This is a genomic window from Sphingomonas sp. GW821-FHT09B04, assembly GCF_059418285.1.
The window spans coordinates 451,080-506,317 of sequence record NZ_JBWKPO010000001.1; the positions used below are offsets into that span (position 1 = coordinate 451,080).

A 55,238-nucleotide genomic window follows, 5' to 3' on the forward strand; every position below is an offset into this window, starting at 1 on the left:
TCTCGCCACCGTCGACGTCGAGAGCGTCGTTACTGCGGGCGAGGCACCGACCAAGCGCTACGACCCCGGCAATCCGATGGCTGATAAGGACGGCAACATCTGGGAAAGCGCGGTCGACGAGACCCGCGAGCTGGTCGACATGATGGAGACCGCGCGCACCTATCAGAACAATGTCGAGGTGATGCAGACGGCGAAGACGCTGATCACCCAGACGCTCAACCTGGGACGCAGCTAATGGCCACCGGCTTTGACGATGTGATGAACAAGCTCGGCATCGGGCGTACCGGCGGCGGCGACAAGAACGCCCCGGCCAAGGGCGGGAAATCGACCCTCGGCCAGGCGGACTTCCTGACGCTGATGACCGCGCAGATGAAGAACCAGGATCCGTTCGATCCGGTCGACAACACGCAGATGGTCGCCCAGATGGCGCAATTCTCGTCGCTCGCCGGCATCAGCGAGATGAATACGACGCTGCAGGCGATCGCCGGGAAGCTCGGCGGGACCACAACCACGGACCTCGTCTCGTGGGTCGGCCGCACCGTACTGACCGAGGGCAGCACCGCCTATCCGCGCACCGACGGCACGCTCGGCGGCGTGATCGAACTTGGCGCCGACGCCCAGGAGGTCAACGTCGTGATCGAGGGACCGAACGGCGAGATCCTCAAGAACGTCGCACTCGGTAAGGCGCCCAAGGGCCCGCTCGAGTTCGAGTGGGACGGCAAGACCGACACTGGCGAAAAGGCCGGAAACGGCCCGTTCAAGATCCGTGTCGCCGCGCAGAACGCCGATGGTGGCGCGGTCACCGCCAAGCCGCTCGTCTGGGCCCCCGTCACCGCGGTGGCGATGGGCAGCGACGGCAACCCCGTCCTCACCCTGCCCGGCATCGGTCAGGTTTCCGCCAAAGCCGTCCGCAAGATCGGCTGAACACTCGCTTTCCAAGGAGCATAAGCAATGTCCTTTTATACCTCGCTCTCGGGTCTTCAGGCGGCGCAGACCGACATGTCGACCATCAGCCACAACCTGTCGAACGTCTCGACCAACGGCTTCAAGAAGAGCCGCACCGAGTTCGCCGACGTCATCGCATCGAGCGTCTCGCTCAACCCCAACCAGATGATCGGTTCGGGCACCACGGTGAAGGCGATCCGGCAGCAGTTCGGCCAGGGCGGCACGCAACAGTCCTCGTCCAGCCTCGACATCGCGATCTCGGGCGACGGCTTCTTCGCGGTCAAGCCGAGCCTCGACGCCGCCGGCGTCAACTTCACGCGCAACGGCAGCTTCCTCGTGGATAGCGAGCGCTATGTCACCGACTCGCAGGGGTCGTACCTTCAGGTCTATCCGGTCGACGGCTCGGGCGCGGTGATCGCGACCGGCCTGGGTTCGACCGTCAACCTGCGCCTGCCGCAGACCAGCGGCGTGCCCGAGGCAACCAAGAATGTGAAGCTCGCGCTCAACCTGTCGGCGCATGCGTCGATCCCCAAGAACGCGTCGCGCTTCACCCCCGACACGCCCTATGCGTTCGACCGCTTCGATCCGGGCACCTACAACAACTCGACCCAGACGACGATCTATGACGCCAGCGGCAACCCGCTGACGATGACCAACTATTTCGTCCGCGAAACCTCGACCGCGCCCAGCACCTGGTCGGTCTACTCATTCGTCGGCGACAAGCAGCTCGGCACCAGCGCGTCGAACCCGCAGCCGGTCTCGCTGACCTTCGACTCGAGCGGTGCGATCACCTCGCCGACCACGCCGACCCAGTTCGCGCCGTTCACCGTCGGCACCAGCACGACCGAGCAGACGCTCACGCTCGATTTCGGCGCCGCGACCACGCAGCTCGGCCAGCCGTTCAGCGTCAACAACCGCACGCAGGACGGCAAGGCCGTCGGCCAGCTCGACGGCGTAACCGTGGGCGAGGACGGCACCGTCCGCGCCAGCTTCTCCAACGGCGACAGTCAGGCGCTGGGCAAGATCGCGCTCGCGAACTTCTCCAACCCCTCGGGCCTGCGCCAGCTCGGCAACTCGACCTGGGCCGCCACCGGTCTGTCGGGCGAGCCGCGCCTCGGCGAGCCGGGCTCGAACGGCTTTGGCGGGCTGATGTCGGGCGCGATCGAACGGTCGAACGTCGACATTACCGAGGAACTGGTCGGGCTGATCGCGGCACAGCGTAACTTCCAGGCGAATGCCAAGGCGCTCGATACCGCGAGCCAGATCTCGCAGACCATCTTCAACATCCGCAGCTGATTTCACAGGTTAGGAGGCACAAGCGATGGACAGACTCGTCTATACCGCGCTGTCGGGGCTCAAGGGCCAGATGGACGCGCAGGCGACGATCGCGAACAACATCGCGAATGCCTCCACCATCGGCTTCCGCGCCGACCGGGTCAATTTCGAACGGCTGATGATCAAGGGCGACGGGCACAACAGCCGCTTGCCCAGCGCGGAAACCGTCGTCGACATGGACCGGCGCGCGGGCACGGTCGTCCAGACCGGCCGCGGGCTCGACGTTGCCATCACAGGCGACAACTGGCTTGGCGTTCAGGCTGCCGACGGCAGCGAGGCTTACACACGGCGCGGTGATCTCCGTATCGCGCCGAGTGGCGTCTTGGAAACCGGCGACGGTTTCCCGGTGATGGGGTCGGGGGGCCCCATCACCGTGCCGCCACATGACAAGATCATGGTCGCCGACGACGGCACCATCTCGATCGTCCCGCCGGGCGCCGATCCCGCCGCCCCGCCGCAGGTGATCGACCAGCTCAAGCTGGTCAGCGACCAGGGCAGCAAGACCGTCAAGGGACTGGACAATCTGCTTCACGTCCGCGGCGGCGGCGTACTGCCCGCCGACATGGAGGCACGCGTCCAGACCGGATCGCTCGAACAGTCGAACGTCAACCTCACGCAGTCGCTGGTCGACATGATCGAGAACCAGCGCAGCTACGAGGTGCAGGCCAATTTGCTCCGCGAAGCGAAGAACATGGACGAGAGTTCCGCGTCGTTGATGCGCGTCAGCTGAAACATCAGCACCGCGTCTTTGATGCGCGTGAACTGAGAGATTTGAGGAAGGAATAGGTTATGGGTTCCGCAGCAATGCACATCGCGCGCACCGGGCTCGACGCTCAGGACACGCGCATGCGGGTGATCTCGAACAACCTCGCCAACGTGAACACCACGGGCTTCAAGCGCGACCGCGCGTCGTTCGAGGCGCTGGCCTATCAGGTCGTCACCGCGCCCGGCTCGGCGAGCACGTCGGAGACGCAATACGCCACCGGCCTCAACCTCGGCACCGGCGTGCGCGTTCAGGGCACCGCGCGGATCGACACCCAGGGTTCGTTCCAGACCACGGGCGGTTCGCTCGACATGGCGCTCGACGGCAACGGCTTCTTCCAGGTGCAGATGCCCGGCGGCCAGCTCGGCTATACCCGGGCCGGCAATTTCACCCGCTCGCCCGAGGGGCTGCTGGTGACTGCCGAGGGGTATCAGGTAATGCCGGGCATCACGATCCCGGAGGGCACGACTGCGATCACCGTCGGCACCGACGGCACCGTCTCCGCGACCGTTCCCGGCCAGACCGAATCGAGCCAGATCGGCCAGATCCAGATCGCCGCCTTCCCCAATTCGGCGGGGCTTCAGGCGATCGGCGACAATTTCCTGGTCGAAACCTCGGCCAGCGGCGCGGTCAATCTCGGCATCGCCGGGCAGGATGGCCGCGGCAAGATCCGTCAGGGCATGCTCGAGGGATCGAACGTCAACGTCGTCGAAGAGCTGGTCGACATGATCGAGACCCAGCGCGCCTATGAGGTCAATTCGAAGATGATCTCGGCGTCCGACGAGATGCTCAAATATGTCAACCAGAACCTCTGAGGGTCAGCTGATGAAGTTCGCCGCAGGCCTGCTCACCGGTGCCGCGATCGTCGCGGCGATCGCCCTCGCCCAGCCCGCGCATGCGCAGCTGTTCGGGAAGAAGGCGCCAAAGGAAGACTTCAGCGCCTCGCTTCCCTCCGCGCCTGCTGCAATTGCACCGGCCAACGGTTCGATCTTTCAGGCGAGCGATGGCTATGCCGCGCTGCACGAAGGCACGCGCGCACGCCGCGTCGGCGATCCGCTGACGATCGTGCTGGTCGAGCGCACCAGCGCGTCCAAGTCGGCCGGTTCGCAGCTCGACAGCGGCGGCGGCTTCGGGTTGACCCCGCCGACCACCGGCGCGCTCAACCTGTTCAACCAGAGCGACGCCAGCATCAGCGGCAAGCGCAACTTCAAGGGGGCGGGCAGCGCCGACCAGTCGAACGCGCTGTCGGGCGAAGTCACCGTCACCGTCGCCGCGGTCTATCCCAACGGCACGATGCTCGTGCAGGGGCAGAAGCGCGTGACGCTCAACCGCGGCGACGAATTCGTCCAGATCAAGGGTGTGGTCCGCGCGACCGATATCGATGCCAACAACCGCATCGCCTCCACGCGCGTCGCCGATGCCCGTATCGCTTACACCGGCAAGGGCGATGTCGCCCGCGCCAGCCGTCAGGGGTGGCTCAGCCGCTTCTTCTCGGTCATCAGCCCGTTCTGAGGAAAACCGATATGATCCGCTTCCTCGCCGCCCTGCTCGCCGCCATCCTGTTCGCCCAGCCCGTCGCGGCCGAGCGGATCAAGGATCTCGGCGGGTTCCAGGGCATCCGATCGAACCAGCTGACCGGCTACGGCATCGTCGTCGGCCTTCCGGGCACGGGTGACGACAATCTCGAATATACCGTCCAGTCGATGAAGGGCGTCACCGCCCGCTTCGGACTGGCGCTGCCGCCGGGCGTCAACCCGGCGCTCAAGAACGCGGCAGTGGTGATGATCACCGCCGAACTGCCGCCCTTCGCCAAGCCCGGGCAGAAGCTCGACATCACCGTTTCGTCGATGGGCAAGGCCAAGTCGCTGCGCGGCGGCACGCTGGTGCTGACTCCGCTGATCGGTGCCGACAGCCAGATCTATGCGATGGCGCAGGGTAACCTTGCCGTCGGCGGTCTCGGCGCGGAGGGCAAGGACGGATCGCAGATCGTCGTCAACACGCCCTCGTCGGGCCGCATCCCCGAGGGTGCGACGGTCGAGCGCGCGGTCGAGACCGGCTTCGCCGATACGCCCAACCTCACCTACAACCTCGCCCGCGCGGACTTCACCACGGCACAGCGCGTCGCGGACGCGATCAACGGCCGCTTCGGCTTCGGTACCGCGCGCGCGGTCGACGGCGTATCGGTCGCGGTGACGGCAAAGCCGGGCGCCGACGTCCGCGCGCAGTTGATGAGCGAGATCGAGAATCTCACCGTCGACGCCGCCGAAGCTGCGGCGAAAGTAATTGTTAATGCGCGCACCGGAACGGTCGTTATCAATTCAGCGGTCCGGGTCAGCCCGGCGGCGGTAACACATGGTAAACTCACTGTTCGTATTGATGAAGCCCAGCGCGTCAGCCAGCCGGCGCCGTTCAGCCAGGGGGAAACCGCGGTCGAACAGCGCAGCGGTGTTGGCGTAGAGGAGGAGAAGCGTCCGATGTTCCTGCTGGAACCGGGTCCGAAGCTTGCCGATGTGGTCAAGGCGGTGAACGCGATCGGCGCGTCCCCGGCTGACCTTGTCGCGATCCTCGAGGCCCTGAAGCAGGCCGGCGCGCTCAAAGCCGAACTGATCGTCCTGTGACCGACCTTCGCGCGCCTTCTCCCGCAACGCTCAAGCTGGCTGGTACGGTCTCGACCGATACCGCGCGCCTCGGCACGCGCGACAATCTGGACAAGGCGGGCGAGCAGTTCGAGGCGATCTTCACCAAGATGATGCTGTCCTCGATGCGCAAGGCGAAGCTGGCCGACAGCCTGTTCGAAAGCCAGGCGCTCGATCAGTTCCGCGACATGCAGGATCAGAAGCTGGCCGAGAACATGTCCACGCATACGCCGATGGGTATCGGCAAGGCGATGACCGCGTTCCTCGCCAGGGCCGGAAGCGTCGCCGAAACCGCGCCGCCGGCGGAAGGTGAACCCAAATGACCGACATGCTCTCGATCGGCACCAGTGGCATCCGCGCGTATCAGACCGCGCTGACCACGACGTCGGAAAACATCGCCAATGCCGGCACCGCGGGCTATTCGCGCCGCGTCACGGGCACGCGCGAGGTCGCCGCGCCCAGCGACGGATCGAACCGCGTCCTCAACGGCCTTGGCGTCACCGTTTCGGGTATCACCCGCTCGGCCAGCGACCTCCGCGCAGCCGAGGTGCGCAGCGCCGGCTCCGATCTCGCACGCAGCGAGGCGGGCGCGGTGTGGCTCAACCGGATCGAGGGCGCGCTCACGGGCAACAAGCTCGACGAGCGCCTGACCGCTTTCTTCAACTCGGCGACCGCGCTCGCCGCCAATCCCTCGGCCAGCGCGCCGCGCGCGACGATGCTTCAGGCCGCAGCCAGCCTCGCCAGCAGCTTCTCCGCCACCGGCGCGGCGCTGGACGGTGCACTGAACGATCTCGACCAGTCGGCCGATGCGATGGCGGATCAGCTCAACACGCTGACCACCAGCCTCGCTAAGGTCAATTCAGCGCTCGGCCGCGTATCGCAGGGCACCAGTTCGCAAGCCGCATTGCTCGACGAGCGCGACCGGCTGCTCGAATCGATGAGCGCGCTCACCGATGTCAGCGCCAGCTTCGACGCCTCCGGCCGCGCCACCGTCAAGGCGGGTGGCGGCGGGCCGCTGCTCGTGCAGGGCGATCAGGCCGCGGTCGCGACCTATGCGCGCGGACCCAACGGGTCGGTTTCCTTCGCGGTGTACGGCATCGACGGCTCGCACGCGCTCAACCCGGGCGGCGGTACGATGGCCGGGATTGCCGAGGGTGCGGCACGGATCGCCGACGCGCGCGACGCGCTCAACCGGATCGCGGTGGGTGTCGCCAATGGCGTCAACACCGTCCAGGCCGGGGGCCACAATCTCGACGGCAATGCCGGCGCGGCGATGTTCAGCGCCACCGGCGCGTCCGACTTCAAGCTCGTGCTCGACGATCCGCGCGGTATCGCCGCAGCGTCGCCGGGCGGAGGCGAGCGCAACAACGGCAACCTCACTGCGCTGGCGACGCTGCGCAAGGACGGCAAGTTCGAGGGCAGCCTGACCACGCTCACCACCGACAATGCCAGCGCGCTCGCTGCGCGCCGCTCGGTCGCCGAAGTACAGTCGACGATCCGCTCCAATGCCGCCGCCGCGCGCGATTCGGTCACGGGCGTCAATATCGACGAGGAAGCGGTTGACCTGATACGCTTCCAACAAGCCTATCAGGCGTCTAGTCGCGTCATCCAGATCGCGCGCGAGACGCTCGACACCATCTTCAACATCCGGTGATCACCATGCGCGTACCGACCAACCAGCGCTTCGACCGCCCCTCGCTGCTGATGGCGAGCCTGAACAGCCAGGCTGACAAGCTCCAGACGCAGATCTCGACAGGCAAGAAGATCCTTGCGCCGTCCGACAGCGCGTCGGGCTGGCAGCAGCTTTCGGGCCTCAAGCGCGCCACCTCCAATGACGACGCCTATGCGTCGAACATCAAGATGGCGCAGTCGCTGCTGGCATCGACCGATACCGCGCTCGATACGGTTCATACCCAGCTCCAGCGCGCCAAGGCCTTTGCGGTTCAGGCCAACAGTCAGACCATGACGCCCCAGGGTCGCGCCGCGATCCTCAAGGAGGTCGAGGCGATCATCAGCGATCTGCTCGGCGCCGCGAATACCAAGGACAGCCGGGGGCAGCCGCTGTTTAGCGGTGCCGCTGGCGACGCCGCCTATGCGCGCCAGCCCAACGGGTCGATCGCCTATGTCGGCAGCGGCAGCGCCGCGCCGATCCCGATCGGTGACGGCGTCGACATCGCCGCCACCGAAACCGGCGACCGCGCCTTTGGCGGGATTGCCGGAACCAACGGTCAGACCGACATGTTCGCCATCCTCTCGGCCTTTGCCGCGGCGCTTCAGCCCGGTGCCGAGGCCGGCGGGATCGACACCGCGATGAAGGATCTCGACGCCGCGCTCGACCAGGTCGGCACCACGCGGACATCGATCGGCGCGCGCGCCTTCCGCATGGACCTTGAGGCCGAGCGACTGGCCGAAGTGGACGACACCCGCGAAGCGACCCGTTCGGGTATCGAGGACGTCAATCCCGCAACCGCGATCGCCGAGTTGCAGAAGACGCTGACGATCTTGCAGGCAACCCAGGCGAGCTTCAGCAAGCTCACCTCGCTGTCGCTGTTCGACTATATCCGCTGAACCGAGCGCCGGACCGGTTTTATTAACCATATCCTAGCGCTTTTCCCCTCAAGTTCTGGCGCGCGCGGTCGTTTGTAACGGTAACCAAGCCTGCGCCCGGGGAGCCACGCGAAGTCATGTTTCCAGTCATCGGTTTCGTCGTCCTCATCGCCATGGTGTTCGGCGGTTTCGCCATCACCGGCGGCGCGCTCGAACCTGTGCTGCACGCGCTCCCGCACGAAATGCTCATCATCGGCGGCGCCGCGCTCGGCGCGCTGATCATCGGCAATTCGGGGCGCGAGCTGAAAGCGCTCGGCGGCGGCTTCATGAAGGTGCTCAAGGGCCCGAAGTACAAGAAGCAGGATTATCTCGACGTCATCTTCCTGGTCAGCAAGCTGATGAAGATGCTGCGCGTCGACGGCCCGATCGCGCTGGAACCGCATGTCGAGGACCCGAAGTCCTCTGCGATCTTCGCCGAATATCCCCGGCTGCTCGCCGATCACACGCTGATCGACCTGATCTGCGACACGCTGCGCCTCGTCGTCGTCTCGTCGGGCACGCTCGACGTGCACGCGGTCGAGGACGTGATGGACAACGCGATCAAGACCCACCACCACCATGTCGAGGAGCCGCAGCACGCGCTGCAGGGCCTCGCCGACGCGCTTCCTGCACTTGGCATCGTCGCCGCGGTGCTCGGCGTGGTGAAAACCATGGGCTCGATCGACAAGCCGCCGGCGATTCTCGGCGCGATGATCGGCTCGGCCCTGGTCGGCACGTTTCTCGGTGTGTTGTTGGCGTACGGTCTGGTCGGCCCGCTGGCAGGCCGTTTGAAGCAGATCATCGATGCCGATGCCGCGATCTATCACACGGTCAAGCAGATCATCATCGCCTCGCTCCATGGCCATCCGCAGCCGCTGGTGATCGAGGCGGCCCGCTCGGGCATCGCGCATCACAACCAGCCCGGCTTCGCCGAAGTGTTCGATGGCCTCCGCGGGAGGTAATCCGTGAGCGCAAGAGCACCCCATGCGGCAAAGCTGCCGCCCAAGATCATCGTCAAGAAGATCTTCGTCGAGGGCGGCGGGGGGCATCACGGCGGCGCATGGAAAGTCGCCTATGCCGACTTCGTGACCGCGATGATGGCGTTCTTCCTGCTGATGTGGCTGCTTGGTGCAACCAACGAGAAGCAGCGCAAGGCGCTCGCCGACTATTTCGCACCCACGCTGATCGAGTTCAAGCAGAACAGCGCCGGGTCCAACGGACTGCTCGGCGGCGACGCGATGCAAGGCAAGGACAACTACCCGACCATGGCCAAGCAGACCGGCACGCGATCGATGACGATCCCGGCCGGCGCGCAAGGCGGCGACTTCGTCGGCACCGGCGCCCAGGGCAGCCTCAAGAACAAGGAGGCGATGGACGCCGAAGACCGTCAGGGGTTCGCCAAGATGAAGGCCGATATCGAGCGGAAGATCAAATCCACTCCCGGCCTCACCAAGCTGGGCAAGCAGGTCCGCTTCGTGCCGACGCGCGAAGGGATGCGGATCGATCTGATGGACGATGCCGACTATTCGATGTTCGCGCTGGGGACGACCAACTTCGTTCCCGAAGCGGCCAAGCTGGTCGCGCTGGTCGCACAGTCGATCGCCGATTCGGAGAACCCGCTGATGGTCCGCGGGCACACCGACAGCCTCGGCTATGGCGACCCCCGCAACATGAACAACTGGATGCTCTCCAGCGCCCGGTCCGAAGAGACCCGCCGCCGTCTTGTCGCCGCCGGGGTTCCCGAACCGCGCTTCGAGCGGATCGAGGGCGTCGCCGACCGCGAGCCGCTGATCAAGGCCAACCCGGCTGATCCGCGCAACCGCCGCGTCGCGATCACCCTGCTCTATCGCAAGAGCAAGCTCGACAAATAGCGAACCCGCGGGGTGGCGCGGGCCCGGCTCAGAAGAACAGCTTGCGCACGCTGATCCGTACCGTCCGCCCGAGCGGATCGAGCAACGCCGGCTGGTAGCTCAGCGGGGTCCCACCGGTTGCATCGGTCACCTTGAGTCGACTGTCGAACAGATTGTCGACCGACAACGTCACCCGCGTGCCCGTAAGCCAGCGATTCTCGCGCACGAATTTGAACTGCGGCCCCAGCGTCGCGAACAGCCGCAGATTGACCGTCGCGAAATCGTCGAAGCGCAGTTCATCGGCACTCGTCGCGCCACCGCGCACCCGGGTTGCGCTCTGCCAGTCGGCGTTCAGACGGATACCGATGCCGTCACGCACCACACCGGTCCGCAGCTCGATCTGGTGGCGCGGCGATCCGCCGCGGCTTCCCGTGGCCGAGCCCTTGAGCAGGTCAAGCTCGGGCAATCCGTCACGAATCGTGATCTTGTCAGTTAGAGCAACGGTGTGGAAGATCCCGAACTGGAACCGCCCGCCGCCACCCGGCCCGCCGCGGAAACCGCCACCGCCAAACCCGCCGCCGGGGCGCCCGCCTTCACCGAACCGGCGCGGCCCGTCGCCTCCCGGACCGCGGCCGCCGGGACCACGTTCGTCTGGTGGCGGGGTCTCGCCCCGTGCGATCGCCGCCTCGCGCGCAGCCTGCCGAGCGGCGCGCTGCGCCTGGAACTCTTCCGCTGCCTTGCGTGCCAGCGGCGAGCTGATCGCCTTGGAGAAGTTCAATCCCCAGCGGATCTGCTCGCGCTCGCTGCGCAGGAAATTGACCGGGCGATTGTCGATCCGGAGCAGCTGATCGGTGACCGGGTCGCGCGTGAAGCGGTCGGGGAACGCGGCCTCGATCTCGGCCGTCGCGGTCGGAAAGCCCGCGATCGGGTTGCGGATCGTGCTTTTGTTATAGTCAACGTTGAGCGTGAGGTCGGTGTCCTTGATCGGCCGCAGATTGAGGCCGAGCTTCATCACGCTGCGATTATCGGCGATCAAACCGGCGTTACCACCGTCCACGCGCGTGATATCGACCGTCTCGCCGCGCACGAAATCGAACACGCGCACATTGGGCGTCGCGAGCATCGGATTACCAAGCTGCTGCGCCGACGGCGCGCCTTCTTCCTTGGTGAACGAAGCGATGAAGCGGACCTGCTCGATCGGCGACCAGTTGACGCCATAGCCATAGGTGACGAGCGTGCCGAAATCCGACAGCTCCTCCAGTTCGACATTGCCGTTGAGCGAGAGATTGCCCAGCCCCTTGAGCACCGCACGGCTGCGGCTCGCGATCGGCAGATCGATATTGGCCTGGATGCTTCCGGTGTCGCGGCCGATATCCGCCGCCGAGAAGGCTCCTCCACGCAGCGAATCGCTCCGCAGGCTGCTGGTGCGGCCCGTCGCCCGGATGCTGGTCGAGATATCGCCCGCGGGCAGCGGCGCCAGCGCACCGTTCACAAGTGCGTCGATCGATCCGACATTCGACACCGAACGTGCACGGTCGGTACGCCCGTTCTCGGTATCGGTCAGCGTCCGGCCTTCGATACGGTCCCAGTTTCCCGTCACCGACCAGCGCCATTTGGGCGAAAGATCGCCGTTGAGCGAGAAGCCGCCATGCAACGTGCCGGTGTCGGTGGTCCGCTGCAGCGGCGTCGTGCCGCCAGTGTCGGGCAATCCGAGCAGCGATTCGCTGGCATTCTGCTCGATCCGCAGATTCGCTGTCGCACCGACCTTGCCGATGTTGCGGCTGAACACGCCGTTGAGCGCGATGTTCTCGGTCTTGGGCTGCAACGTTCGATAGGTCGAATCGGCGATCGGTCTGCCAGCATCGCGCACGACCTCGCGCTCGCTCTCGAGCAGGGCCGAATCGCGCTCATATTCGACATCGACGTTGATGCGCCCGTCGCGATTGATGCGCAGCATGCTGAGCTCGGCATCCTGTCCGGCGCGCCCGCCCGCTGTCGCGAAGGTTCCGTCGATCTCGCCGGTGATCGAGCGGAAGCGGCGGCGCAACACGATGTTCACCACGCGCTGGTCAGCGCGGTAGCCGAGCTTGAGCGCCGCTTCTTCGGGCAGGATGTCCATCCGCTCGATCGCCTCGGGCGGGATATCGCGGATCTCGGCGAAGCTCGATATCCGGCGCCCGCTCAGCAGCAATACCGGCGCTCCACCACCCCGCCCGCGCCCGCTGCGCGTCTGAGGTTCCAGCTCGGTCAGCAGTTCGGCGAGCGAGCTGACACCATAAGCGCGGATGTCGGCGGGATTGAGCACCAGCTCGGGCTTGACGTCCCCTTGCACCGCACCGCGCAGCTGGCCGGTGACGACGACTTCCTCGGGTTCTTCACCGGCCGGCGCGCCGCCATTGTCCTGCGGTGCGGGCTCTGTCGGCGGTTGCGGCGCATCCTGCCCGGCGGCCATCGCCACCGGCGCAGCTGTCGCCATCCATCCAGCCATCAACCACACAACACGCCGCATTCGTCACTCCCGCAAACACCCGGCAAACAGCCGACCCGCCTCCCCCTAAGGGCGACTTGTCGCAGAACTATGCCCGGAAGAAGATGAACGGCGGATACTCAGCCCGCTGCGTCTTGCCCCTGCATCTGCGCATGGTGGCGGATCACTTCATCGATGATGAAGCGCAGGAACTTCTCGGAGAATTCGGGGTCGAGGTCAGCCTGCGCCGCGAGTTCGCGCAATCGCTCGATCTGGCGGTCTTCGCGCCCGGGATCGGCCGGGGGCAAACCGGTCTCTGCCTTGTGACGGCCGACCGCCTGGGTGATCTGGAAGCGTTCGGCCAGCAGGAAGACGAGCGCGGCGTCGATCCGGTCGATGCTCTGGCGATAGCGTTGCAGCGTCTCGTCGCTCATGGATTGCGTGCGTCCCGGTTGATGGCGCGCGCCTTGTTGCGCCGCTTTCAACCGTAAGCAAGCCCCACGCACTTGCCTTTCCGCGCGCTTGCAGCCACATCGCGCCCGTCATGAGCGCGACGGTTCACACTATTGGCCACCGTACCGGCCGCGGAGCGGAGCCTTCGCTCGACCCGATGATCGCGCTCGTCGCCGCGGACATGAACCTCGTCAATGCCGTGATCCTCGATCGCATGCAGTCGCAGATCCCGCTGATCCCCGAGCTTGCCGGGCATCTGATCGCGGGCGGCGGCAAGCGGATGCGGCCGATGCTCACGCTCGCGAGCGCACGCCTCCTCGACTATTCGGGTGCGCGCCATCATCGGCTTGCCGCTGCTGTCGAGTTCATCCACACCGCGACGCTACTCCACGACGATGTCGTCGACGGCTCCGATATGCGTCGCGGCAAGCGTGCCGCCAACCTCATTTGGGGCAACCCGGCAAGCGTGCTGGTCGGCGACTTTCTGTTCTCGCGCAGCTTCGAGCTGATGGTCGAGGATGGCAGCCTGAAAGTGCTCAAGATCCTCTCCAACGCCTCCGCAGTGATTGCCGAGGGTGAGGTCAACCAGCTCACCGCCGCACGCCGTATCGACCTTGCCGAAGAGCGCTATCTCGACATCATCGGCGCCAAGACCGCCGCGCTGTTTGCTGCTGCCTGCCGCATCGCCGCGGTGGTGGCTGAGCGTCCCGAAGGCGAAGAAGCCGCGCTCGACGCCTATGGCCGCAATCTCGGAATCGCCTTCCAGCTGGTCGACGACGCGATCGACTATGTCTCGGACGCGGGTACGATGGGCAAGGACGCCGGCGACGATTTCCGCGAGGGCAAGATGACCCTCCCGGTCATCCTCGCTTATGCTCGCGGCAGCGAAGACGACCGCGCCTTCTGGAAGGAAGCCGTGCTCGGCCGCCGGATCAGTGACGCGGATTTCGCGCACGCTGTCGGACTGGTCCGGTCGAGCCGTGCAGTGGACGACACCCTCGCCCGCGCCCGCCATTATGGCCAGCGTGCGATCGACGCGCTCGGCATCTTTCCCGGAAGCGCCGCCAAGGACGCGATGATCGAAGCCGTCGAGTTCGCAGTCGCCCGCGGCTACTGAGCCTCAGGCCTCGCTTTCCTGGTCTTCATCCTCGTCCGCATCGAGCGAGTCTTCCTCATCCTCGTCGAGCGAATCCTCGATCGCCTCGCCGAGCATGTCGAGCTGCTCATAAGTCGCGGTCAGCTCGATCGTCTCGCCATCCTCGTCCTCGATGCTGAGCAGATAGTCGCCACTGCCATCGGCGGCGATGCTGAAGCTCGAAAGCGTGCGTGCCATGACCTGTCTCCTTCAAATCGCGCAACGCGCATCGCGCGATTGGGTGCCATGACGCTTCAAGCAATGCGGCGAATTGCGTAGGGCAGAACCGTGAGCAACCTTCCGATCCACGCCGTGCTGCCCGATCTGCTCGCCGCATTGCGCGATGTGAGCAACGCCGTGCTGGTCGCGCCGCCGGGCGCGGGCAAGACCACTGCGGTTGCCCCTGCCTTGCTCGGCGAGCATTGGTGTACCGGCGAAATCCTGCTCCTCTCCCCCCGCCGCCTCGCCGCGCGCGCCGCTGCCGAACGGATGGCTGCACTGGCCGATGAGCCGGTGGGCAAGACCTATGGCTACGCCACGCGCATGGATACGAAGCGCTCAGGCCAGACGCGCGTGACGGTCGTCACCGAGGGGATTTTCGTCAACCGCATTCAGGCCGATCCCGAGCTCGCCGGGGTCTCAGCCGTGCTGTTCGACGAGGTGCATGAGCGCAGCCTCGACAGCGATTTCGGACTGGCGTTGGCACTCGACGCGCAAGCCGCACTGCGGCCCGACCTGCGGCTCGTTGCGATGTCGGCGACCCTCGACGGTGCGCGTTTCTCCGCCCTGATGGGCGCTGCGCCGGTGATCGAGAGCGAAGGCCGCAGCCATCCGCTTGAGCTGCGCCACCTCGGTCGTGCAGCCGAGGCACGGATCGAGGATTCGGTCGCTGCGGCAATCCGGCAGGCGCTTCGCGACTCGGATGGCGGCATCCTTGCTTTCCTTCCGGGTGTCGCCGAGATCGAGCGCACGTCGGAGCGCATCGGTGCGGCGCCCGGAACGATCCTCCACAAGCTCCACGGGAGCCTTGACCCTGCCGCTCAGCGCGCCGCGATCGGACCCGACCGCGAAGGCCGCCGCAAGATTGTGCTGGCGACCTCGATCGCCGAGACCTCGCTCACGCTCGACGGCATCCGCGTCGTGATCGATTCGGGCCTTGCCCGCCGCCCGCGCTACGATCGTGCCGCCGGGATGACCCGCCTCGTCACCGAACGCGCGAGCCAGGCCGCGGTCACTCAGCGCGCTGGCCGCGCTGCCCGGCAGGGTCCGGGGGTCGCCTATCGTCTGTGGGAGGCCGCGGCAACCGCCGGCCTGCCGCGTTTCGACCCACCCGAGATTCTCGAAGCCGATCTTTCGGCGCTCACGCTCGACTGTGCATTGTGGGGCGTTACCGATCCGCGCAGCCTCAACTGGCTCGATCCGCCGCCTGAGGCTGCGGTACAGGAAGCCCGCACCCGTCTCGCAGCGCTTGAAGCGATCGACGCCGACGGCCGCCCGACCGCACATGGCAAGGCGATCGCGCGCCTGCCGCTCCCGCCACGCCTCGGTCACATGCTGGCGCGGGCGAGCGAAATGGGGCTGGCGAAGACCGCGACGGATATCGCCGTACTGCTCGGCGAACGTGGCCTCGGCGGCTCCGATGCCGATCTCGAGCATCGCCTGCGCCGCTGGCGCACCGAGCGCGGACAGCGCGCCGACAACGCCCGCCGCCTCGCCGAACGTTGGGCGCGGCTGGTTCCCGGCGAGTCGCCGGCCACGATTGGCCCCGGCTCGCCCGAAGCCGTCGCCGCTTGCGTCGCGCTCGCCTTTCCCGACCGGATCGCCCGCCGCCGCGACGCGTCCGGCGAGACCTGGGCCTCGGCTGGAGGAAGGGGTTTCCGCCTCGATCCGGCCTCGTCGCTTGCACGGCACGAATGGCTGGCCGTCGCCGAGACGCAGGGCATGGCCGCAGGCGCCCGCATCCTTTCCGCCGCGCCGATCGACGCAGCAGCGATCGAGACGTTGTTCGCGCACCGCATCGAGACGCGTCGCCATGTCCGGTTTGATCCCGCCACCGGACGCGTCGAAACAACCCGCGAACGCCGTCTCGGCGCGATCCGCCTCTCCAGCGGCCCCGATACCGGCGCTGACCCGGACGAGATCGCAGCAGCGTTGTTGGAGGGGGTGCGAACCCATGGCCTTAGCCTGCTGCCCTGGTCCACTACCGCCCGCGCGCTGCGCACCCGTGCCGGCTATGCCGGAATAGAGGCGCTGTCAGACGCTGCACTGCATGCGGATCTAGACGAATGGCTACCGCCCGCAATGGCGGGCAAGCGTCGTCTCGACGCCATCGCGCCCGAGATGCTGACGCAGGCGTTGCAGAATCGGCTTGGCTGGGACGGGCAGAAACAGATCGACCGCTTCGCTCCCGCACGGCTGGAAACCCCCGCGGGATCGAGCCACGAGATCGACTATGCGGCAGAAGGCGGTCCAACCGTCGAAGTCCGCGCGCAGGCGCTGTTCGGCCTCGCGACACATCCGACTCTCGGCGACGGTACGCCGCTGATCCTGTCGCTCACCTCGCCCGCCGGCCGTCCGATCCAGACGACGCGCGACCTGCCCGGTTTCTGGAAGGGCAGCTGGGCCGATGTCGCCAAGGAAATGCGCGGCCGCTACCCCCGCCACCCCTGGCCCGACGATCCCGCCGCCGCATCGGCGACGCTCCGCACGAAAAAGGCGGATGCAAGGCGCGGCGGATCAGGATAAGGAGCCATTCCATGTCCACCGCACGCATCTATCAGCGCCCGAAGAACGCCATGCAGTCGGGCCGTTTCCGCACCGATCGCTGGGTCCTTGAGTTCGAACCCGGCGAACAGCAGAAGGCCGATCCCCTCACCGGCTGGGCAGGCTCGGGCGACACACGCAACCAGCTGCGCCTCAACTTCCCGACGTTGGAAGCGGCGCAGGACTATGCCGCACGCGAAGGCATCGCCTTCCATGTCGTCACGGCTCCCATACGCACGCTCAAGCTTCAGGCCTACGCCGACAATTTCCGGTGAACCCGGCTGAACTCCTCGACCGCTGGATCGAGGCGTTCAACGCCGCCGACGCCGATGCGCTTGCCGCGCTCTATCACGATGATGCCGTGAACCATCAGGTCGCCAATGCGCCCGTCGAAGGGCGTGCGGCGATCCATGCGATGTTCGCGGCCGAATTTGCCGCCGCCGAGATGGTCTGCATTCCCGTCACCCGCATGGCCGACGGCGAATGGGCGGCGATGGAGTGGCGCGATCCCAAGGGCTTTCGCGGCTGCGGCTTCTTCCATGTCGTCGATGGGCGCATCCGGCACCAGCGCGGCTATTGGGATCGCCTGAGCTTCGAACGGCTCTACGCCAAAAGCGTCTGACCAAGCACCAACAGCAGTTTGACGTCGATCGCCATGCCGCGCGCCCGGCAGTCCGCAACGAAGGCCGGCACCGCGTCCAGCTTCACGCGATGGACGGTGATGCCCTCGCCCTCCACCCCGCCGCCTTCGCCTACGCGGACAAGGTCGTACGCACGAACCAGCGTGAAGCTTTCGCTGACCATTCCGGGCGAGGAGAAATACTCGCCGAGCGATTCGACCCGGCCGGGCAGGTAGCCGGTCTCTTCCTCCAGTTCGCGCGCGGCCGCGATCTCGGCCGCTTCGCCGTCATTGTCGTCGCCGACCAGTCCTGCGGGCAGCTCAAGGCAGGCGCGGCCTAGTGGCACACGATATTGTTCGACGAGCAGGAGGTGGTCCTCGTCGTCGATCGCGACGATCACCGCGGCGCGGATACCCCGGGCGCGCGACACATATTCCCAGCGGCCCTGTTTCTTCGCGGTGATGAACTTGCCCTGCCAGACGGTGTCGACCGGCGCATCCGCGTCCGGTGGCGTCACAGCTCGATCAACCGGTCGGGTAGTTCATTGGTATCCCCCGCGCTGCGCGGGAAATGTTCGGCCAGCACCACGCCGATCCGGGTGACGGCGTCGGCCATGCCATCGGCCGGGCGACCGTCGCGGACCGCTGCAATCAGCGCGGCCATCGCATCGCCCCATACCGCCGGATCGACCCGCGAGTGGATCGCCGTATCGGCGATGATCTCGGCGCGATGCTCGTCGATACTCAGGTAGAGGAGCACCCCCGTCGATGCGATGGTGCGCGCTTCGGCTCCGGCGCGGAACAGCGCCAGCGCTTTCCGCCGCACGCGCCGCGCCTTGGCCGATCGCGGAGTCAGCACCAGCCGCAGCGGCCACCAGGCGAGCGCCAGGCGCGCCGCAAGGAAGCTCACGACCATCGCCGCCATCGCGATCAGCAGCACATGGCCGGGCGAAGCCGCCTCACCCCAGGGGTCACCGAACCAGCCATGGACGCTCTCGATCACGTGCGGAAAGGTCGCAAGCAGCGCCAGTACCAACAGCATGGCGAGCATCGCCCACAGCAAGGCGACATCGTGATAATCGTCCGATCGGCGCGCGACGATCGTCACGATCTCCCCATCGGTCTGCGTCTCCGCAGCGGTGACCGCAGCCGTGACGCGGCGATGATCCGCTTCGCTCAATCGCATGCCCATCACCAATCCCCCGAGGCGCCGCCGCCGCCGAAATCGCCGCCGCCGCCGCCGGTGAAGCCGCCGTCGCCCCAACCACCGCCACCACCACCGCTATCGCCCGACGACCAGCCGCCACCGCCGGAGGACCAGCCGCCGCTGTGGCGCGCGATCTCGCTCCCGATCGTCCACAGCACGATCGGCAGGTCGCTGTCGCCGCCACGATAGCGCCGGCCGCGCGCGCGACGGATCAGGGGAATGATGACGATGAAGAAGACGAACAGCCAGAACAGGATCCCGCCGATACCGATCCCACTACCGCCCGCTTTGCGCTGATGCGTGCGGTTGAACTCCTGCACCGCCGCATCGACCTTGGCTTGAGCTTCCTCGGGCGCGGCGCGCAGCTGTGCAATCAGCGCGTCGGCACCAGCCACCATCGCCTGAGGAACATTGCCCTCACGCAATTGCGGCAGCATGTCGTTGCGGATGATCGTCCCGGCGAGCGCATCGGTGACGATCGGTTCAAGCCCGCGCCCGACCTCGATCCGCGGCCCGCGCTGGCCCTTGGGGTTGTTGGGCGCGATCAGCAGGATCACGCCATTGTCGGCGTCCGCCAGCCCGACCTTCCAGGCGCGCCCCAGCTGATAGCCATAGTCGGACAGCGGATAGCCCTGGGCATCCGCAACCGTGACGACCACGAGCTGGCGCTTGGTATCGCGTTGCAGCGCATCGAGCTTCTGCGTCAGCGACGCTTCGACATCGGGCGGCAGGACATTGGCGTCGTCGACCACGAGGCCGGTGAACTTGGGAAAGGTTTGCGCGCTCACCGGCGCTGCCGCTCCGAAGAGCAGCAGCGCGAGCAACAGGATCAGCCGGGGCATGACGCGCCTTTACCTGAGGTCAGTTCAGCTCTCGTTCCCGAAGTTCACCGTCGGTGCGGTTTCCGCGCCCGGGGTGGTCGCCTGGAACGGCGTCATCGGCTTGGCGCCGTAGAAGATCTTCGCGCCGATCGCGTCGGGGAAGGTGCGGATGGTGGTGTTATAGCTCTGCACCGACTCGTTATAGTCGCGGCGGGCGATGCCGATGCGGTTCTCGGTTCCCTCGAGCTGAGTCATCAGCGTCGCGTAATTGCCCTGGCTCTTGAGCTCGGGATACGCCTCCTGCAGCCGCTGCAGCGACAGCGTCACCGCGTTTTGGGCGCGGTCGAACGCCTGTACCTTCGCCGGATCGGTCAGGTCGGCATCGCTGACGCGCACCTGAGTCGCAGCGGCGCGTGCCTGAGTCACCTCGACCAGGATCGACTTTTCCTGCGCGCCCGCGGCGCGGACGGTGGAAACGAGGTTAGGAATGAGGTCGGCGCGACGCTGATACTGGTTCTGCACCTCAGCCCATTTCGCCTTGGCCGCTTCCTCGGCGGTCGGAACGCTGTTGAGCCCACAGGCCGAAAGCATGGCCGCCGCAGCCATCGCGGCAACGAGACGAAGCTTCATGTCGAACTATCCCTCCAAGTGTGTCGCATCGATACGACACCGGGAAAATAGGGGACCCTTCGCCCGCGCGCAATGATAACCGGACCGGGTACGGATTGCCGCCATCCGCTCCCGCGGTTACCCTGCCCGCTGCACAGACAGTTCAGGGGTGCGTCCATGCTCAACGAATTCAAAGCCTTTATCGCGCGCGGCAACGTGCTCGACCTTGCCGTCGCGGTCATCATCGGTGCGGCGTTCGGCAAGATCGTCACGTCGCTGACCGAAGACATCATCATGCCGGTGATCGGCAAGATCTTCGGCGGGCTCGACTTTTCGAGCTATTTCCTGGTGCTGGGCGAGGTGCCGGCGAACCTTCAGGGATCGACCGATTATGCCGCGCTGAAGAAGGCCGGCGTACCGCTGCTCGGCTATGGCGAGTTCGTGACTCAGGCAGTCAATTTCCTCATCATCGCCTTCATCATCTTCCTGCTGGTGCGTGCAGTGAATCGCGTGGTTCCGAAGGCACCGGAAGCCACAGCCGAGGAAGCCGCCGATGTCGTGCTGCTGCGCGAAATCCGCGACGAGCTGAAGAAGCGCAACGGCTGAGCTTAAGCTCAGGGATAGATCCGGACGGGGAAGATCATTCCCGTCCGTCATCCCCGTGCAGGCGGGGATCCATTCTGGCCAACCGAACGGATAGAGCCGCACCGGCAGCGGCAATGGATCCCCGCCTGCGCGGGGATGACGATTAATTGGGCCAGAGGCCGATCGATAGGGCCGGCTCAGGCCGCGGCAAGATTTTCCGCAGTGGCATCCGCGAGGCTGGTGCCGTCGAGGATACGCGCGGTTTCGTCGCGTACCCGCGCCATGGCATGGCGGATCGCGCATGCCGCCTCGTCCTTGCAGTCGAGGCAGGGGCGATAGGCGGTGCGGCTGACGCAGGGCACCAGCGCCAGCGGCCCTTCGATCACGCGGATGATTTCACCCAGCGAAATCAGATGGTTGGGACGCGCAAGCCGATAACCGCCCATCTTGCCGCGGGTGGAATCGAGGAAGCCTGCTTCGCGCAGATCGGCGAGGATCAGCTCAAGGAACTTGCGCGGCACATTCGCCTCGGCGGCGATGCGGGTCATCGGCGTCGGCGCGCCTTCCCGTGGCTGCTTCGCCATAAACAGCATGGCGCGCAGGGCATAACGGGAACGCTGGGTGAGCATGGCACGCTATTTGCTCTCCCTTTGCGGCCTTCACAAGACCAAATCCCGCTCTTTTCAATCGGATTTGCACTTCCTATATCAGTCGTGCCGGGTTCGCCCGGCTATGACGATAAACTGTGACGTAGAATAGATGCAGCGGACCCGGGGGCAGTACCCGGCGGCTCCACCATAAAAGGTGGTGTATCTGGACACCGTTTCTGACGGGGCCGAACCAGGATCGACGTGTATTGAAAGGCGTTGTTTTCGTTCGGAATGGGACCACCGCGACGGCCCATACACACAAGTGCCAACGATAACGAAGCACTCGCTATTGCGGCGTAACCCCAAGGCCTAACGGCTTAAGGTTATTCTAAAATGCGCGGTTGGACCGCACCGGGCAACAGAAGCGGATTCCGGCGGTACGGGGAGCACCGAGCAACAGAAGCTCCCCACTTATTTCTCGCGCGCCAGCCGCTCCTCCTCCTGCGTGAATGCGGTGAGGCCTCTGCTGTCCACAGGCACCGCAGTGGCGAAAAACGCCACACCGGTGCCTTTCGCCCGATCGATCCACAGCCCCGAACGCAAGCCATAGGCGTCGCCCGCATGGCCAACGCGCGTCCGGAAATCGCCAAACAGATCGTCCGCGCAGATGTCGTGCGCGGTCGGCAGCATCGTCATCGCCAGGCCGTACTGGCAGTAGAAGCCGTTCGAGGTGTCGCCGTTGGACCCGTCATAGCGCCACGCAGGCTTCTCAATCTGAGCGATTGATTGCGGCTTCAGGAAGCTGCCGTCATTGCGCAGCAGCATCCGGCCGATCGTCGCGAGGTCGCGCATCGACGCGCGCAGCCCACCCTGCGGCGAGAACAGCGCGCCATTCTCGCCCAACCGGTATTCCGCCAGATCGCACCCGGCCTTCGCAATCACCGGGCAGTCCGGACGTCGACCCTTGAGGTCATCCAGCGCGACCGATCCATCGGTGCGGTACAGCACCACCGCGCGCGCGATCTTGCCGTCGCTGCAAGTCGACCAGTTGAAGCACGCATCGAGCTTGAGCGGGGCCAGCACCAGCCGCTGCATGAGGCGATCGAAGCGTTCGCCCGACGCCTTCTCCATCACGCTCGCGATCACCGGAAAGCCGATATTGGCGTAGCGGAAATATTCCCCCGGACGATGCTCCGCGTCCCACAGCGCCGGCTGCGCGATGCGGTCGGCCAGCCGATCGCCGAGCGGAACGCGATACTCGTCGGGATCGATCAGTCCGGACTGATGCGACAAAAGCTGGCGCAGCGTCACCGGCATTTTGGGAAAGGCCGGATTGCGCACCCGCCAGCCCAGAATTTCGCCTACATCGCGGTCGAGATCGAGCTGCCCCGCCTCGACCATCCGCATCACGCCGAGCGCGACGACGAGCTTGGTGATGCTGGCGACCCGCACCGGATCGTCGACCGTCACCGGCCGTCCGGCCGCGCGATCCGCCATCCCGCTCGCGCGGGACGCCGTCTCCGCCTGCGCATCAAACGCGATCCGCACCTCGGCCGGGGGTTCCCCGGACTGAGCGAAGGCAGGGGAGCCGGCAAGCGACAGCAACGAACCGAGCAGCAGGATCAGACGCATCGCGCGATCATGCCCGTGATGTCCCGAAACACAACCACCGAGCACAGGTGAGGGGGCGACGGCGCCGATGCAGGAATGGATCGTCCCCGCGCCGAAGCACTCCCGAACAAGAAAGGGCTCCGGTTTCCCGGAGCCCTTTTCAGTTCAGCCTTTCGGCCGGATTTTAGTCGTCGTTACCGCCGGTCAGGAACGCGGGGAGGCCGATATTCTCGCCGCCCTCGTCCTTGTTCTCGCGGCGCGGGCCACGATCGCCACCGCGATCACCCCGCGGGCCGCGGTCACCGCCGTCGCGGCGCGGACCCCGGTCACCACCGTCACGACGGGGGCCGCGATCGCCGCGATCGCCACCGTCACGGCGCGGGCCGCGATCGCCACGCGGACCGCGGTCTTCGCGCGGTTCGCGAGCCGGACGCGTGTCCTCGAGCTCGGCGCCGGTCTCCTGATCGACGACGCGCATCGACAGGCGAACCTTGCCGCGCTGGTCGATCTCGAGAACCTTGACCTTGACTTCCTGACCTTCGCTCAGGACGTCGCTGACCTTCTCGACGCGCTCGTTGCGGATCTCGGAGACGTGAACCAGGCCGTCCTTGCCGCCCATGAAGTTCACGAACGCGCCGAAATCGACGAGGTTGACGACCTTGCCGTTGTAGACCTTGCCGACTTCAGCCTCTTCGACGATGCCCTTGATCCAGTTCATCGCGGCTTCGATCTGCGCGATGTCGGACGAGCTGACCTTGATCACGCCCTCGTCATCGATGTCGACCTTGGCGCCGGTGGTGGCGACGATCTCACGGATCACCTTGCCGCCGGTGCCGATGACGTCGCGGATCTTCGACTTGTCGATCTGCATCGTCTCGATGCGCGGGGCATGCGCCGACAGCTCGGTGCGGGCTTCGCCCAGCGCCTTGGCCATCTCGCCGAGGATGTGCGCGCGGCCTTCCTTGGCCTGATTCAGCGCAGCCTCGAAGATCTCACGCGTGATGCCCGCGATCTTGATGTCCATCTGCATCGTGGTGATGCCTTCGGACGTACCCGCGACCTTGAAGTCCATGTCGCCGAGGTGATCCTCGTCGCCAAGGATGTCCGAGAGGATCGCATAATCCTTGCCCTCGAGGATCAGGCCCATGGCGATGCCCGAGACCGGACGCTTGATCGGCACGCCGGCGTCCATCATCGCGAGCGAACCGCCGCACACCGACGCCATCGACGACGAGCCGTTGGACTCGGTGATGTCGCTGGTCAGGCGGATCGTGTAGGGGAATTCGTCCTTGGTCGGCAGCACCGGGTGCAGCGCGCGCCACGCCAGCTTGCCATGACCGACTTCGCGACGGCCCGGCGCGCCGAAGCGGCCGACTTCACCGACCGAATAGGGCGGGAAGTTATAGTGCAGCATGAAGTGCTGGTAGCTGAGGCCGTTCAGGCCATCGATCATCTGCTCGGCGTCCTTGGTGCCGAGGGTGCAGGTGGCGATGGTCTGGGTCTCACCGCGGGTGAACAGCGCCGAGCCGTGTGCACGCGGGAGGAAGTGCGTTTCCGAAACGATCGGGCGGATCTGCGTGGTGGTGCGACCGTCGATGCGCTTGCCGTCCTTGAGGATGGCGCCGCGAACGATTTCCGCTTCCAGCTTCTTGGTCAGCTTGATGCCGGCCATGACTTCCTGAGGCGACAGGCCGTCCTCGACGAACTGCGCCTTCGCCTTCGCGCGCGCTTCGTTGAGCGCGTTCGAACGGGCCGACTTGTCGGTCAGCTTGTAGGCGGCGGTGATGTCCTTGCCGATCAGCTTCTTGATCTTGTCCTTGAGCTTGGCGTTGTCGTTCGACGACGCGATTTCCCAAGGCTCCTTGGCGGCCTGCTCGGCGAGCTTGACGATCGCCTTGATCACTTCCTTGCACGCGTCGTGCGCGAACAGGACGGCGCCGAGCATAACCTCTTCCGACAGCTCATTGGCTTCGGATTCGACCATCATCACTGCGTCCCAGGTCGCGGCGACAACGAGGTCGAGGTCGCCGGCGGCAACCTGCTCGTCGGTCGGGTTGAGGATATACTCGCCGTCGATATAGCCGACGCGCGCAGCGCCGATCGGGCCCATGAACGGCACGCCCGAGATGGTGAGCGCAGCCGACGCCGCGACCAGCGCGAGGATGTCCGGCTCGTTCTCGCCGTCATAGCTCAGCACGTGAGCGATGGCGTTGATCTCGTTGTAGAAGCCTTCGGGGAACAGCGGGCGGATCGGACGGTCGATGAGACGCGAGACCAGAGTCTCCTTCTCGGTCGCGCCGCGCTCACGCTTGAAGAAGCCGCCGGGGATGCGGCCGGCCGCGCTGTACTTTTCCTGATAGTGGACGGTGAGCGGGAAGAAATCCTGCCCGTCCTTCACCGACTTGGCGGCGGTGACGGCGCACAGCACCACGGTTTCGCCGAGCGTCGCCATGATGGCGCCGTCGGCCTGGCGGGCAACCTTGCCCGTTTCGAGTGTCAGGGTCTGTCCGCCCCACTCGATCGATACGGTTTTCTTGTCGAACATGTGATTTCCTTTGGACCGGACGCCCAATGCGCCCGGGGCCTGAGTGCAAGCTGTCCGGCTTGCGCGGTGCGGGGTGATTTCACCCCTTTTTCAGGGCTCCGGCCGGATTGCCACGGCCCCAAGGGTCCGGGCTAGCTGCCCGGTATTGCAAAAAGGCGACCCGAAGGCCGCCTTTCCGGTTACTTGCGAAGGCCGAGCTTCGCGATCAGTGCGGTGTAGCGATCACCGTCCGTCTTGCGGAGGTAATCGAGCAGCGAGCGGCGCTTGTTGACCATCATCAGCAGGCCGCGGCGCGAATGGTTGTCCTTGGCGTGGCCCTTGAAGTGGCCGGTCAGGTTCACGATGCGCTCGGTCAGGATTGCGATCTGGACTTCGGGGCTGCCGGTGTCGCCTTCGGCGCGGCCATGTTCCTTGGTCAGTTCAGCTTTGCGCTCGGTCGTGATCGTCATGTGTTTTCCTTCGACATCTTCTTACAGGTTGAAGCCGCGGATGACCCGGACGATCCCGTCCAAAACCTCGACCAGCGCGACGGGCGTTTCACCCTCGAGCGCAAAGTGCTGGCCGTCATTCGCAGCGATCCCGATCAACGCTCGCCCCTGACGGAGCGCCCCTGCCTGATCGGGAGTGAGAGATAGAGCCGGGATGTCGTCCAGCCCCGCCCTCAACGGCAGGAGGCAATGTTCAAGCGTGCGGCCCTTAGCGGCCTCAGCCAATTTGTCCAGCGAAATCGCGGATTCGAGGGTGAAGGGACCCGCCTTGATCCGGCGCAGCATCGTCACATGGCCGACCGTGCCGAGCGCCTGGGCGATGTCGCGCGCGAGGCTGCGGATATAGGTGCCCTTTGAGACGTGCGCGGTGAGCGTGGCGCTGTCCGGCGTCGATTCGCGCAGCGTGAGCGAGCGGATCGTCACCGCGCGGCTCGCCAGCGTCACTTCCTCACCCTTGCGGGCGAGGTCATAGGCACGCTCGCCATCGACCTTGAGCGCCGAATAGGCAGGCGGCACCTGATCGATCGGACCGGTGAAGCGCGGCAGCACCGCCTCAACCTCGGCCCGCGACGGGCGCACATCCGACTGCGCGACCACCTGTCCTTCCAGATCGAGCGTGTCGGTCTGCGATCCGAAGCGGACGGTGAAGTCGTACACCTTATCGCTGTCGAGCATCCGCCCGGCGAGCTTGGTCGCTTCCCCCACCGCGATCGGCAGCACGCCCGTCGCCAGCGGATCGAGCGTGCCGCCATGGCCGACCTTGGGCAGATCCCGTTTCTTCGGGCCATAGCCGCCGTCGCGCAGCGCACGCTTGACCGCGCTCACCCCCTGAGTCGAACCGAGTCCCAGTGGTTTGTCGATGATGATCCAGCCATGCATTAGGGTCTGAACTTCCTTAGAATGAGGTCGAGACGGAGCCGAATTTGGCACCAGGCTAGGAGCGAGGAAGGAGCGATGTGGTGCATCGTGACTGACGAGCGACGACGCATGGCGCCAAATTCGGCCCGCCGCTGCGCGGTCGCCCGTGAGAGGCCGCCGAGCTGCGTCGCTTGCTTGCGCGTAGCTTCAGCTACGCGGCTGCGCTGCGCTCCTTGTCGGTGGCCTCTCACGGGCGATCTCGATCCTCATTCTAAGGGAGTTCAGACCCTAGCCCGCGATCGCCATGGTGATCGCCAGATACCATTGAGTCACCGCTTCCCAGGGCGGGACGATCAGTTGCGCGACGATATTGGCGTTCGGCCAGATCGACGGGACGATCAGCAGCAGGACGAACAGCAGGGGAAAGCCGAATCGGCCAAAGGATGCCCAGCGCTCCGCTGCGGCAGGAGGCAACAATCCCTGCACCACATGTCCGCCATCGAACGGCGGGAGCGGGATCAGGTTGAACAGCGCGAGGAAGAGGTTCACGCCGACAAAATTGAACAGATTCCTGGCGACGAAGAGGGCGATATCACCCAATTGCTCGCCACCAGCGCTGGCCAGTAACAAGCCGAGCAACACCGCGCCGACCAGCGCGAGTACGAAGTTCATGCCGGGGCCGGCCAGCGCCACCAGCACCATGTCGCGCCGGGGATTGCGCAGCCGCGCGTAATTGACCGGCACCGGCTTCGCCCAGCCGAACACCGGCATCTTGGTAAGCGCGAGGATCAGCGGCAGCACGACCGTACCGATCGGATCGACATGGCGGAGTGGATTGAGCGACAGCCGCTTGCGCTCGGCCGCGGTGGGATCGCCGAGCGCCCGCGCGGCGAGGCCGTGCGCGACTTCATGGAAGACGATCGCGATCACCAGCGGAATTATCCAGATGGCGGCGCCGTAGATCATGGAATCAGGATTCATTGTCGTCATCTAAGCGCGGCTGCCCGGATTCACCAGCGCGGCTCAGTTCGCCGCCGTGATCGCCTCGGCGAAATGGCGGCGACACAGCGCGACATAGCGGTCGTTACCGCCGATTTCTGTCTGCGCGCCCTGCGCCACCGCGCGCCCGTCTTCATCGACACGCAGGTTCATCGTCGCCTTGCGCCCGCACCGGCACACCGACTTGATCTCGATCAGCGCGTCGGAAAGCGCGAGCAGCCGCGCCGATCCCTCGAACAGCGCGCCGGTGAAATCGGTGCGCAGACCATAAGCGAGCACCGGAATGCCGAGCACATCGGCGACCGCCGCGAGCTGATCGACCTGCGCCGCGGTGAGAAACTGCGCCTCGTCGACGAGCACGCAGTGCACCGGCCCGGCATCCGCCTCCCGCGCAATACGCAGCCGCAGGTCCATATCAGGATCGAATCCGACCGCTTCGGCAGCAAGGCCGATCCGCGACGCGATCCGTCCCTCACCCGCCCGGTCATCGACCGCCGCGGTGAACAGGATCGTGCGCATCCCGCGCTCGCGATAGTTGAAGTCCGCCTGAAGCAGGTTGGTCGATTTGCCCGCGTTCATCGAGGCATAGTAGAAATAGAGCTTGGCCATCACCGGCGACCTTGGCCGAGGATCCCGCGCCTTTCATCTGTCTCCGCGGCAAACCCGTGGACAGATGTGTGGACAAGCCTGTGGATTAATCTCGCGGCTGGCCGCCCGCTCGCCCTTCCGGCAGATCGCCAAACAGCAGATCGACCAAGCCGCGTGTCGACAGCAGTCCGGTTCCGGGCGCTTCGATCTTACTGGATGACGATCGCTGCTCGGCCCCATCGATCAATAGCCGCAGACGCGTACCGCCAACCGCATAGATCGCGAATCCGGCCTCGGTCTGTTCGATATCGGGTGAGTCCCCCTCCGGATCACCTTCGATCCGGATCAACAGTTCGCTGCGCGATGAAAGCTCGAACTCCTCGGCCCAGGGCTCCAGCCAGATGAAGATCGACGACGCTCCGGCATTACAAAGCCAGAGTGCCGAGGATCCGTCAGTCATCGGTCAAATCGCGCGCCACCTTGGGATCGCGCAGCAGCTGGTCGATATGGGTGCCTTCGTCGAAGCTCTCGTCCGCGAGGAACTTGATCTTCGCGGCGTATTTCATCTTCACCCGGCTCGCGACTTCGCGCTGGAAATAGGCGGTGTTGGTGCGCAGCGCCTTGATCACCACGTCCTCGTCCTTGCCGAGCAGCGGCTTCACGAACACCGTCGCGTGGCGCAGGTCGGGCGACATCCGCACCTCGGTCACGCTCACCACATGGCTGGCGAGCACATCGTCATGCACTTCACCGCGGGCAAGGATCTCGGACAGGATATGACGCACCTGCTCGCCCACGCGCAGCAGGCGGACGGAGCGGGTCTCAGGGGTATCAGCCGTCCGCATCATCATTCGCTTCGGTATAGAAGGTCAGCCGGTTGCTCGACGGATCCTGGATGGTGATCTCGCGTGAGCCCCATGGCGTCAGTTCAGGTTCACCGGGACGCGCATTGCCGTGCTGTTTGGCACGCAATTGCGCCATGTACGCCGAGACATCGTCGACCGGGATGCGCACTGCGCCGCCCGGCGTCGCATCGCCATAATGCTCCGAGATGTGCAGCGCGCAGCCCCCGCGACGCACGCCCATATAGAGCGGCGCCCCGTCATCGAACCGATGCTCGAACTCCAGCTCGAAACCGAGGAAGTTCAGGTAAAAGTCCTTCATCCGCTTCTCGTCGAAGCTTCGAAGAACCGGGGTTGGGGCGCCGAACATCGCGAACGGCGCTCCTTAGAGCGTCCGCTCGCGCAGCTCGACCTCGAAGGTTTCGAGATAGTCGCCCGGCTTGATGTCGGTGAAGTTCTGGCTGAACGTCACACCGCACTCCAGACCCGCGCGCACTTCGGCAACATCGTCCTTGAAGCGGCGCAGCGATGCGATCTCGCCCTGATAGATGATGACGTCGTCGCGCGTGATGCGGGCCTTGAGCGCCTTGCGGATCGCGCCGTCGGTGACCAGCAGACCCGCCGCCTTGCCATGCTTGCCCGCCGAGAAGACCTCGCGGATTTCGGCGCGGCCGACCACGGTTTCGAACGCTTCCGGACCGAGCTGCCCGGCCATGCCGGCGCGGATCTCGTCGGTGAGCTCATAGATCACGTCATAATATTTGAACGCGACCTTGTGGCGATCGGCGATCTCGCGTGCCTTGGCATTCGGACGGACGTTGAAGCCGATGATCGGCGCGCCCGAGGCCGCAGCCGCGTTCACGTCGCTCTCGGTGATGCCGCCGACGCCCGCGTGCAGCACGCGCGCCTTGATGTCGTCGGTGCTGATCTTGTTGATCGCCGCGACGATCGCCTCGACCGTGCCCTGGGTATCTGCCTTGACGACCAGCGGATATTCCATCGCCTGCTTTTCCTTGAGCGCGCTGAACATGCTCTCGAGGCTGGCGGGGGTGTTGGTGGTGCGCTTGTTCTGGATGACGCTGGCGCGATAAGCCGCGACCTCGCGGGCGCGCGCCTCGTTCTCGACGACCTGAAGCAGATCGCCTGCCATCGGCACGCCCGACAGGCCGAGCACCTCGACCGGCATCGACGGGCCCGCTTCCTTGATCTGGCGGCCCTTGTCGTCGATCAGCGCGCGGACCTTGCCGCTCTCGGCGCCGACGACGAACACGTCGCCGACCTTGAGCGTGCCGCGCGTGACGAGCACGGTGGCGACCGGACCACGGCCCTTGTCGAGCTTGGCTTCGACGACATTGCCCTCGGCTTCGCGCTCGGGGTTCGCCTTGAGCTCCATCAGCTCGGCCTGCAGCTGGATCTTCTCGATCAGCTGGTCGAGACCGGTCTTCTTGAGCGCCGACACTTCGACGTCCTGGGTCTCGCCGCCCATTTCCTCGACCTGCACATTATGCTCGAGCAGGCGCTCGCGCACCTTCTGAGCATTGGCCTCGGGCTTGTCGATCTTGTTGATCGCGACGATCATCGGAACGCCGGCCGCCTTGGTGTGGTTGATCGCCTCGATCGTCTGCGGCATCAGCCCGTCGTCCGCGGCAACCACCAGCACGACGATGTCGGTGACGTTCGCGCCGCGCGCGCGCATCTCCGAGAACGCCTCGTGACCCGGGGTGTCGAGGAAGGTGACCTTCGACTTGTCCTTGAGCGTCACCTGATAGGCGCCGATATGCTGGGTGATGCCGCCGGCCTCGCCGCGCACGACATCGGTGCCGCGCAGCGCGTCGAGCAGCGACGTCTTGCCGTGATCGACATGGCCCATGATCGTCACCACCGGCGGACGCGGCTGAAGCGTGTCCTCGGCATCCTCGACCGAATCGACGGCCAGATCGATGTCCGAATCCGAAACGCGGACGATGTTGTGGCCGAACTCGGTCACCAGCAGTTCGGCGGTGTCCTGATCGATCGTCTGAGTCATGGTGACGGGCGAACCCATCTTGAACAGCGTCTTGACCAGATCGGCGCCCTTCTCGGCCATGCGATTGGCGAGTTCCTGAACCGTGATCGATTCGGGCACCTGCACGTCGCGGATCTGCTTGATCTGCGGTTCGCGCGGTCCGGAGTGACGGCGATGTTCCTTCTCACGCGCGCGCTTGAGCGCGGCGAGGCTGCGCGCACGCGCGCCGTCGTCGCCACCCAGGGCGCGGTTGACCGTCAGCTTGCCGCCGCGGCGTTCGTCACCGCCCTTGCGGTCACGCGGCTGCGGCTTTTGCGGCTCGGGCGGACGCGCCGGAGCCCGGTTGGGGCCAAGATTGGCCCCGCCTGCGGGGCGCGGCGTGGGTGTCGAAGCAGCACCGGCATTGCCGGTCGCGGCCGGAGCCGGCTCGGCGCGCTGCGGCGCGGGACGCGGAATCTCGGGGCGCTGCACCGGGGTGAACTGGCGCGGCGCGGGGCGGCTCGGATCGAGCTGGACCGCAATCGGCTGCTGACGCACGGGGGCCGGAGCCGGAGCCGGAGCCGGGGTCGGCACAGGCGCGGGCGGCGGCGGAGCGGCCTCGACCACAGGTGCAGGAGCTGGCTCAGGCTTGGGCTCTTCCTTAGGCGCCTTGGCGGCCTCGGCTTCGGCGCGCGCCTTTTCCTCGGCGCGGCGCGCTTCGGCCTCGGCAGCCTCGGTACGCTCGCGCTCCTCGCGGCGGCGCGCGTCTTCGTTCGTCTGCATGCGCTGCTCTTCGGCTTCGCGTAGCATACGGGCCTGACGCTCCTGCGCGGTCTCGCCAGCGGGGGCGACCGGGCGCGGCGCGGGAGCAGGCGGCGGCGGCGGCGGTGCAACCGCCTCGACCACCGGCTCGGGCGCGGCCTCGGGCTGACCGGATTGCGGACCAAGCACGCGACGACGCTTCACCTCGACCACAACGGTGTTAGAGCGTCCGTGGCTGAAGCTCTGCTTCACCTTGCCGGTCTCGACCGTGCGCTTCAGCCCCAATGGCTGGCGCATGCCCAGTTTCGGCTTGTCGTTTTCGGTATCGCTCAACTCAAATTCCCGTCTGTTCGTCGTTCGTCTCGTCGCCGCCAGCGCCCGATGCGCCTTGCGAAGCTATTTCGCAAGGTTTGGGGTCAGGATCGGGACCGATAAAATGCAGCCAGCGGGAGAGCGCTTCGCTCACCCGCGCGGCTGCCTTGGGGTCTGTCAGGCCGACATGTACCACATTTTCGCGGCCAAGGGCCAAGGACAATATGGTGCGCGGCAGCGGCAATGTGAAGCCCGTGTCGCCCGAACCCTCGCGATCGGTGCCGACGCGCAGCGCCTGATCGAGTTTGCGCGAGCCATCAGAGCCCGCGTCGGCGGCATGGAGCAACAGGCGAAGCTTGCCGCTGCGCCCGGCTTTCTCGATCCGCTCGCCGCCGATCACGACATGCCCGGCCTTGGCTTCCAGCCCCAGCCGGTCGAGCAAGGCGCGCTCCAGCTGCGCGGCGATGCGATCCCCCAGATCCTCGGGGATGCGCAGGTCGCTCGTCTTGAACGCGCGCGACAATGCCCCGCGAAGCTTCTTGCCGCTGGCATTCAGCTCGGCGCGATCGACGCCGATCCACGCGCCGCGGCCCGGCGCCTTGGCACGCACATCCGGCAGCACCTCACCATCGGGCGACAGCGCAAGCCGGACAAGCCCGTCGCGCGGGGATTCCGCGCGCGAGAGGATGCAGGTGCGAATGGCATCGCCATCCGCACGCTTGCCGGCCGTCAGTTCAGACGGGGTATCATTGCTCGGAGTCCGCAACAGCGTCCTCCCCGCCGGCGGCGCCGGTGCTATCGGCGTCGGCAGCTGCCGGCGCGTCTTCGTCCTCGAACCAGTGCGCGCGGGCCGCCATGATGATCTCGTTGCCCTGCTCATCGCTCAGGCCATACTCGCCGAGCACGCCGCCCTTGTCGCTCTCGCGGACCGGAGCTGCCGGACCGTCGCCGCGACGGCGCGGTTCGGGGCGCTTCTTGGCGACCAGCTCGTCGGTGGCGAGATCGGCCAGGTCGTCGAGCGTCAGGATCTTCGCCTTGCCCAAGGTGACCAGCATCGCTTCGGTCAGATACGGCATCGTCGCGAGATCGTCCTCAACGCCCAGCGCGCGGCGCGCCTCGCGATTGGCTTCCTCGCGGCGCTCGAGCGCCTCGGTCGCGCGATTCTGAAGCTCCTGACCCAGATCCTCGTCGAAGCCCTCGATGCCCGCAATCTCGTCGAGCTCGACATAGGCGACCTCTTCGAGCGTGCTGAAGCCCTCGGCGACCAGCAGCTGTGCCAGCGTCTCGTCGACGTCGAGCTCGTTCTGGAACATCTCGCTGTTCGCGACGAACTCGTTCTGGCGCTTCTCGCTCGAGTCGGTCTCGGTCAGGATGTCGATCGCCTTGCCGGTCAGCTGGCTGGCGAGGCGGACATTCTGGCCGCGACGACCGATGGCGAGGCTGAGCTGATCGTCGGGAACGACCACTTCGATGCGGTCATCCTCTTCGTCGATCACGACGCGCGCGACGTTCGCCGGCTGCAGCGCGTTGACGACGAAGGTCGCGGTGTCGGGCGACCAGGGGATGATGTCGATCTTCTCGCCCTGCATCTCCTGCACGACGGCCTGAACGCGCGAACCCTTCATACCGACGCAGGCGCCGACTGGGTCGATCGAGCTGTCGTGGCTGATGACGCCGATCTTGGCGCGCGAACCCGGATCGCGGGCAGCGGCCTTGATCTCGATGATGCCGTCGTAGATTTCGGGCACTTCCTGCGCGAACAGCTTCTTCATAAAGTCGGGATGCGCGCGGCTGAGGAAGATCTGCGGGCCGCGGGTCTCGCGCACCACCTTCAGGATCAGGCTGCGGATGCGGTCACCGACGCGAACCACTTCGCGCGGGATTTGCGCGTCGCGGCGGATCACGCCTTCGGCGCGGCCCAGATCGACGACGACATGGCCGAACTCGACGCGCTTGACGACGCCGGTGATGATCTCGCTCTGGCGGTCCTTGAATTCTTCATACTGGCGCTCGCGCTCGGCGTCGCGGACCTTCTGGAAGATGATCTGCTTCGATGCCTGCGCCTGAATGCGGCCGAATTCGATCGGGGGCAGCGGATCGACGATGAAGTCGCCGACCTTGGCGTCCTTCTGAAGCTTCTGCGCGCCCTTGAGGTCGACCTGCTTGAAATAGTCGTCGACGGCCTCGACCACCTCGACCACGCGCCACAGGCGAAGGTCGCCGGTCTGCGGGTCAAGCTTGGCGCGGATATCGTTCTCGATTCCGTAGCGGTTCTTGGCGGCGCGCTCGATCGCGTCCTCCATCGCCTCGATGACGATGGCCTTGTCGATCATCTTCTCGGACGCCACCGAGTTCGCGATCGCGATCAGCTCGGCCTTGTTGGCGGAAATGGCGGTGGCCATCAGTCCTGTTCCTCTGCTTCGAATTCGTCTGCGCCCTCTGTGGAGAGCGGTCGGGTTGCGGCGATAAGCCGGTTGGTGATGACGAGCTTGGCGTCCTCAATCTGATCGAAACCGATGAAGTGGGTCACGCCCTGCGCATCGGTGATCGAAACCACCTCACCTTTGAGCTCGACGCCCGCCAGATCGCCCTTGAACTGCTTGCGCCCGTCGATCTTCTCAGCGAGCGTGATGCGGGCCTCATGCCCTTTCCAGTCCTCGAAATCCTTGAGCCGGGTCAGCGGCCGGTCGATCCCGGGCGAGCTGACCTCGAGCCGATAGGCCTCGGGGATCGGATCACGGCCAGCGGCTTCCAGCTCATCCAGCCGATCCGAGATGCGGCGCGACAGGTCGGCGCAATCGTCGATGTGCAGCTGGCGGGTATCCGGGCGCTCGGCCATCACCTGCAGCGTCCGGTCGCCCTCGCCACCGAACATCTTCACGCGCACCAGGTCGAAGCCCAGCGCACGCGCTTCAGGCTCGATCAGATCGGTCAATGCAGCGATATCCGCCACGCGAAAACTCCAATAAACACCGGATACGCCTCGTCGCCGCCGAACCCCGTGGGGCCGGCCTCGGCAAGGTTTCCAATGTCGAGAACAGCGCCTCTATAGGCGCATGCCGCGGCGACAGCAAGCCGTTCGAGTCAGCGCGCCGCGATAGCCGGACCGCTGTCGCTGCGCGGCGGGCGGGCGAGCGCTGCGACATCGATCCCCTTCCATTCGGGCTTGCGCCCCAACCGCGCGTTGAAGCGGGTGTTGAAGCGCATCTCGTCGGTCAGCGGCATGTGCAGCGACACGCCATAATCGTTGCGAACCGCGCCCTCCGGATAGCCCATCATCGCGAGGATCGTGGGAAACAGCTGATAGTGGCTTGCGTGATCGCGATTCCGCTTCGCCGCATCGGACCAGCCGCCCTCCGCGCCCGAATCGGTCAGGACCGCAAGCGGCACCGCCCCCTCTTCAGCGACCGGATGCGCACTGCAATGCGTGTGCACACCGCCACCGCCACGCTCGCGCAGATCCTGTCCATGGTCCGCGGTGTAGATCACCGTCGCGCCATGCAGGGTGCCGGTCGCCATCAGCCGCTCGAAGAACCCGCCGACCTGCCACAGAAGCGTATTGCGATAGGCGTTGCGGTAGCGGCGCCATTGCTCGGCACTGCCGTCGAACCCGTCACGGCTGCCCGTATCCGAAACGCCGAGGAACCGGCCGCGCGGCAACGCCGGGCGATAGACGGCATGGCTGTCGGGATATTTGTCGTGCACCGGGAAATGCGCGCCGACCTTGTTGACCAGGATGAACTCGCGCCGGCCATTTGCGAGGTGCTGGACGATCCGGTCGGCGGCGGCGTGGTCGCGTTCCTCGACCGCAACACCGTCGAACTGGACGAAGGTTTCGATCCGCGCGCGTTCGGCCGCATCCATGCCATTGTGCAGTCCGCCGCCGGTGCGCTGTGCGTCGATATAGACCGGGGCGAACCCTGCCTTGCGCGCATAGTCCCAGATCGCGGGGCCGCTGGCGTTGAGCTCCATATAGCGCTCACGCGTGCCGCCGTGGCGCAGCGTCAGATTGGTGCCGAGCGAGCAATTGGTGATCGACGCGGCGACTCCGAAATTGTGTACCGCAATTCCAGGGGGTGGAGTCAGCAACCCCGTGCGCACCCCGAACGGATCGGCAAGGTCGAGATAGCGCGCAGCGACGCTTTCATCGACGATCAGGACGATGTCGCCGGTACCCGGCACCGGTTGCGGCTGCATGCTTACCGATCGCCGCGCCCCGTCGCTTACCAACTCCTCCCCCGTCGCCAGCGTCAGATAGGCGAGCGAGGTGAATGCCCCCGGCAGCCCGCGCGCGCCATCGCCGCCGCGCAGGAACAACATGCTGGTCAGCAGCGCCAGCGCGCCCAATGGCGCCGCGACCCAGCGTGCATCGAACCGCCAATTGCGGTTTGGCGTGAGGCCGAGCGCGAAGAGCAAAGGCAGGGCGGCGAGGATTTCCCCACCGATCGGCATACCATGCTGGGCCATCGCGTCGCCCGCAAATCCGGCTGAGCCGATGAGGTTGAGGAACCCGTCATAGGTCAGGTGATCGTTGAGGATGCGCTCGCTCGCTCCGATAAAGGCAGCGGCAGCAAACAGCAGCACGGCCATCACCCAGCGCAACGGGTTGGAGGCGAGCCGCGATGCGACCCACAGCGCGCCCGCCAGTGCGGTATAGAAGACCGCGAACAAGCCGAGCGACGGCGACAGGCCGAGCGAACTCACCCGATCGGCGAGACTTCCGCCGTCGGCAATCAGATAGAGAAGGAGCAGCGCCTCCTTGACCGGCGCGTGCTGTAGCCGGTGCATCCCACCCCCAATGTCGAACCGCACGCTGTTAGCGGTGCGGCGTTGCGATGGCGTAAATGCCGTGCAACATCCCGTCGCCCGCATGCGTTGCGGGTCTAGCAGCTTCCCCGGAGAAACCGATGCGCCTGTTGCCGATCGCCGCCGCCTCACTCACCCTGATCGCCTGCACCGGCGCCCAGCCAGGCAACAGCCAGGAAACCGCCGCGCAAACATCGGCGGAAAGCGGCAGCCTTCCTTTCACCGTCACCCCGGTCGCCGATTTCGACTCGCCCTGGGCGATGACCTTCCTGCCCGACGGCCGGATGCTGGTCACCGAGAAGACCGGCACGCTGTTGCTGGTCAGCGCCGACGGCAAGACCAAGACCTCAGTGTCGGGCATCCCCGCGGTCGACAGCGCCGGGCAGGGCGCGCTCAAGGATGTCGTCCTAGCCCCCGGTTTCGCGGGGAACCGGCAAGTCTATTTCAGCTATTCGGAAGCGGGCGAGGGCGGCAAGGGCGTAGTGCTCGCGCGCGGCACCCTCACGGACGGCGGATCGCCTGCGTTGCACAACGTCCAGACGCTGTTCAAGGCGACCCCCTATGTTACCGGCAACGGCCATTATTCGGGCCGCATCGCCTTTGCCCCTGACGGCAAGCACCTGTTCTTCACCAATGGCGAACGGCAGAAGTTCGATCCGGCGCAGGATCCCAAGTCGACGCTGGGCAAGGTGCTGCGCCTGACGCTCGACGGAAAGCCCGCCGGCGATCCCGGCCTGACCGCCAAAGGGTTCCACCCCGCCATCTGGTCCTATGGCCATCGCAACCTGCTCGGCCTTGCCTTCGACAAGGCGGGCAACCTGTGGGAGCAGGAGATGGGCCCCAAGGGCGGCGACGAGGTCAATCTGGTGCTGCCCGGCAAGAACTATGGCTATCCGATCGTATCCGACGGCGATCATTATGACGGCAAGGACATTCCCGACCACAAAACCCGCCCCGAATTCGAGGCGCCCAAGGTGTCGTGGAATCCGGCGATCTCACCCGGCGGGCTGATGGTCTATTCGGGGAAGATGTTCCCGCAATGGAAGGGCGACCTGTTCATCGGCGGGCTGTCGAGTCAGGCGCTCGTCCGTGTCGATGTGAACGGCACCCAGGCGGCCAAGGGCGATCAGTGGCCGATGGGGGCGCGCATCCGCGAAGTCGAGGAAGGTCCGGACGGCGCAATCTGGCTGCTCGAGGATGGCGGGCAGGGTTCGCAGGGCCGCCTGCTCAAGCTGATACCGAAGCGCTAGTCCGCGGGATTCAGCAGGAAGTTCAGCCGGGCAGCGGCGACCGGGCGCTCCCGGTCGTCCTGCCAGGCGATTGCCTCGACATTGGCGATGCGCGTACCGAGCCGTGAGATGATTCCCTGCGCGCGGGTGACCTTCTCACGCCCGCCGCGCATGAAATCGACGGTAACGTTGATCGGCTTGATCCGCGTATCGGCGCGGCCTTCGGTCTCCAGCGCGTGCTTGAGCGCGACGATCGCCGCCATTTCGAGCAACCCGGCGAGCGCGCCGCCATGGACGAAGCCGGGGCGGCCGATCACATCGGCGCCGAACGGCATCGCGAGCACCGGCGCGCCTTCTCCGGGCTCACACAGGATCCCGAGCAGATCGGCATAAGGCGGCAGGGTCATGCCGGCGCGCCCGTGAACATGAAGGTGCCCGCGACATGCGCGACCGGGTCTTCCGGATCGCCATCATGCGCGATGCCCCGCACGAACGCGACCGAGCGCGTCACGCGATAGCATTCGCCACGCCCGATCACGTCGCGCTGCGGCGCTGCGGGACGCAGATAGTCGACCCGCAGGTCGAGCGTCGCATGGGGCAGGAACCCACCACGCTTCATCCACACACCGACGCTTGTCGCCATGTCGAGCAACGCGACGATCGGACCCGACGCGATTACGCCGCGCGCGGGGTCGCCCACCAGATCCTCGCGCCATGGCAGAACGAGCTGGCACCAGTCGGCGCCGTGCGCGTCATATCGGATTCCCAGACGATGTCCGTGCCCCGCGCCGCGCGCAGAGAAAAAGATGGAAGGATCGAACGGGAACGGTGCTGACGCCATCGCCGGGCGGACTAGCGGGCATAGGGGAGCACGGCAATGCTGCAGCGCATTGGCGCATCGTGAATCCGAATTAACTCAGCCGCCCCGTGCGTCAGGCGTAGCTTCGGGCAATCAAGGAGGGGGAACACGCATGATCACCTTGCCCATCACCGAGATCGCATCACTTGGTACCCAAGTCGCCACCCATGGCTCGCTCCGCGCTGCCGAAACCGCAGGAGACCAGGTGTTCGAGATGCTGATAGCGATCGCGATTCTCGTCTACGAAACCTATCCCGGCTAGTGCGCGCGCCGCCCTTCGTGCCCGCGCGGCATCCCGGACTCGCCGGTGCGCGGAGGCGATCGGCATCGATCAATTCAGAATGGCTCTCTGGCCCGATTGCTGCAGTTGCGGCCCGGTTCGCCGGTATCGACGATGTCGAGGAGATCGAACGTCGCGCCGCGACATGGCTTGCCGATCCGCGTCAGGTGGAAGCGTTGCTGCGACCATTGATCGACGCGCTTGGCGCCGATCCCTGGTTTGAGCCCCCGTTCAAGATCAACCGCGACCGACTCCGCACCGGGGTTACCCTGCTCGACTGCCCGGCCATTGCACTTTCGATCACCGTCACCGGCGCGGCCGAGCTCAATCGACTCCCGCTGCCAGCGACAATTGTCGTGCCGGGACGGGTGACGCTCACCCGATATGTCCGTGCGGGCAAGGCGCAGATGCGGCGCTGGCGCGCGGAACCGGCAGGGCCGGACTTCAGCGCCGCCGACGCCGCCGCCGCCTGCGAGCTTTCGCCGCGCATCCTGGACGATGGCGCGCTGATCCGGCAGGACGGGCGGACTTGTAGTCATCTGTTCGTACGGGCGGAGAGCGACATTGTCGGGCTCACAGCGACGATCAAGCCATCGGCAGCGCCGCTGATGCGCGAGTATGCGATCGCCGACGGCGCCTTTGTCCGGGCTGCATGCGCCGACGATGCGGCTTCGCGGATCGAAATGCTGCTGACCTTCCTGCGCGTGAGCGGGCGCGCCGACGCCTCGACACTATTCGACAGTGCCTCGCGCCACCCGGCCTTCCATCTCCGCTGGTCAGCGATGCGCGAATGGCTGATGCTCGATGCGCAGGTCGCTCGCAGCCGCCTGGCCGAAATGTGTGCGCACGATCCCAATGCAGAGGTCCGTGCGGCAGCCGCAACGACGCTCCCCCTGCTCGATCGACGGCTGGAACAGCGATGCCGCGCCTGATCGGCCCCGGCGAGGGCGCCGCAATCACACTTGAGGAACTGGTCGACGCACTCGATACGACAGCGTTCGATCCGCATGATGAGGACAGCTTTGCCGCACTGGGTCCGCTGCTCGCACGGCTAGGCCGCAATCGCGCCTTCCTCGCGGACCTCGCGATCGAAGAACTCAAGCTGCGCTGCGCGCGGCAAAGCGCCGCCAATGGCTATGGCCCGCAGGTTTTCCTGCTCCGGGCACCCAACGGCCGTTATGTGATCCGTGCCAATTTCTGGCCAGCGGCAGACGATGCCGTGGTGCAGGCGAGCGGCACCGCGCCCTTCTTCTACGGCTTGCCGCACGATCACAATTTTCCGTTCCTGACCTATGGTTATCTGGGCTCGGGCTATTGGAGCGACTATTTCGAATATGATGGAAAGACTGTGTCCGGCACGGCTGGCGGCGATGCCGGATTGCGCTTCATCGAGCGCAGCCGGCTCGATCCCGGCAAGCTGATGCTCTACCGGATGCAGCGCGACGTGCATGTCCAGCTGCCGCCCGACAGCTTCTCGGTCTCACTCAACATCCTCGGTCAGCACCCCAGCCATCCCTGGATCGACCAGTATCGATTCGACATTGCGCGCAACACGATCGCCGAAGGACTGACCACAGCGCCATCCGAAGGGCTTGTCACACTCGCCGTACATCTTGGCGGCGGCAACGGGCTCGACCTCGTCGATCAGCTTATCCGGCATCACCCGCACCCCCGGATGCGTCGGACGGCAGCTGCTGCGCTCGCGTCCGCAAACGGTGCCGCCAGCGATCGACGCGGATTATTGGAACGCGCGGCCAGTGACGAAGACGCCGAAGTTCGAGCGCCGGCACGGCGCGCGCTCGAATCCAGTCCGCAAGATCCATCCGATCCGGATCGGTTTGCGACAGACTCGTGACGCGCGGCACGTAAATTGCCGAGAAGTGGAGCAAAAGATTCTCTCCGAAATCGATATACCGCTGCTGGATCACGCGGTCGCACAGCGCGGCTATGCGCTCGTGCTCGGCAAGCCGTGCGGCGCGCCGGATCGCGATGTCGCAGCCGTGTTGCGGACATGGCGACCGGGCATCCGGATCCACAGCTCGCGCGTGCCCGAGATCGCGGTGGCCAGCTGCGCCGCCTGGCTTGCCGCGGCGCTAGACGCGGGTGCCGCCGACGCCGTTTCGCACCCGGTCAACCCGTTCGAGCTTGCCGCACGAGTCGATGTGCGTGTGCGCTGCCATATCCCAGGCGATACCCGGATCCGCGACCTGAGCATTGACCGCGTCCATCGCACCGCTACCCGCGCCGGGCTTCCGATCGCGCTGGTGCCACGCGAGTTCGCGTTACTGCTTTACCTTGTCGAGCGACGTGGCGAGTTCGTCTCGCGCCGCGAATTGCTCGAGCAGGTTTGGGGCCTGCGCTTCGATCCCGGCACCAATGTCGTCGCCGTCCATGTGTCCAAGCTGCGCGCCAAGATCGACCGCGGTTTCGCCAGCCCGATGATTCGCGGCGTCAAGGGACTCGGCTATCGCTTCGACGCGGTCTAGCGTGGTGCAAAGACGGGAAGAGGATGGCCATGACCGAGCAACGCGTTTCGATCGAATTCCACGACGGCGTCGCCGATGTGCGGCTGACCCGGCCCGACAAGATGAATGCGCTCGACCCGGCGATGTTCGCCGGTCTCGCCGATGCGATCGAGCGGCTGAATGGCATGCCCGGGCTGCGCGCGGTCGTGCTGTCGGGCGAAGGTCGCGCTTTCTGCGCCGGACTCGACATGGCGAGCATGGCCGGCGGCGGATCGGGCCTTGATCTGCAAGCGCGCAGCTACGGCGACACCAATTTGTTCCAGCGGGTGGCGTGGGGCTGGCGCACCTTGCCCGTGCCGGTCATCGCCGCAGTGCATGGCATCGCATTTGGCGGCGGGTTCCAGATTCTGTCGGGCGCCGACATCCGCATCCTCGCACCCGGCACGCGCTGCGCGATCATGGAGATGAAATGGGGGATCGTCCCCGACATGGCGGGCTTCGCATTGTGGCGGACGATGGTGCGCGACGATGTGCTGCGTGAGCTGACCTACACGGCACGCGAATTCAGCGCCGAGGACGCGCTGGCATTTGGCTTTGCAACGCGCCTGTCGGACGACCCGCATGCCGAGGCGCTGACGCTCGCGCAGGATATCGCAGGACGAAACCCGCACGCGATCCGCGCCGCCAAACGCCTCGCAAATCTCGCCGCAGAAACGGACGCACCCGCGATCCTGGCGGCGGAAAGCGCCGAGCAAGCGTTGCTGATGCGTTCGCCCAACCAGATCGAGGCGGTGATGGCGAACATGCAGAAGCGCGCGCCGAACTTTACCGACTGAAGCTTCCAATAACTGCCCTCTCATACTAGAAGGATACCATACCCAGAACACGAATGAGAGGATGCCAATGCGCGAAGCCGCAATCGTCTCCACCGCCCGGACGGGCATCGGCAAAGCCTATCGCGGCGCATTCAACGCGACCGAGGCTCCGGTGCTGGCCGGACATGTGATGAACGCGGCGGTCGAGCGCGCTGGAATCGACCCCACGCGGATCGACGACATCTTCTGGGGCGTGGGCAACCAATGGGGAACGCAGGGCGGCAATGCCGGGCGGATGGCGGTGTTCGCCGCGGGGTTGCCCCAGCGCGTGCCCGCATTCACGCTCGACCGGAAATGCGGATCGGGGCTGACCGCGCTGGCGCTGGCGGCGCGGTCGATCGTCGCGGGGGATATCGACGTCGCGCTGTCGGGCGGGATGGAATCGATCAGCCTGACAGTGAACAAGGACGCGCCACGCTTCCAGAACCAGTCGGTGCTGGCGAACGAACCCCATGCGTACATGCCGATGATCGAGACCGCCGAGATCGTCGCCGAACGCTATGGCATCAGCCGCGCGCGGCAGGACGAATATGCCGCGATGAGCCAGCAACGCGCCGAGGCGGGACTCGCCAACGGCGCGTTCGCCGAGGAAATCGTGGCGATCATTGTCCACAAGGCACTCTTCGACAAGGAGGGTAACCGCACCGGAAATGAAACGGTGACGGTGACGCAGGACGAGGGAATCCGGGCGGGCACGACGGAAGCGGCGCTCGCGGGCCTCAAGGCCGTGTGGCGGGACGGGCAAGTCATCAAGCAAGGCCGCCATATCACCGCGGGCAATGCCAGCCAGCTGTCCGACGGCGCCGCGGCGCAAATTGTGATGGATCGCGCCATGGCGCAGGCCGAAGGCAGGGATATCCTCGGCATCTATCGCGGCTTTCAGGCGGCGGGTTGCGGACCCGACGAGATGGGCATCGGGCCGATCTTCGCAATTCCCAAATTGCTCGACCGGGCAGGGCTCAGGGTCGAGGATATCGGGCTGTGGGAACTCAACGAGGCATTCGCGAGCCAGTGCCTCTATTGCCGCGACACGCTGGGCATCGATCCGGAGAAGTACAACGTCAATGGCGGCGCAATCGCGATCGGCCACCCGTTCGGCATGACCGGCGCGCGGCTGATCGGTCACGCGCTGATCGAAGGCCGCAAGCGCGGGGTGCGCTGGGTGGTGGTGTCGATGTGCACCGCGGGCGGCATGGGGGCGGCGGGGCTGTTCGAGATTCCCTAAACACTCGCCCCTTCGACATCCGCAGATCGAACCGCTAGAGGGCCGCGCATGCTTCGTCTCGGCACCCGCGGATCGCCGCTCGCGCTCGTCCAGGCCAATCTCGTGCGCGATGCGCTGCTCGCCGCGCATGGCTGGGCGCCGGAGATGGTCGAGATCGTTCCGATCCGCACCACCGGCGACAAGGTGCAAGACCGCCCGCTCGCCGAAATCGGCGGCAAGGCGTTATGGACCAAGGAGCTCGACCGCGCGCTGCTGGACGGCGAGATCGACCTGGCAGTCCATTCAATGAAGGATGTCGAGACGATCCGCCCCGAAAGCATTGCCATCGCCGCAATGCTCAAGCGCGAGGATGTCCGCGACCGGCTGATCGGCGCCGATTCGATCGAAGCGCTGCCGCATGGCGCGCGGATCGGTACCAGCTCGCCGCGCCGCGCCGCGCAGATGCGCCGCATCCGCCCCGACCTGTCGATCGTACCGTTGCGCGGCAATGTCGATACGCGGCTGGCCAAGGTGCGTGACGGTGAGGCCGACGCCACCCTGCTCGCCGCCGCGGGGCTTGAGCGGCTCGAACGGCCCGATATCGGCGCACCGATCCCGCTCGACCTGCTGCTACCCGCCCCGTCGCAGGGCGCGGTCGGAATCGAGGTGCGCGCGGACGATGTCCCGACCCGGATGCTGGTCTCTGCGATCGGCGATCCCGTGACCGAGCGCTGCGTGCTGGCCGAACGTGCACTGCTCGCCGCATTGTCGGCCGATTGCCATTCGCCGGTGGCCGCACTCGCGACGATCGAAGACGACACGCTGCGGTTGCGCGCCGAGATCCTGAGCGAGGACGGAAGCGAGCACGTCCGCCTCGACAGGCCCGGCCTTGAGGGAAATGCGCACGAGGCAGCGGCCATCGCGCACGACCTGCTCGCTGCCGCCAGCCCGCATTTGCGTGCGCTGTTCGGGCATTGAGCCGCCGCGTCGCGATCCTGCGGCCCGAACCGGGCAATGCCGCCACCGCGGCACGGCTGCACCACGCCGGGTTCGATCCCCTGCCGCTGCCCCTGTTCGAGGTGAGCCCGCTCGACTGGACGCCGCTTGAGCCCGCGGATTTTGACGGGCTGCTCTTCACCAGCGCCAACGCTGTCCGCCATGGCGGCCCGGACCTTGCTTCGCTGCGCGGTCTGCCGGTTCTGGCGGTCGGAAGCGCGACAGCGGACGCAGCGCGCGCTGCCGGGTTTACAGTGGTGCACACCGGTTCGACCGACCTGACGGACCTGCTGCACGACGCCCCGGACTTCGCACGCCTGCTATGGCTTTCAGGACGTGATCGAACTGCAATCGAGCATCCGGCACTCGCAGCTATCGTGCCCGTTTATGCGAGCGACCCGGTCGCATGGGCAGCCGCTGACGCCCTAACGCTGGAGGGAAGCATTGCGCTGATCCATTCCGCCCGCGCGGGCATGCAGCTTGGCGCAGCGCTGGCCGGCCACGGCATCCCACGCCATAATGTTCGGATCGCCGCGATCAGCCGCAAGGCAGCGATCGCCGCCGGGCCCGGCTGGGATCGAATCGCCGTCGCTGCCACGCCCGATGATGACGCACTGATTGCCGCTGCGCGCCCGCTCGCGATTGACCCCTGACCGCATCGGGAGAATAAGCGGTCCCATGATTTCCGATACGCCGATCGAGACGCCGGTTCCGGCGCCCCCCCGCGGCAACACATTGACCGTCGCGCTGGTCGCCGGGCTGATCGCCTTCCTCGCAGGACTCGCGGTGATGGCGGCGGTCTTCCGCTTTGGTGGCTGGTGGAACAGCGAGCCGCCGCCGACGCCCGCTCCCGTCCAGCCCGCCCTCACCGCGCCGCCGTCCGCGTCTGCCGCTACCGATGTCGCGACGCTCGCATCGCGCGAGCAGGCGCTCGCCGCCCGGCTCGACGCGCTCGACACCCGCATTCAGGCAAGCGATGCCGACGCGCGCACCGCCGCGGGCTATGCCGGGCGCGCCGAAGCGATGATGCTGGTGTTCGGGGCACGGCGTGCGATCGAGCGCGGTCAACCGCTGGGTCCGATCGCAGCTGAATTGCGCACGCGCTTCGGGGAGAATGACGGGCGGGCTGTCGCCACCGTCATCCGCGGCGCGACCGAACCCGTGACACTCGAGGACCTGCGCCTCGCGTTCGACCAGATCGCGCCGCGGCTTTCGACCGGGGTTCCCGGCGAAAGCTGGTGGGACGGGCTGCGCCGCGAGGCGACGACGCTGGTGATCGTGCGCAAGGACAATGCGGCGAGCCCGCATCCACGCGCGCGGCTGGCACGTGCCCGCCGCTTGCTGGGGCAGGGCCATGTCGAAGCGGCGCTCGCCGAAATCGCCCGGCTGCCCGGCGCGCAGGGCGCGGAAAGCTGGATGGCGGCGGCGAGCCGCTATGTCGAAACCCGCAACGCGCTCGATACGCTCGAGACCGCGGCGATCCGCGGTCCGGTGAGGCCAACCGCCGGCGCACAGCAACCGGCCGCGCAACCCGCGCCCGCGGCGCCCGCACAGTAAGATCAACTCAGGGAGAGAAGTCATGGCCGCGATGGGCCGTTTCGATTGGGCCGATCCGTTTGCGCTCGACGCGCAGCTGACCGACGAAGAGCGCATGGTTCGCGATGCCGCGCGCGCCTATGCGCAGGAGCGGCTGCTGCCGCGGGTCACCCGCGCATTTCTCGACGAGGATTTCGACCGCGAGATCATGTCGGAGATGGGCCAGCTCGGCCTGCTCGGCCCGACCATTCCGGAGACCTATGGCGGCGCCGGCCTTGGCTATGTCGCTTATGGTCTGGTGGCACGCGAAGTCGAGATGGTGGATTCGGGCTATCGTTCGGCGATGAGCGTTCAGTCGAGCCTCGTGATGCACCCGATCAACGCCTATGGCACCGAGGAGCAGCGCCGGAAGTACCTCCCCAAACTGGCGAGCGGCGAATGGGTCGGCTGTTTCGGCCTGACCGAACCCGATGCGGGCAGCGACCCGGGTTCGATGCGCACCCGCGCCGAGAAGATCGATGGCGGTTACCGGATCACCGGGACCAAGATGTGGATCACCAACTCGCCGATCGCCGACGTCTTCGTCGTCTGGGCGAAGAGCGATGCGCATGGCGGCGGGATCAAGGGCTTCGTTCTCGAGAAGGGAATGAAGGGCCTGTCGGCGCCCAAGATCGAGGGCAAGCTGTCGCTGCGTGCGTCGATCACCGGCGAGATCGTGATGGACGGCGTCGAAGTGGGCGAGGACGCGCTGCTGCCCGAGGTGCAGGGGCTGAAGGGGCCGTTCGGCTGCCTCAACCGCGCGCGCTACGGCATCGCCTGGGGCAGTATGGGTGCGGCCGAAGCCTGTTTCCATGCCGCACGGCAATATACGCTCGACCGCCATCAATTCGGACGGCCGCTTGCCGCGACCCAGCTGGTGCAGCTCAAGCTCGCCAATATGGAGACCGAGATCGCGCTCGGCCTGCAGGCGGCGCTGCGCGCAGGGCGGATGTTCGACGAGGGCGAACTGGCGCCCGAAGCGATCAGCATCATCAAGCGCAACAATTGCGGTAAGTCGCTGGAGATCGCGCGCATCGCCCGCGACATGCATGGCGGCAACGGCATCTCGGCCGAATTCCATGTGATGCGCCACGCGATTAACCTCGAAACGGTCAACACTTATGAGGGCACGCACGACGTCCATGGCCTGATCCTCGGCCGGGCGATCACCGGCATCGCGGCGTTCTGATGGACTTCCAGCCGACGCTGACCGGCGAACTCGCCCTGCTCAGGCCAACGGTGCCCGAGGACTGGCAGGACATGTTCGCGGTCGCGTCGGACCCGTTGATCTGGGAACAGCACCCGTTCCACAATCGCTGGCAGGAGCCGGTGTTCCGCGCCTATTTCGAGGACGCGCTGGCGAGCGGCGGTGGCCTCACAATCCTCGACAAGGCCAGCGGCGCGATCATCGGCGCCAGCCGCTATGCCTTTCCCGACGCGGTGCGCGACGAGGTGGAAATCGGCTGGACCTTTGTCGCCCGGGCCTATTGGGGCGGGGTGTGGAACCGCGAGATCAAGCGGATGATGCTCGACCATATCCACCAATATGTCAGTGGCGCGGTGTTCGTGGTGGGTGAGAACAACATGCGCTCGCGCCGGGCGATGGAGAAGATCGGCGGGGTGCTGCAGGAGGGCCGGGTCGAGCGCGGCAACGGGTTTATGCTGCCCGGCCATTGCTACTATCTTATCCGGCGTGGGGAATTCCGCGGGTGAAACCACTCGCAGGCATCAAGGTCGTCGAGCTGGCGCGGATCCTGGCGGGGCCGTGGTGCGGACAGCTGCTCGCGGACCTCGGCGCCGACGTGATCAAGGTCGAGCGGCCGGGCGCCGGCGACGATACGCGGCACTGGGGCCCGCCCTTCCTGCATGATGCCGAGGGCAAGGACCGCGACGCGGCCTATTATCATGCGGCCAACCGGGGGAAGACCGCCCGGTTCATCGACATCGCGACACCCGAAGGACAAGCCGAAGTGCGCGCGCTGGTCGCCGATGCCGATGTGGTGATCGAGAATTACAAGGTCGGCGGGTTGGTCAAATACGGGCTCGACCATCAGAGCTTGCTGGCGGTCAATCCGCGGCTGATCACCTGTTCGATTACGGGGTTCGGCCAGACCGGCCCCTATGCGCACCGCGCCGGATACGACTTCATCATTCAGGGGATGGGCGGGATCATGTCGCTGACCGGTGAGCCCGACGGCGCGCCGCAAAAGGCGGGGATCGCCTATGCCGACATCTTCACCGGCGTCTATTCAACGGTCGCGATCCTGGCGGCACTGCGAAAGCGGGACCAGAGTGGAGCGGGCGCGCAGATCGATATGGCGCTGCTCGACACGCAGGTCGCAGTACTCGCCAATCAGGCGCTCAACTGGATGGCGTCAGGCAAGGTCCCGCACCGGATGGGCAACGGCCACGCCAACCTCGCCCCCTATCAGGCGTTCACCGCGAGCGACGGCGATCTGATCATCGCGGTGGGCAATGACGGGCAGTTTGCCAGGCTGTGCACGGTGCTGGGACTCGATCTGCACGCCGACCCGGACTTCGCGACCAATCCCGCACGGGTGCGCAACCGTGCACGGCTGATCGCGCCGATTCAGGCGGCGGTGGCGGGCTGGACCAAGCAGACGCTGTCCGACGCGCTCGAAGCACAGGGCGTGCCCGCCGGTCCGATCAACGATATCGGCGAGGTCTTCGCCGACCCGCAGGTGGTGGCGCGCGGGATGCAGATCGCGGCAGGCGGACTGCCGGGAATCGCGAGCCCGATCGTCATCGATGGCGAGCGGATGGTGTCGGACCTGCCCAGTCCCGCGCGGCCCTGAGACCGCCAAAAGTCCCAAAAGTCACACTGCCACGCGTGCGCGAGGTCGGCTGGAAGCACGATTTCAAAGAGCGGGCACGAGGCTGCCCGCCCGATTCCAACATTTCAAGCGGTGCGTTCGATCAGCGCCTTCGCAGCAGCGGGCGCGCGCACCTTGCCGCCATGGATGAAGAAGACGAAGGTCTCGCGCGGCTGTTTCGGCGGGGCGCCGGCTTCGACATAGGGCAGGCCTTCGGGCTTACCGCCCGATGCCCATAGCTTCGCTGTCTCCGCCCAGCGGTCGATATCGCCGTCGGGATAGCAGAGCGGATTATCGTCCTCGCCCTTCTCCAGCCGGGCATAGACGAAGTCACCGGTGATGTCGGCGAGCGCGGGATATTCGGGCGAATCGGCAAAGACGATCGCAGCGCCCGCGTCGCGGCACATCGCGACGAACTCAGGGACGTGGAAGCTGTCGTGCCGCACCTGAATCGCGTGGCGCAGCTTCACGCCCTCGTGACTCTGGGGAAGCAGCTTGAGGAAGGCGCCGAAATCGTCGGCGTCGAACTTCTTGGTCGCCATGAACTGCCACAGGATCGGGCCGAGCTTGTCGCCGAGCTCGACGATGCCCTGCCCGACGAACTTGCCGACCGATTCGCCCGCCTCGGCCAGCACCTTGCGGTTGGTGCAGAAGCGCGACGCCTTGACCGCGAAGACGAAGCCGTCGGGCGCGGTCGACGCCCAGCCGGCGAAGGTCGCGGGCTTGAACCCCGAATAATAGGTGCCGTTGATCTCGATCGCGGTCAGCTGGCGGCTGGCATATTCCAGCTCCTTCTTCTGACTGAGGCCTTCGGGATAGAAGGTCCCGCGCCAGGGCTCGAAGGTCCAGCCGCCGATACCGATTCGAATGGGTGCATTTGCCATGGGCCGAGATTAGCGCGGCCGCAGGGCAAAGCGCATCACGAAATGCGCGTCCAAACCTGCTGCTTGCAGATCAGCCCGGCGAGCACGCAGCCCTTGCCGATCATCGAATCGCCGTTGATCTCCACATGGCCGGAGAAAGTGCGGTTCATGTCGGGCACGAACACATGGCCCTTATACGCGCCCGGTGCGACGCGCTGGAAATCGCGGAACAAATTGGTGCCGACAAGCTGCTCGGTGCCGCCGCGGCGCGCATCTGCCTTTGCCTTGTCGCTCGCCCAGGTGACGATTCCGCACACCCGGTCCTGCCCACAGGGGCTGAAACGGATTCGCACCGTATCCTTGGGATTGCGCCATTCGCTTGCTGACGAGAGCTTGCCGCCCGCCTGCGCCGCCACCGGCGCCACCAGCATCATCGCGCCAGCCAGAGCGGCCATCCAGCGAAGCGGACGCGAAGTGCGCCGCACCAGTTCCTTGCTCTGCATGGTTGAACCTCCTGCACCAGCCATCCCGAACGGGGATATTCCTCTGCAGGATCAGATAGGTAGGGGGCAGGGCCGGAAAAGGGCGGGAAGGGGGCCATTTCCGAAACGATCGGTTCAGGAATAGGGCACACGAGGCAGGAATCAGCGCAGGCAACGCTGTTCGGTCACATTTACGCCTGACTCGCCGCCGCCCTTCGCTGCAACAGACGCCATGCGAGCAGCAGCACGGTCGAGACTCCGATCGCGGCGTAGATCGCCGGGCCAGGATTCTCGATCGTGCTGATCGACCCGGCATAGGCGACGATGACGGCGAAAGGGACGACACCCACCGCATAGGCGGCGAGAAAGCGAATCGGATTCATGCGCGCGATTCCCGACAGGCAGCAGGACAGTTCGGGCAGGATCGGCAGCGCCTGACAGACAAACAGCGCGAGGACATCGTTGCGCGCGAAGCTCGTCTCGATCGCGTCGAGCCGCGCGGCGTCGCGGAACAGCCGGGCAAGCACGGGGCGACCCATCACGCGGCCAAGGATATGGCTGGTCACGCCCATTGCGAACAATCCGGCAATCGCGGCAGATGCGCCCAGCACAGGGCCCAGAAAATATCCGGCGAGCAGGATCGTGGTCATGGTCGGGATCGCGATCAGCAGATCGATCCACAACAGCCCGATCACCAGCGCGACGAGCCAGACCGGATCGATCTGATGTGCATTGGCGAGAAACACCCGGACCTGATCCTCCGTCAGGATTCCCGTCGCGCGCATCACCAGAAAGGTCGAGGCGAAGGCGAGCGCAAGCACGAACGCCGTCTTGAGCAGATCCTTCATCCCTTGAGCATCCTTCGCACGATTGAGGGGGCAATGCGGGCGAGCAGGGGGAGCAGCCGGGCCTTGCCGATATGGATTTCGTCCCGACCCCGCGCGATGCCGGTCAGGATGGCGCGCGCGGCGGCATCGGCATCCATCTTGCCGCTGCCGCGCCCCTCCGTCATCGGCGTCGCGACCAGCGGCAGGATCACCTCGATCACCCGGATTCCCCGGGGTTCGAGCTGATAGCGCAGGCTTTGCGAAAAGCTGTGCAACGCCGCCTTGGTCGCGCAGTAGAGCGCGGTGTCGCGCTTGGGATAGTAAGCGAGACCCGAGGAGAGGTTGACGATTCCGGCCCCCGGCCCCGCCGCTTCGAGTGGGCCGAGCAGGCCGTGCGCGAGGAGCGCAGGCGCGACGAGGTTGATCTGCGCTTCGGCGATCATCGCAGCGGGATCGAACTGCGACGCGGTGAGCGGCACGCCATATTGCAGCGCCGCGTTGTTGATCAGCAGATCGATCCGGGGATGACGATGCGACAGGTCAAACGCCAGCGCTCGCACCGCCTGCGGGTCGGCGAGGTCGCAATCGACCCGCTCGAGTCCCGCGTGCAGATCGAGCGCGGACGCGCGGCGCGACACGGCGATGACGCGGTGGTCGCCCGCGAGCAGGCGGTGCATCAGGCGCGCGCCGATACCCGAGGTGGCCCCGGTCAGCACGATGCACGAGGGTTTGGAAAGGGGCGTTGTCACCAGTTCTTCCGTTGCGTTATCCCGGTCCTAATGGATCCCGCGCCAAAGCCGATGAACCTGGGTTCAGTGGAGCCATCCGACCCGGCGGTTGCGCTTGCGGCGGCAATTGCCGAGCGGGCGGAGGCGCAGCGGATCGGAGTCCGGCGCGCGGCCGGCCGGGGAGAGACCGTCTTCGAACAGGGCAGACCGCTCGACCGGGCCTTCATCCTGTGCTCCGGTCTGGTGAAGCTCACCTATGCCACCGCGAACGGCGAGGAATGGATCAAGAGCCTGATCGCCGATCGCGGGCTGTTCGGCCCGTCGGGGCAGGGTCCTTCTGCGTCGATCGCCTTTTCGGCGATTGCGGTCGCGCGATCCGTGCTGGTCGCACTGCCGATCGACTGGCTGTCACGCGAAATCACCGAATCGCCCGCGCTTGCCGCTGCGCATGTCCGCTTCATCGACTGGGTGCGGCTGCGCAAAGAGGCGCGCGAACAGGCGCTGCTCTGCCAGAGCGCGGAAGAACGCTATCGCGATTTGCTGTCAAACGAGCATGCGCTGATTGCCCGCCTGCCACAGGCGGACATTGCACGGTTCCTGCGAATCACCCCCGTGGCGTTCAGCCGGATCAAGCGGCGAATGCGGGGCGGATAAGAAACGAATCGCGCCGTCAAACGGCGTTATGCTGGACAAGGCTGCTGCGATTTCGCGACCCGGCTGCCGCGCTATCGCGGCAGCGTCCTGGAGCGGGCGAAGGGATTCGAACCCTCGACCCCAACCTTGGCAAGGTTGTGCTCTACCCCTGAGCTACGCCCGCTCTCTGGCGCTTGGTGCCCGCTCGGAAGACCGAGGGGGCGGGGCAAGGTGGCGGCCTCTAGCAGCGGGTTCGGGGGTCCGCAACCCCCGAATCGCGCCATCCCCAACTTCGGCGTCCTTTGGGCGAAAGGGGTTGGCCAGCACGCCGCCAGCGCCCACATAGGGCGCCGGTTTTTGACACAAGGGATTCGCCGTGGCCACGCTGGGACTTTCCGCCGCCGACAAGGACGCCGTCGAGGCATTCCGCAAGGACATCGTCGAGCCTTCGATGACCAAGCTGGTCATCCTCGATTTCTGGGCCGAGTGGTGTGGACCGTGCAAGGCGCTGGCGCCCCTGCTGGAGAAGGTCGCGGCCGACTATGCCGATAAGGGCGTGATCCTCGCCAAGATCGACGTCGACGCCAATCAGTTCATCGCCGCGCAGTTTCAGGTGAAGTCGATTCCCACCGTCTATGCGATGTTCCAGGGCCAGCTGGTCGCGGACCTGACCAATGCGCGCACCGAAACGCAGCTGCGCGCCAATCTTGACCAGATCCTGCGCCAGATCCCGGTCGAGAGCGACGCGGCGGCGCAGGAGGCGCAGCTTGAGCCGCTGCTGGCGATGGCAGCCGAAGTCGCAGCGAACGGCGACCATGAGCGTGCGCTGGTGGTTTATGACCAGATCGGCGAGATGGCGCCCGAGCACCCGCAGGTCGCGGCAGGACGCGCACAAGCACTGGTCGCGCTGGGCCGGCTCGACGAGGCGCAGGCGGCGCTCGACGTAGTGCCCGACGATGCTGCCAGGACTCCCGAGGTCGAACGCGCGCAAGCCGCGCTGACGCTGGCGCGTGAGGCCCCGGCTGACGACGAACTCGCGGCGATTCGCGCACGGGCAGCGGAAAACCCGGCGGACATGGATGCGCGCTACGAACTGGCAGGCGCACAGATGGCTGCGAACGATCGCGACGGCGCCGCCGAAACGCTGCTGGCGATGATCGCCGAGGACAAGGAGTGGAATGACGCTGCCGCGCGCACGCGCCTGCTCAAGCTGTTCGAGGCGGTGGGTCTGGAAGACCCCTGGGTCTCGGGCCAGCGCCGCAAGCTTTCCGCCATCCTGTTCGGATGACGACCACGCGGCTCTCGATCTTTCCGCTGGCGGGCGCGTTGCTGTTCCCGCGGATGCAGCTGCCGCTGCACATCTTCGAACCACGCTATCGTGCGATGGTGACCGATTCGCTGGCGCGCGACCGGCGGATCGGGATGATCCAGCCGCGCCCCGGCTTTTACGAGGAGCCGGGCAAGCCAGTGCCGTTGTTCCAGATTGGCTGTGTCGGCCGAATCGCCGAGGTCGAGGCGCTCGACGACGGCAAGTTCGACATCGTGCTGGAGGGGCTGTCGCGCTTCCGCATGGTGCGCGAGCTGGACGTGACCACGCTGTTCCGCCAGGTCGAGGCTGAGCTGATCGCCGATCCGCAGGACGAGGTTCTGGCACTGGCCGAGCGCGCGTCGCTCGAACTCGAATCGCGGCGCTTCGCCGATGCACAGGGCTATGCGGTGGACTGGAGCGCGGTATCGCGGCTCGATGACGAGGCGCTGGTCAACGGCATCGCGCAGATCGCGCCGTTCGATCCGGCGGCGAAGCAGGCGCTGCTGGAGACCGATTGCCTGAGCGCACGCGCCGAGCTCACGGTGCAGCTGATGCAGTTCTTCGGCCGCCACGACAGCGACGAGGGGACACTGCAGTAGCGCGCTACGCCATTTCCCCGTGCAGCAGCTTGGGCGTCGCGCCGCTCTCGCCGCGCGCTTCGGCCATGAACCAGTTTTTGAGCGCAGGGACCTTGTCCACCGCCGACAGGCCGAAGCGGCGCGCGGCGTGGGCGGTCTTGCCGGGGATGCCGAACAGGTGCGTCAGCGCGTCGGTGGCGACGCTGACCATGAAGGTGTCGAGGCTGCGCCAGCGCTGGTAGCGCGCAAGCAGCTGGGGATCGCCCATGTCGAGGCCGAGCCGCTTGCCCTCGACCAGCACCTCGACCAGCGCGGCGACATCGCGGAAACCGACATTGACGC

General features: G+C 66.1%; 62 protein-coding genes, 1 tRNA gene and 1 other RNA gene (2 of these 64 cut by a window edge). 34 read left to right on the forward strand and 30 right to left on the reverse strand.

The features are described 5' to 3' along the window. The 12 genes from flgC to AC07NK_RS02205 form a co-directional block, all read left to right on the forward strand. Positions 1-235, forward strand: partial view of a flagellar basal body rod protein FlgC gene (flgC, locus tag AC07NK_RS02150; protein WP_447727610.1) — the 3' portion only. 179 nt of this gene lie to the left of the window's left edge; 235 of the gene's 414 nt are visible here — the last part of the coding sequence; its start codon lies beyond the left edge, outside the window; the stop codon is at positions 233-235. After that, positions 235-924: a flagellar hook assembly protein FlgD gene (locus tag AC07NK_RS02155; protein ID WP_495168916.1), complete on the forward strand. Its 690-nt coding sequence runs from the start codon at positions 235-237 to the stop codon at positions 922-924. Before flgC ends, AC07NK_RS02155 begins: the two co-directional genes overlap by 1 nt. A gap of 27 nt (positions 925-951) precedes the next feature. Continuing rightward, positions 952-2,241, forward strand: coding sequence for a flagellar hook protein FlgE (gene flgE / locus AC07NK_RS02160; RefSeq protein WP_495168917.1), 1,290 nt, complete (start codon positions 952-954; stop codon positions 2,239-2,241). A 25-nt stretch (positions 2,242-2,266) separates the two neighbouring features. Further along, the gene (gene flgF / locus AC07NK_RS02165) at positions 2,267-3,010 is read left to right on the forward strand and encodes a flagellar basal-body rod protein FlgF (protein ID WP_495168918.1); all 744 of its coding nucleotides are present in this window, start codon (positions 2,267-2,269) and stop codon (positions 3,008-3,010) included. 59 nt (positions 3,011-3,069) lie between these two features. Continuing rightward, positions 3,070-3,858, forward strand: a complete 789-nt coding sequence (gene flgG, locus AC07NK_RS02170; protein WP_495168919.1) for a flagellar basal-body rod protein FlgG — start codon at positions 3,070-3,072, stop codon at positions 3,856-3,858. A gap of 10 nt (positions 3,859-3,868) precedes the next feature. Further along, positions 3,869-4,555, forward strand: coding sequence for a flagellar basal body L-ring protein FlgH (locus AC07NK_RS02175; protein WP_495168920.1), 687 nt, complete (start codon positions 3,869-3,871; stop codon positions 4,553-4,555). Positions 4,556-4,566: 11 nt separating this feature from the next. Then, on the forward strand, positions 4,567-5,661 hold the full coding sequence (locus tag AC07NK_RS02180; protein ID WP_495168921.1) for a flagellar basal body P-ring protein FlgI: 1,095 nt from the start codon (positions 4,567-4,569) through the stop codon (positions 5,659-5,661). Next, on the forward strand, positions 5,658-6,002 hold the full coding sequence (locus AC07NK_RS02185) for a rod-binding protein (RefSeq protein WP_495168922.1): 345 nt from the start codon (positions 5,658-5,660) through the stop codon (positions 6,000-6,002). Before AC07NK_RS02180 ends, AC07NK_RS02185 begins: the two co-directional genes overlap by 4 nt. Beyond that, entirely contained in the window at positions 5,999-7,333 is a 1,335-nt protein-coding gene (gene flgK, locus AC07NK_RS02190; RefSeq protein WP_495168923.1) for a flagellar hook-associated protein FlgK, read from the forward strand. The genes AC07NK_RS02185 and flgK overlap by 4 nt, the downstream gene beginning before the upstream one ends. Positions 7,334-7,338: 5 nt before the next feature. Beyond that, on the forward strand, positions 7,339-8,247 hold the full coding sequence (gene flgL / locus AC07NK_RS02195) for a flagellar hook-associated protein FlgL (RefSeq protein ID WP_495168924.1): 909 nt from the start codon (positions 7,339-7,341) through the stop codon (positions 8,245-8,247). A gap of 116 nt (positions 8,248-8,363) precedes the next feature. After that, positions 8,364-9,227, forward strand: coding sequence for a flagellar motor stator protein MotA (gene motA, locus AC07NK_RS02200; RefSeq protein WP_495168925.1), 864 nt, complete (start codon positions 8,364-8,366; stop codon positions 9,225-9,227). A 3-nt stretch (positions 9,228-9,230) separates the two neighbouring features. Beyond that, positions 9,231-10,136, forward strand: coding sequence for a flagellar motor protein MotB (locus AC07NK_RS02205; RefSeq protein ID WP_495168926.1), 906 nt, complete (start codon positions 9,231-9,233; stop codon positions 10,134-10,136). A 28-nt stretch (positions 10,137-10,164) separates the two neighbouring features. Here the strand turns inward: AC07NK_RS02205 and AC07NK_RS02210 are convergent, their stop codons facing one another. Together AC07NK_RS02210 and AC07NK_RS02215 are read right to left on the reverse strand one after the other, a co-directional pair. Beyond that, on the reverse strand, positions 10,165-12,603 hold the full coding sequence (locus AC07NK_RS02210) for a TonB-dependent receptor (protein WP_495168927.1): 2,439 nt from the start codon (positions 12,601-12,603) through the stop codon (positions 10,165-10,167). A gap of 119 nt (positions 12,604-12,722) precedes the next feature. Next, entirely contained in the window at positions 12,723-13,016 is a 294-nt protein-coding gene (locus tag AC07NK_RS02215; RefSeq protein ID WP_495168928.1) for a chorismate mutase, read from the reverse strand. Between the two features lie 110 nt (positions 13,017-13,126). On the opposite strand from AC07NK_RS02215, the gene AC07NK_RS02220 reads away from it, so the two are divergent. Next, complete coding sequence (locus AC07NK_RS02220) at positions 13,127-14,152, forward strand: polyprenyl synthetase family protein (protein WP_495168929.1); 1,026 nt, start codon at positions 13,127-13,129, stop codon at positions 14,150-14,152. 3 nt (positions 14,153-14,155) lie between these two features. On the opposite strand, the gene AC07NK_RS02225 is transcribed toward AC07NK_RS02220, so the two are convergent. Continuing rightward, a complete protein-coding gene (locus tag AC07NK_RS02225; protein ID WP_495168930.1) occupies positions 14,156-14,368 on the reverse strand; it encodes a hypothetical protein in 213 nt (70 codons plus the stop codon). 90 nt (positions 14,369-14,458) lie between these two features. Here AC07NK_RS02225 and hrpB point away from each other — a divergent pair, with 90 nt between their 5' ends. From hrpB to AC07NK_RS02240, 3 genes are read left to right on the forward strand one after another with little or no spacing between them, the layout of a single operon-like run. Next, positions 14,459-16,915 carry an ATP-dependent helicase HrpB gene (hrpB, locus tag AC07NK_RS02230; RefSeq protein ID WP_495168931.1) on the forward strand — a complete coding sequence of 819 codons (2,457 nt, stop codon included), beginning with the start codon at positions 14,459-14,461 and terminating at the stop codon, positions 16,913-16,915. A gap of 11 nt (positions 16,916-16,926) precedes the next feature. Then, positions 16,927-17,208 carry an ETC complex I subunit gene (locus AC07NK_RS02235; RefSeq protein WP_495168932.1) on the forward strand — a complete coding sequence of 94 codons (282 nt, stop codon included), beginning with the start codon at positions 16,927-16,929 and terminating at the stop codon, positions 17,206-17,208. Then, positions 17,205-17,555 carry a nuclear transport factor 2 family protein gene (locus tag AC07NK_RS02240; RefSeq protein ID WP_495168933.1) on the forward strand — a complete coding sequence of 117 codons (351 nt, stop codon included), beginning with the start codon at positions 17,205-17,207 and terminating at the stop codon, positions 17,553-17,555. Before AC07NK_RS02235 ends, AC07NK_RS02240 begins: the two co-directional genes overlap by 4 nt. On the opposite strand, the gene AC07NK_RS02245 is transcribed toward AC07NK_RS02240, so the two are convergent. From AC07NK_RS02245 to AC07NK_RS02260, 4 genes are read right to left on the reverse strand one after another with little or no spacing between them, the layout of a single operon-like run. Beyond that, a complete protein-coding gene (locus tag AC07NK_RS02245) occupies positions 17,537-18,070 on the reverse strand; it encodes an NUDIX hydrolase (protein ID WP_495168934.1) in 534 nt (177 codons plus the stop codon). The two genes, AC07NK_RS02240 and AC07NK_RS02245, sit on opposite strands and share 19 nt — an antisense overlap. Then, positions 18,067-18,738: a TPM domain-containing protein gene (locus tag AC07NK_RS02250; protein WP_495168935.1), complete on the reverse strand. Its 672-nt coding sequence runs from the start codon at positions 18,736-18,738 to the stop codon at positions 18,067-18,069. Before AC07NK_RS02250 ends, AC07NK_RS02245 begins: the two co-directional genes overlap by 4 nt. Positions 18,739-18,743: 5 nt before the next feature. Beyond that, positions 18,744-19,601 (reverse strand): TPM domain-containing protein, encoded by an 858-nt coding sequence (locus tag AC07NK_RS02255; protein ID WP_495168936.1) that lies wholly within the window; start codon positions 19,599-19,601, stop codon positions 18,744-18,746. Between the two features lie 24 nt (positions 19,602-19,625). Further along, positions 19,626-20,210, reverse strand: coding sequence for a LemA family protein (locus AC07NK_RS02260; RefSeq protein WP_495168937.1), 585 nt, complete (start codon positions 20,208-20,210; stop codon positions 19,626-19,628). A 156-nt stretch (positions 20,211-20,366) separates the two neighbouring features. Here AC07NK_RS02260 and mscL point away from each other — a divergent pair, with 156 nt between their 5' ends. Next, on the forward strand, positions 20,367-20,795 hold the full coding sequence (mscL, locus tag AC07NK_RS02265; protein ID WP_495168938.1) for a large conductance mechanosensitive channel protein MscL: 429 nt from the start codon (positions 20,367-20,369) through the stop codon (positions 20,793-20,795). 176 nt (positions 20,796-20,971) lie between these two features. Here the strand turns inward: mscL and AC07NK_RS02270 are convergent, their stop codons facing one another. Next, positions 20,972-21,403, reverse strand: coding sequence for an RrF2 family transcriptional regulator (locus AC07NK_RS02270; RefSeq protein ID WP_495168939.1), 432 nt, complete (start codon positions 21,401-21,403; stop codon positions 20,972-20,974). Between the two features lie 47 nt (positions 21,404-21,450). Between AC07NK_RS02270 and ssrA the strand changes: the two genes are divergently transcribed. Beyond that, positions 21,451-21,797: a transfer-messenger RNA gene (ssrA, locus tag AC07NK_RS02275) on the forward strand. A 38-nt stretch (positions 21,798-21,835) separates the two neighbouring features. On the opposite strand, the gene AC07NK_RS02280 is transcribed toward ssrA, so the two are convergent. The 14 genes from AC07NK_RS02280 to AC07NK_RS02345 all read right to left on the reverse strand — a co-directional run bounded on the left by AC07NK_RS02280 (position 21,836) and on the right by AC07NK_RS02345 (position 37,141). After that, a complete protein-coding gene (locus AC07NK_RS02280; RefSeq protein ID WP_495168940.1) occupies positions 21,836-22,996 on the reverse strand; it encodes a serine hydrolase domain-containing protein in 1,161 nt (386 codons plus the stop codon). A gap of 163 nt (positions 22,997-23,159) precedes the next feature. Then, complete coding sequence (gene pnp / locus AC07NK_RS02285) at positions 23,160-25,520, reverse strand: polyribonucleotide nucleotidyltransferase (RefSeq protein WP_495168941.1); 2,361 nt, start codon at positions 25,518-25,520, stop codon at positions 23,160-23,162. 179 nt (positions 25,521-25,699) lie between these two features. Beyond that, entirely contained in the window at positions 25,700-25,969 is a 270-nt protein-coding gene (rpsO, locus tag AC07NK_RS02290; protein WP_447727662.1) for a 30S ribosomal protein S15, read from the reverse strand. A gap of 21 nt (positions 25,970-25,990) precedes the next feature. Beyond that, on the reverse strand, positions 25,991-26,887 hold the full coding sequence (gene truB / locus AC07NK_RS02295) for a tRNA pseudouridine(55) synthase TruB (RefSeq protein ID WP_495168942.1): 897 nt from the start codon (positions 26,885-26,887) through the stop codon (positions 25,991-25,993). Positions 26,888-27,154: 267 nt separating this feature from the next. Continuing rightward, positions 27,155-27,847, reverse strand: coding sequence for a site-2 protease family protein (locus AC07NK_RS02300; protein WP_495168943.1), 693 nt, complete (start codon positions 27,845-27,847; stop codon positions 27,155-27,157). Between the two features lie 42 nt (positions 27,848-27,889). After that, on the reverse strand, positions 27,890-28,474 hold the full coding sequence (locus AC07NK_RS02305) for a thymidine kinase (RefSeq protein WP_495168944.1): 585 nt from the start codon (positions 28,472-28,474) through the stop codon (positions 27,890-27,892). An 85-nt stretch (positions 28,475-28,559) separates the two neighbouring features. Beyond that, positions 28,560-28,913, reverse strand: a complete 354-nt coding sequence (locus AC07NK_RS02310; protein WP_495168945.1) for a hypothetical protein — start codon at positions 28,911-28,913, stop codon at positions 28,560-28,562. Further along, positions 28,906-29,298 carry a 30S ribosome-binding factor RbfA gene (rbfA, locus tag AC07NK_RS02315; protein WP_495168946.1) on the reverse strand — a complete coding sequence of 131 codons (393 nt, stop codon included), beginning with the start codon at positions 29,296-29,298 and terminating at the stop codon, positions 28,906-28,908. The genes AC07NK_RS02310 and rbfA overlap by 8 nt, the downstream gene beginning before the upstream one ends. Next, complete coding sequence (locus AC07NK_RS02320) at positions 29,285-29,665, reverse strand: glyoxalase superfamily protein (RefSeq protein WP_495168947.1); 381 nt, start codon at positions 29,663-29,665, stop codon at positions 29,285-29,287. The genes rbfA and AC07NK_RS02320 overlap by 14 nt, the downstream gene beginning before the upstream one ends. 15 nt (positions 29,666-29,680) lie before the next feature. Continuing rightward, positions 29,681-32,374 carry a translation initiation factor IF-2 gene (infB, locus tag AC07NK_RS02325; protein WP_495168948.1) on the reverse strand — a complete coding sequence of 898 codons (2,694 nt, stop codon included), beginning with the start codon at positions 32,372-32,374 and terminating at the stop codon, positions 29,681-29,683. 1 nt (position 32,375) lies between these two features. Continuing rightward, positions 32,376-33,119, reverse strand: a complete 744-nt coding sequence (locus AC07NK_RS02330; protein ID WP_495168949.1) for a DUF448 domain-containing protein — start codon at positions 33,117-33,119, stop codon at positions 32,376-32,378. Continuing rightward, positions 33,100-34,755, reverse strand: a complete 1,656-nt coding sequence (nusA, locus tag AC07NK_RS02335; RefSeq protein WP_495168950.1) for a transcription termination factor NusA — start codon at positions 34,753-34,755, stop codon at positions 33,100-33,102. Before nusA ends, AC07NK_RS02330 begins: the two co-directional genes overlap by 20 nt. After that, positions 34,755-35,306, reverse strand: a complete 552-nt coding sequence (gene rimP / locus AC07NK_RS02340) for a ribosome maturation protein RimP (protein WP_495168951.1) — start codon at positions 35,304-35,306, stop codon at positions 34,755-34,757. Before rimP ends, nusA begins: the two co-directional genes overlap by 1 nt. 131 nt (positions 35,307-35,437) lie before the next feature. Next, the gene (locus AC07NK_RS02345) at positions 35,438-37,141 is read right to left on the reverse strand and encodes a sulfatase-like hydrolase/transferase (protein ID WP_495168952.1); all 1,704 of its coding nucleotides are present in this window, start codon (positions 37,139-37,141) and stop codon (positions 35,438-35,440) included. A gap of 119 nt (positions 37,142-37,260) precedes the next feature. Between AC07NK_RS02345 and AC07NK_RS02350 the strand changes: the two genes are divergently transcribed. Continuing rightward, positions 37,261-38,409 (forward strand): PQQ-dependent sugar dehydrogenase, encoded by a 1,149-nt coding sequence (locus tag AC07NK_RS02350; protein ID WP_495168953.1) that lies wholly within the window; start codon positions 37,261-37,263, stop codon positions 38,407-38,409. Here AC07NK_RS02350 and AC07NK_RS02355 read toward each other — a convergent pair. Then, entirely contained in the window at positions 38,406-38,795 is a 390-nt protein-coding gene (locus tag AC07NK_RS02355) for a PaaI family thioesterase (protein ID WP_495168954.1), read from the reverse strand. The genes AC07NK_RS02350 and AC07NK_RS02355 overlap by 4 nt on opposite strands. Then, on the reverse strand, positions 38,792-39,229 hold the full coding sequence (locus AC07NK_RS02360) for a PaaI family thioesterase (protein ID WP_495168955.1): 438 nt from the start codon (positions 39,227-39,229) through the stop codon (positions 38,792-38,794). The genes AC07NK_RS02355 and AC07NK_RS02360 overlap by 4 nt, the downstream gene beginning before the upstream one ends. Before the next feature lie 130 nt (positions 39,230-39,359). Between AC07NK_RS02360 and AC07NK_RS02365 the strand changes: the two genes are divergently transcribed. From AC07NK_RS02365 to AC07NK_RS02420, 12 genes are all read left to right on the forward strand, one after another. Continuing rightward, positions 39,360-39,509: a hypothetical protein gene (locus AC07NK_RS02365; RefSeq protein WP_495168956.1), complete on the forward strand. Its 150-nt coding sequence runs from the start codon at positions 39,360-39,362 to the stop codon at positions 39,507-39,509. Next, complete coding sequence (locus AC07NK_RS02370) at positions 39,509-40,459, forward strand: hypothetical protein (protein ID WP_495168957.1); 951 nt, start codon at positions 39,509-39,511, stop codon at positions 40,457-40,459. The genes AC07NK_RS02365 and AC07NK_RS02370 overlap by 1 nt, the downstream gene beginning before the upstream one ends. Further along, entirely contained in the window at positions 40,447-41,382 is a 936-nt protein-coding gene (locus tag AC07NK_RS02375) for a transposase (protein WP_495168958.1), read from the forward strand. Before AC07NK_RS02370 ends, AC07NK_RS02375 begins: the two co-directional genes overlap by 13 nt. Before the next feature lie 25 nt (positions 41,383-41,407). Further along, the gene (locus AC07NK_RS02380) at positions 41,408-42,013 is read left to right on the forward strand and encodes a winged helix-turn-helix domain-containing protein (protein ID WP_495168959.1); all 606 of its coding nucleotides are present in this window, start codon (positions 41,408-41,410) and stop codon (positions 42,011-42,013) included. A gap of 29 nt (positions 42,014-42,042) precedes the next feature. After that, positions 42,043-42,828 (forward strand): crotonase/enoyl-CoA hydratase family protein, encoded by a 786-nt coding sequence (locus AC07NK_RS02385; protein ID WP_495168960.1) that lies wholly within the window; start codon positions 42,043-42,045, stop codon positions 42,826-42,828. Between the two features lie 67 nt (positions 42,829-42,895). Beyond that, a complete protein-coding gene (locus AC07NK_RS02390) occupies positions 42,896-44,092 on the forward strand; it encodes an acetyl-CoA C-acyltransferase (protein ID WP_495168961.1) in 1,197 nt (398 codons plus the stop codon). 48 nt (positions 44,093-44,140) lie between these two features. Next, entirely contained in the window at positions 44,141-45,049 is a 909-nt protein-coding gene (gene hemC / locus AC07NK_RS02395) for a hydroxymethylbilane synthase (RefSeq protein WP_495168962.1), read from the forward strand. Continuing rightward, positions 45,046-45,720, forward strand: coding sequence for a uroporphyrinogen-III synthase (locus AC07NK_RS02400; RefSeq protein ID WP_495168963.1), 675 nt, complete (start codon positions 45,046-45,048; stop codon positions 45,718-45,720). The genes hemC and AC07NK_RS02400 overlap by 4 nt, the downstream gene beginning before the upstream one ends. 25 nt (positions 45,721-45,745) lie before the next feature. Then, entirely contained in the window at positions 45,746-46,624 is an 879-nt protein-coding gene (locus AC07NK_RS02405) for a hypothetical protein (protein ID WP_495168964.1), read from the forward strand. Positions 46,625-46,646: 22 nt separating this feature from the next. Continuing rightward, a complete protein-coding gene (locus AC07NK_RS02410) occupies positions 46,647-47,831 on the forward strand; it encodes an acyl-CoA dehydrogenase (protein ID WP_495168965.1) in 1,185 nt (394 codons plus the stop codon). Continuing rightward, positions 47,831-48,355 (forward strand): GNAT family N-acetyltransferase, encoded by a 525-nt coding sequence (locus AC07NK_RS02415; RefSeq protein WP_495168966.1) that lies wholly within the window; start codon positions 47,831-47,833, stop codon positions 48,353-48,355. Before AC07NK_RS02410 ends, AC07NK_RS02415 begins: the two co-directional genes overlap by 1 nt. Continuing rightward, a complete protein-coding gene (locus AC07NK_RS02420) occupies positions 48,352-49,458 on the forward strand; it encodes a CaiB/BaiF CoA transferase family protein (protein ID WP_495168967.1) in 1,107 nt (368 codons plus the stop codon). Before AC07NK_RS02415 ends, AC07NK_RS02420 begins: the two co-directional genes overlap by 4 nt. Before the next feature lie 104 nt (positions 49,459-49,562). Here AC07NK_RS02420 and AC07NK_RS02425 read toward each other — a convergent pair whose 3' ends face one another. From AC07NK_RS02425 to AC07NK_RS02440, 4 genes are all read right to left on the reverse strand, one after another. Beyond that, complete coding sequence (locus tag AC07NK_RS02425) at positions 49,563-50,360, reverse strand: DUF72 domain-containing protein (RefSeq protein WP_495168968.1); 798 nt, start codon at positions 50,358-50,360, stop codon at positions 49,563-49,565. A gap of 35 nt (positions 50,361-50,395) precedes the next feature. Beyond that, positions 50,396-50,842: a DUF2147 domain-containing protein gene (locus AC07NK_RS02430; protein ID WP_495168969.1), complete on the reverse strand. Its 447-nt coding sequence runs from the start codon at positions 50,840-50,842 to the stop codon at positions 50,396-50,398. A gap of 170 nt (positions 50,843-51,012) precedes the next feature. Beyond that, on the reverse strand, positions 51,013-51,669 hold the full coding sequence (locus AC07NK_RS02435; protein ID WP_495168970.1) for a TVP38/TMEM64 family protein: 657 nt from the start codon (positions 51,667-51,669) through the stop codon (positions 51,013-51,015). After that, entirely contained in the window at positions 51,666-52,397 is a 732-nt protein-coding gene (locus tag AC07NK_RS02440; protein ID WP_495168971.1) for an SDR family oxidoreductase, read from the reverse strand. Before AC07NK_RS02440 ends, AC07NK_RS02435 begins: the two co-directional genes overlap by 4 nt. A 51-nt stretch (positions 52,398-52,448) precedes the next feature. Between AC07NK_RS02440 and AC07NK_RS02445 the strand changes: the two genes are divergently transcribed. Continuing rightward, complete coding sequence (locus AC07NK_RS02445; protein ID WP_495168972.1) at positions 52,449-53,030, forward strand: Crp/Fnr family transcriptional regulator; 582 nt, start codon at positions 52,449-52,451, stop codon at positions 53,028-53,030. Positions 53,031-53,118: 88 nt separating this feature from the next. Here AC07NK_RS02445 and AC07NK_RS02450 read toward each other — a convergent pair. Further along, positions 53,119-53,193: transfer RNA gene (locus AC07NK_RS02450), tRNA-Gly, on the reverse strand. A gap of 192 nt (positions 53,194-53,385) precedes the next feature. Here AC07NK_RS02450 and AC07NK_RS02455 point away from each other — a divergent pair. Continuing rightward, the gene (locus AC07NK_RS02455; RefSeq protein ID WP_495168973.1) at positions 53,386-54,297 is read left to right on the forward strand and encodes a tetratricopeptide repeat protein; all 912 of its coding nucleotides are present in this window, start codon (positions 53,386-53,388) and stop codon (positions 54,295-54,297) included. Beyond that, positions 54,294-54,917, forward strand: coding sequence for an LON peptidase substrate-binding domain-containing protein (locus AC07NK_RS02460; protein WP_495168974.1), 624 nt, complete (start codon positions 54,294-54,296; stop codon positions 54,915-54,917). The genes AC07NK_RS02455 and AC07NK_RS02460 overlap by 4 nt, the downstream gene beginning before the upstream one ends. A 4-nt stretch (positions 54,918-54,921) precedes the next feature. Here AC07NK_RS02460 and AC07NK_RS02465 read toward each other — a convergent pair whose 3' ends face one another. After that, on the reverse strand, positions 54,922-55,238 hold the 3' portion of the coding sequence (locus AC07NK_RS02465; RefSeq protein WP_495168975.1) for an FAD-dependent monooxygenase. The gene runs 901 nt beyond the window's last position; the window shows 317 of its 1,218 coding nt (coding positions 902-1,218); its start codon lies beyond the right edge, outside the window — the gene reads right to left on this strand; it ends in the stop codon at positions 54,922-54,924.

Coding starts and splice junctions, on each gene's coding strand:
- AC07NK_RS02155 (WP_495168916.1), top strand. CDS start 235: ATGGCCACCGGCTTTGACGATGTGATGAACAAGCTCGGCATCGGGCGT.
- flgE (WP_495168917.1), top strand. CDS start 952: ATGTCCTTTTATACCTCGCTCTCGGGTCTTCAGGCGGCGCAGACCGAC.
- flgF (WP_495168918.1), top strand. CDS start 2,267: ATGGACAGACTCGTCTATACCGCGCTGTCGGGGCTCAAGGGCCAGATG.
- flgG (WP_495168919.1), top strand. CDS start 3,070: ATGGGTTCCGCAGCAATGCACATCGCGCGCACCGGGCTCGACGCTCAG.
- AC07NK_RS02175 (WP_495168920.1), top strand. CDS start 3,869: ATGAAGTTCGCCGCAGGCCTGCTCACCGGTGCCGCGATCGTCGCGGCG.
- AC07NK_RS02180 (WP_495168921.1), top strand. CDS start 4,567: ATGATCCGCTTCCTCGCCGCCCTGCTCGCCGCCATCCTGTTCGCCCAG.
- flgK (WP_495168923.1), top strand. CDS start 5,999: ATGACCGACATGCTCTCGATCGGCACCAGTGGCATCCGCGCGTATCAG.
- flgL (WP_495168924.1), top strand. CDS start 7,339: ATGCGCGTACCGACCAACCAGCGCTTCGACCGCCCCTCGCTGCTGATG.
- motA (WP_495168925.1), top strand. CDS start 8,364: ATGTTTCCAGTCATCGGTTTCGTCGTCCTCATCGCCATGGTGTTCGGC.
- AC07NK_RS02210 (WP_495168927.1), bottom strand. CDS start 12,603: ATGGCTGGATGGATGGCGACAGCTGCGCCGGTGGCGATGGCCGCCGGG.
- AC07NK_RS02215 (WP_495168928.1), bottom strand. CDS start 13,016: ATGAGCGACGAGACGCTGCAACGCTATCGCCAGAGCATCGACCGGATC.
- AC07NK_RS02220 (WP_495168929.1), top strand. CDS start 13,127: ATGAGCGCGACGGTTCACACTATTGGCCACCGTACCGGCCGCGGAGCG.
- AC07NK_RS02225 (WP_495168930.1), bottom strand. CDS start 14,368: ATGGCACGCACGCTTTCGAGCTTCAGCATCGCCGCCGATGGCAGTGGC.
- AC07NK_RS02235 (WP_495168932.1), top strand. CDS start 16,927: ATGTCCACCGCACGCATCTATCAGCGCCCGAAGAACGCCATGCAGTCG.
- AC07NK_RS02250 (WP_495168935.1), bottom strand. CDS start 18,738: ATGCGATTGAGCGAAGCGGATCATCGCCGCGTCACGGCTGCGGTCACC.
- AC07NK_RS02255 (WP_495168936.1), bottom strand. CDS start 19,601: ATGCCCCGGCTGATCCTGTTGCTCGCGCTGCTGCTCTTCGGAGCGGCA.
- AC07NK_RS02260 (WP_495168937.1), bottom strand. CDS start 20,210: ATGAAGCTTCGTCTCGTTGCCGCGATGGCTGCGGCGGCCATGCTTTCG.
- mscL (WP_495168938.1), top strand. CDS start 20,367: ATGCTCAACGAATTCAAAGCCTTTATCGCGCGCGGCAACGTGCTCGAC.
- AC07NK_RS02270 (WP_495168939.1), bottom strand. CDS start 21,403: ATGCTCACCCAGCGTTCCCGTTATGCCCTGCGCGCCATGCTGTTTATG.
- AC07NK_RS02280 (WP_495168940.1), bottom strand. CDS start 22,996: ATGCGTCTGATCCTGCTGCTCGGTTCGTTGCTGTCGCTTGCCGGCTCC.
- pnp (WP_495168941.1), bottom strand. CDS start 25,520: ATGTTCGACAAGAAAACCGTATCGATCGAGTGGGGCGGACAGACCCTG.
- rpsO (WP_447727662.1), bottom strand. CDS start 25,969: ATGACGATCACGACCGAGCGCAAAGCTGAACTGACCAAGGAACATGGC.
- truB (WP_495168942.1), bottom strand. CDS start 26,887: ATGCATGGCTGGATCATCATCGACAAACCACTGGGACTCGGTTCGACT.
- AC07NK_RS02300 (WP_495168943.1), bottom strand. CDS start 27,847: ATGAATCCTGATTCCATGATCTACGGCGCCGCCATCTGGATAATTCCG.
- AC07NK_RS02305 (WP_495168944.1), bottom strand. CDS start 28,474: ATGGCCAAGCTCTATTTCTACTATGCCTCGATGAACGCGGGCAAATCG.
- AC07NK_RS02310 (WP_495168945.1), bottom strand. CDS start 28,913: ATGACTGACGGATCCTCGGCACTCTGGCTTTGTAATGCCGGAGCGTCG.
- rbfA (WP_495168946.1), bottom strand. CDS start 29,298: ATGCGGACGGCTGATACCCCTGAGACCCGCTCCGTCCGCCTGCTGCGC.
- AC07NK_RS02320 (WP_495168947.1), bottom strand. CDS start 29,665: ATGTTCGGCGCCCCAACCCCGGTTCTTCGAAGCTTCGACGAGAAGCGG.
- nusA (WP_495168950.1), bottom strand. CDS start 34,755: ATGGCCACCGCCATTTCCGCCAACAAGGCCGAGCTGATCGCGATCGCG.
- AC07NK_RS02345 (WP_495168952.1), bottom strand. CDS start 37,141: ATGCACCGGCTACAGCACGCGCCGGTCAAGGAGGCGCTGCTCCTTCTC.
- AC07NK_RS02350 (WP_495168953.1), top strand. CDS start 37,261: ATGCGCCTGTTGCCGATCGCCGCCGCCTCACTCACCCTGATCGCCTGC.
- AC07NK_RS02355 (WP_495168954.1), bottom strand. CDS start 38,795: ATGACCCTGCCGCCTTATGCCGATCTGCTCGGGATCCTGTGTGAGCCC.
- AC07NK_RS02360 (WP_495168955.1), bottom strand. CDS start 39,229: ATGGCGTCAGCACCGTTCCCGTTCGATCCTTCCATCTTTTTCTCTGCG.
- AC07NK_RS02365 (WP_495168956.1), top strand. CDS start 39,360: ATGATCACCTTGCCCATCACCGAGATCGCATCACTTGGTACCCAAGTC.
- AC07NK_RS02375 (WP_495168958.1), top strand. CDS start 40,447: ATGCCGCGCCTGATCGGCCCCGGCGAGGGCGCCGCAATCACACTTGAG.
- AC07NK_RS02385 (WP_495168960.1), top strand. CDS start 42,043: ATGACCGAGCAACGCGTTTCGATCGAATTCCACGACGGCGTCGCCGAT.
- AC07NK_RS02390 (WP_495168961.1), top strand. CDS start 42,896: ATGCGCGAAGCCGCAATCGTCTCCACCGCCCGGACGGGCATCGGCAAA.
- hemC (WP_495168962.1), top strand. CDS start 44,141: ATGCTTCGTCTCGGCACCCGCGGATCGCCGCTCGCGCTCGTCCAGGCC.
- AC07NK_RS02405 (WP_495168964.1), top strand. CDS start 45,746: ATGATTTCCGATACGCCGATCGAGACGCCGGTTCCGGCGCCCCCCCGC.
- AC07NK_RS02410 (WP_495168965.1), top strand. CDS start 46,647: ATGGCCGCGATGGGCCGTTTCGATTGGGCCGATCCGTTTGCGCTCGAC.
- AC07NK_RS02415 (WP_495168966.1), top strand. CDS start 47,831: ATGGACTTCCAGCCGACGCTGACCGGCGAACTCGCCCTGCTCAGGCCA.
- AC07NK_RS02425 (WP_495168968.1), bottom strand. CDS start 50,360: ATGGCAAATGCACCCATTCGAATCGGTATCGGCGGCTGGACCTTCGAG.
- AC07NK_RS02430 (WP_495168969.1), bottom strand. CDS start 50,842: ATGCAGAGCAAGGAACTGGTGCGGCGCACTTCGCGTCCGCTTCGCTGG.
- AC07NK_RS02435 (WP_495168970.1), bottom strand. CDS start 51,669: ATGAAGGATCTGCTCAAGACGGCGTTCGTGCTTGCGCTCGCCTTCGCC.
- AC07NK_RS02445 (WP_495168972.1), top strand. CDS start 52,449: ATGAACCTGGGTTCAGTGGAGCCATCCGACCCGGCGGTTGCGCTTGCG.
- AC07NK_RS02460 (WP_495168974.1), top strand. CDS start 54,294: ATGACGACCACGCGGCTCTCGATCTTTCCGCTGGCGGGCGCGTTGCTG.